Source organism: Mycolicibacter senuensis (assembly GCF_002101885.1).
Lineage (GTDB): Bacteria > Actinomycetota > Actinomycetes > Mycobacteriales > Mycobacteriaceae > Mycobacterium > Mycobacterium senuense.
This window is the reverse complement of the sequence record NZ_LQPS01000047.1, coordinates 52,457-107,778: the sequence shown is the minus strand read 5'-3', so window position 1 is coordinate 107,778 and position 55,322 is coordinate 52,457. Positions and strand designations below refer to the sequence as shown.

At 69.8% G+C, this 55,322-nt stretch carries 56 protein-coding genes and 1 pseudogene (2 of these 57 running past the window's edge); 27 read left to right on the top strand and 30 right to left on the bottom strand.

Annotation, left to right across the window (positions count from 1 at the left end):
* The 6 genes from cobM to AWC24_RS18540 all read right to left on the bottom strand — a co-directional run.
* Positions 1–148, bottom strand: the 5' end (the start) of a protein-coding gene (gene cobM / locus AWC24_RS18565; RefSeq protein ID WP_085087758.1) for a precorrin-4 C(11)-methyltransferase. The gene continues 617 nt to the left of window position 1, outside the view; 148 of the gene's 765 nt are visible here — the first part of the coding sequence; the start codon lies at positions 146–148; the stop codon falls past the left edge of the window.
* Positions 136–1,659, bottom strand: a complete 1,524-nt coding sequence (cobJ, locus tag AWC24_RS18560) for a precorrin-3B C(17)-methyltransferase (RefSeq protein WP_085087755.1) — start codon at positions 1,657–1,659, stop codon at positions 136–138. Before cobJ ends, cobM begins: the two co-directional genes overlap by 13 nt.
* Positions 1,656–2,324 (bottom strand): precorrin-8X methylmutase, encoded by a 669-nt coding sequence (locus tag AWC24_RS18555; protein ID WP_085087753.1) that lies wholly within the window; start codon positions 2,322–2,324, stop codon positions 1,656–1,658. The genes cobJ and AWC24_RS18555 overlap by 4 nt, the downstream gene beginning before the upstream one ends.
* Positions 2,321–3,163 carry a ferredoxin-like domain-containing protein gene (locus tag AWC24_RS18550; RefSeq protein ID WP_234807431.1) on the bottom strand — a complete coding sequence of 281 codons (843 nt, stop codon included), beginning with the start codon at positions 3,161–3,163 and terminating at the stop codon, positions 2,321–2,323. Before AWC24_RS18550 ends, AWC24_RS18555 begins: the two co-directional genes overlap by 4 nt.
* Positions 3,164–3,336: 173 nt before the next feature.
* Complete coding sequence (locus AWC24_RS18545; RefSeq protein WP_085087723.1) at positions 3,337–3,987, bottom strand: enoyl-CoA hydratase-related protein; 651 nt, start codon at positions 3,985–3,987, stop codon at positions 3,337–3,339.
* Positions 3,988–4,593 carry a TetR/AcrR family transcriptional regulator gene (locus AWC24_RS18540; RefSeq protein WP_085087864.1) on the bottom strand — a complete coding sequence of 202 codons (606 nt, stop codon included), beginning with the start codon at positions 4,591–4,593 and terminating at the stop codon, positions 3,988–3,990.
* Positions 4,594–4,671: 78 nt separating this feature from the next.
* Between AWC24_RS18540 and trpS the strand changes: the two genes are divergently transcribed.
* From trpS to AWC24_RS18525, 3 genes are read left to right on the top strand one after another with little or no spacing between them, the layout of a single operon-like run.
* Entirely contained in the window at positions 4,672–5,694 is a 1,023-nt protein-coding gene (gene trpS, locus AWC24_RS18535; RefSeq protein ID WP_085087722.1) for a tryptophan--tRNA ligase, read from the top strand.
* Positions 5,695–5,697: 3 nt separating this feature from the next.
* Positions 5,698–6,606 (top strand): inner membrane protein YhjD, encoded by a 909-nt coding sequence (gene yhjD, locus AWC24_RS18530; protein WP_085087720.1) that lies wholly within the window; start codon positions 5,698–5,700, stop codon positions 6,604–6,606.
* Between the two features lie 51 nt (positions 6,607–6,657).
* Positions 6,658–7,593: a DUF5996 family protein gene (locus tag AWC24_RS18525; RefSeq protein ID WP_085087718.1), complete on the top strand. Its 936-nt coding sequence runs from the start codon at positions 6,658–6,660 to the stop codon at positions 7,591–7,593.
* A gap of 57 nt (positions 7,594–7,650) precedes the next feature.
* Here AWC24_RS18525 and AWC24_RS18520 read toward each other — a convergent pair whose 3' ends face one another.
* The 5 genes from AWC24_RS18520 to AWC24_RS18500 all read right to left on the bottom strand — a co-directional run bounded on the left by AWC24_RS18520 (position 7,651) and on the right by AWC24_RS18500 (position 12,796).
* Positions 7,651–7,929, bottom strand: a complete 279-nt coding sequence (locus AWC24_RS18520; protein ID WP_085087717.1) for a GNAT family N-acetyltransferase — start codon at positions 7,927–7,929, stop codon at positions 7,651–7,653.
* Between the two features lie 10 nt (positions 7,930–7,939).
* Positions 7,940–9,070, bottom strand: coding sequence for an N-acetylglucosamine-6-phosphate deacetylase (nagA, locus tag AWC24_RS18515; protein ID WP_085087715.1), 1,131 nt, complete (start codon positions 9,068–9,070; stop codon positions 7,940–7,942).
* A complete protein-coding gene (locus AWC24_RS18510) occupies positions 9,067–10,473 on the bottom strand; it encodes a sugar porter family MFS transporter (protein ID WP_085087861.1) in 1,407 nt (468 codons plus the stop codon). The genes nagA and AWC24_RS18510 overlap by 4 nt, the downstream gene beginning before the upstream one ends.
* A gap of 41 nt (positions 10,474–10,514) precedes the next feature.
* Entirely contained in the window at positions 10,515–11,735 is a 1,221-nt protein-coding gene (locus tag AWC24_RS18505) for a D-alanyl-D-alanine carboxypeptidase family protein (RefSeq protein WP_085087713.1), read from the bottom strand.
* Positions 11,736–11,803: 68 nt separating this feature from the next.
* Positions 11,804–12,796 carry an SMP-30/gluconolactonase/LRE family protein gene (locus tag AWC24_RS18500; protein WP_085087711.1) on the bottom strand — a complete coding sequence of 331 codons (993 nt, stop codon included), beginning with the start codon at positions 12,794–12,796 and terminating at the stop codon, positions 11,804–11,806.
* A gap of 76 nt (positions 12,797–12,872) precedes the next feature.
* Here AWC24_RS18500 and sigJ point away from each other — a divergent pair, with 76 nt between their 5' ends.
* Complete coding sequence (sigJ, locus tag AWC24_RS18495; protein WP_085087709.1) at positions 12,873–13,790, top strand: sigma-70 family RNA polymerase sigma factor; 918 nt, start codon at positions 12,873–12,875, stop codon at positions 13,788–13,790.
* Positions 13,791–13,832: 42 nt separating this feature from the next.
* Here sigJ and AWC24_RS18490 read toward each other — a convergent pair.
* From AWC24_RS18490 to sdhC, 6 genes and pseudogenes are all read right to left on the bottom strand, one after another.
* Positions 13,833–14,423 (bottom strand): annotated as a pseudogene (locus AWC24_RS18490) (carboxymuconolactone decarboxylase family protein); the annotation flags it as partial.
* Positions 14,424–14,456: 33 nt separating this feature from the next.
* Positions 14,457–15,248 (bottom strand): phosphatidylethanolamine N-methyltransferase family domain-containing protein, encoded by a 792-nt coding sequence (locus tag AWC24_RS18485; RefSeq protein WP_085087705.1) that lies wholly within the window; start codon positions 15,246–15,248, stop codon positions 14,457–14,459.
* Positions 15,249–15,270: 22 nt separating this feature from the next.
* Positions 15,271–16,062 (bottom strand): succinate dehydrogenase iron-sulfur subunit, encoded by a 792-nt coding sequence (locus AWC24_RS18480; RefSeq protein WP_085087702.1) that lies wholly within the window; start codon positions 16,060–16,062, stop codon positions 15,271–15,273.
* 77 nt (positions 16,063–16,139) lie between these two features.
* A complete protein-coding gene (gene sdhA / locus AWC24_RS18475; RefSeq protein ID WP_085087699.1) occupies positions 16,140–17,894 on the bottom strand; it encodes a succinate dehydrogenase flavoprotein subunit in 1,755 nt (584 codons plus the stop codon).
* 31 nt (positions 17,895–17,925) lie between these two features.
* Positions 17,926–18,393 carry a succinate dehydrogenase hydrophobic membrane anchor subunit gene (locus AWC24_RS18470; protein WP_085087696.1) on the bottom strand — a complete coding sequence of 156 codons (468 nt, stop codon included), beginning with the start codon at positions 18,391–18,393 and terminating at the stop codon, positions 17,926–17,928.
* On the bottom strand, positions 18,390–18,821 hold the full coding sequence (gene sdhC, locus AWC24_RS18465; protein ID WP_085087693.1) for a succinate dehydrogenase, cytochrome b556 subunit: 432 nt from the start codon (positions 18,819–18,821) through the stop codon (positions 18,390–18,392). The genes AWC24_RS18470 and sdhC overlap by 4 nt, the downstream gene beginning before the upstream one ends.
* Positions 18,822–19,044: 223 nt before the next feature.
* Between sdhC and AWC24_RS18460 the strand changes: the two genes are divergently transcribed.
* The 3 genes from AWC24_RS18460 to AWC24_RS18450 are packed head-to-tail and all read left to right on the top strand — an operon-like array spanning position 19,045 to position 21,823.
* Positions 19,045–19,437: a cytidine deaminase gene (locus AWC24_RS18460; RefSeq protein ID WP_163705402.1), complete on the top strand. Its 393-nt coding sequence runs from the start codon at positions 19,045–19,047 to the stop codon at positions 19,435–19,437.
* Positions 19,434–20,738 carry a thymidine phosphorylase gene (locus AWC24_RS18455; protein WP_109560559.1) on the top strand — a complete coding sequence of 435 codons (1,305 nt, stop codon included), beginning with the start codon at positions 19,434–19,436 and terminating at the stop codon, positions 20,736–20,738. Before AWC24_RS18460 ends, AWC24_RS18455 begins: the two co-directional genes overlap by 4 nt.
* Complete coding sequence (locus AWC24_RS18450; RefSeq protein WP_085087684.1) at positions 20,735–21,823, top strand: adenosine deaminase; 1,089 nt, start codon at positions 20,735–20,737, stop codon at positions 21,821–21,823. The genes AWC24_RS18455 and AWC24_RS18450 overlap by 4 nt, the downstream gene beginning before the upstream one ends.
* Before the next feature lie 70 nt (positions 21,824–21,893).
* Here AWC24_RS18450 and AWC24_RS22705 read toward each other — a convergent pair whose 3' ends face one another.
* Together AWC24_RS22705 and satS are read right to left on the bottom strand one after the other, a co-directional pair.
* Positions 21,894–22,400, bottom strand: a complete 507-nt coding sequence (locus tag AWC24_RS22705; protein ID WP_234807430.1) for an LGFP repeat-containing protein — start codon at positions 22,398–22,400, stop codon at positions 21,894–21,896.
* Positions 22,401–22,719: 319 nt separating this feature from the next.
* The gene (gene satS / locus AWC24_RS18440; protein ID WP_085087673.1) at positions 22,720–24,000 is read right to left on the bottom strand and encodes a protein export chaperone SatS; all 1,281 of its coding nucleotides are present in this window, start codon (positions 23,998–24,000) and stop codon (positions 22,720–22,722) included.
* 217 nt (positions 24,001–24,217) lie between these two features.
* Here satS and AWC24_RS18435 point away from each other — a divergent pair, with 217 nt between their 5' ends.
* The 4 genes from AWC24_RS18435 to upp all read left to right on the top strand — a co-directional run bounded on the left by AWC24_RS18435 (position 24,218) and on the right by upp (position 29,338).
* Positions 24,218–25,705 (top strand): PE-PPE domain-containing protein, encoded by a 1,488-nt coding sequence (locus tag AWC24_RS18435; protein ID WP_163705304.1) that lies wholly within the window; start codon positions 24,218–24,220, stop codon positions 25,703–25,705.
* 194 nt (positions 25,706–25,899) lie between these two features.
* A complete protein-coding gene (locus tag AWC24_RS18430) occupies positions 25,900–27,315 on the top strand; it encodes a PE-PPE domain-containing protein (protein WP_234807429.1) in 1,416 nt (471 codons plus the stop codon).
* Between the two features lie 4 nt (positions 27,316–27,319).
* Positions 27,320–28,696 (top strand): PE-PPE domain-containing protein, encoded by a 1,377-nt coding sequence (locus AWC24_RS18425; protein ID WP_085087671.1) that lies wholly within the window; start codon positions 27,320–27,322, stop codon positions 28,694–28,696.
* Positions 28,697–28,714: 18 nt separating this feature from the next.
* Entirely contained in the window at positions 28,715–29,338 is a 624-nt protein-coding gene (gene upp / locus AWC24_RS18420; protein WP_085087668.1) for a uracil phosphoribosyltransferase, read from the top strand.
* A 1-nt stretch (position 29,339) separates the two neighbouring features.
* On the opposite strand, the gene AWC24_RS18415 is transcribed toward upp, so the two are convergent.
* Entirely contained in the window at positions 29,340–30,959 is a 1,620-nt protein-coding gene (locus AWC24_RS18415) for a phospho-sugar mutase (protein ID WP_085087663.1), read from the bottom strand.
* Positions 30,960–31,087: 128 nt separating this feature from the next.
* Between AWC24_RS18415 and AWC24_RS18410 the strand changes: the two genes are divergently transcribed.
* The gene (locus AWC24_RS18410; RefSeq protein WP_234807428.1) at positions 31,088–32,566 is read left to right on the top strand and encodes an ArnT family glycosyltransferase; all 1,479 of its coding nucleotides are present in this window, start codon (positions 31,088–31,090) and stop codon (positions 32,564–32,566) included.
* A gap of 19 nt (positions 32,567–32,585) precedes the next feature.
* Here the strand turns inward: AWC24_RS18410 and AWC24_RS18405 are convergent, their stop codons facing one another.
* On the bottom strand, positions 32,586–33,374 hold the full coding sequence (locus AWC24_RS18405) for a purine-nucleoside phosphorylase (protein ID WP_085087660.1): 789 nt from the start codon (positions 33,372–33,374) through the stop codon (positions 32,586–32,588).
* 43 nt (positions 33,375–33,417) lie between these two features.
* Here AWC24_RS18405 and AWC24_RS18400 point away from each other — a divergent pair, with 43 nt between their 5' ends.
* Positions 33,418–34,605 carry an amidohydrolase gene (locus AWC24_RS18400; protein WP_085087647.1) on the top strand — a complete coding sequence of 396 codons (1,188 nt, stop codon included), beginning with the start codon at positions 33,418–33,420 and terminating at the stop codon, positions 34,603–34,605.
* Here AWC24_RS18400 and AWC24_RS18395 read toward each other — a convergent pair.
* Positions 34,602–35,093 carry a gamma-glutamylcyclotransferase family protein gene (locus tag AWC24_RS18395; protein WP_085087640.1) on the bottom strand — a complete coding sequence of 164 codons (492 nt, stop codon included), beginning with the start codon at positions 35,091–35,093 and terminating at the stop codon, positions 34,602–34,604. The two genes, AWC24_RS18400 and AWC24_RS18395, sit on opposite strands and share 4 nt — an antisense overlap.
* Before the next feature lie 42 nt (positions 35,094–35,135).
* On the opposite strand from AWC24_RS18395, the gene AWC24_RS18390 reads away from it, so the two are divergent.
* Positions 35,136–36,572, top strand: a complete 1,437-nt coding sequence (locus AWC24_RS18390) for an NAD(P)H-quinone dehydrogenase (RefSeq protein ID WP_085087637.1) — start codon at positions 35,136–35,138, stop codon at positions 36,570–36,572.
* 17 nt (positions 36,573–36,589) lie between these two features.
* Here the strand turns inward: AWC24_RS18390 and AWC24_RS23165 are convergent, their stop codons facing one another.
* Positions 36,590–36,970 carry a hypothetical protein gene (locus AWC24_RS23165; RefSeq protein WP_234807427.1) on the bottom strand — a complete coding sequence of 127 codons (381 nt, stop codon included), beginning with the start codon at positions 36,968–36,970 and terminating at the stop codon, positions 36,590–36,592.
* Positions 36,967–37,401 (bottom strand): hypothetical protein, encoded by a 435-nt coding sequence (locus AWC24_RS23160; protein ID WP_234807426.1) that lies wholly within the window; start codon positions 37,399–37,401, stop codon positions 36,967–36,969. The genes AWC24_RS23165 and AWC24_RS23160 overlap by 4 nt, the downstream gene beginning before the upstream one ends.
* 182 nt (positions 37,402–37,583) lie before the next feature.
* On the opposite strand from AWC24_RS23160, the gene AWC24_RS18380 reads away from it, so the two are divergent.
* The 3 genes from AWC24_RS18380 to AWC24_RS18370 all read left to right on the top strand — a co-directional run bounded on the left by AWC24_RS18380 (position 37,584) and on the right by AWC24_RS18370 (position 41,925).
* A complete protein-coding gene (locus AWC24_RS18380) occupies positions 37,584–39,305 on the top strand; it encodes a glycerol-3-phosphate dehydrogenase/oxidase (protein ID WP_174813636.1) in 1,722 nt (573 codons plus the stop codon).
* 157 nt (positions 39,306–39,462) lie between these two features.
* Positions 39,463–40,494 carry a hypothetical protein gene (locus tag AWC24_RS18375; protein WP_085087847.1) on the top strand — a complete coding sequence of 344 codons (1,032 nt, stop codon included), beginning with the start codon at positions 39,463–39,465 and terminating at the stop codon, positions 40,492–40,494.
* 528 nt (positions 40,495–41,022) lie between these two features.
* Complete coding sequence (locus AWC24_RS18370; RefSeq protein ID WP_085087625.1) at positions 41,023–41,925, top strand: hypothetical protein; 903 nt, start codon at positions 41,023–41,025, stop codon at positions 41,923–41,925.
* 102 nt (positions 41,926–42,027) lie between these two features.
* Here AWC24_RS18370 and AWC24_RS18365 read toward each other — a convergent pair whose 3' ends face one another.
* Positions 42,028–43,404, bottom strand: a complete 1,377-nt coding sequence (locus tag AWC24_RS18365; RefSeq protein WP_085087612.1) for an HNH endonuclease signature motif containing protein — start codon at positions 43,402–43,404, stop codon at positions 42,028–42,030.
* 158 nt (positions 43,405–43,562) lie between these two features.
* Between AWC24_RS18365 and AWC24_RS18360 the strand changes: the two genes are divergently transcribed.
* Both AWC24_RS18360 and AWC24_RS22585 read left to right on the top strand, forming a co-directional pair.
* Positions 43,563–44,432, top strand: a complete 870-nt coding sequence (locus tag AWC24_RS18360; protein WP_085087609.1) for a pseudouridine synthase — start codon at positions 43,563–43,565, stop codon at positions 44,430–44,432.
* A 50-nt stretch (positions 44,433–44,482) separates the two neighbouring features.
* The gene (locus AWC24_RS22585; protein WP_163705305.1) at positions 44,483–44,917 is read left to right on the top strand and encodes a hypothetical protein; all 435 of its coding nucleotides are present in this window, start codon (positions 44,483–44,485) and stop codon (positions 44,915–44,917) included.
* Positions 44,918–45,014: 97 nt separating this feature from the next.
* Here the strand turns inward: AWC24_RS22585 and nei2 are convergent, their stop codons facing one another.
* A complete protein-coding gene (gene nei2, locus AWC24_RS18350) occupies positions 45,015–45,773 on the bottom strand; it encodes an endonuclease VIII Nei2 (RefSeq protein ID WP_085087606.1) in 759 nt (252 codons plus the stop codon).
* Positions 45,773–50,248 carry a DEAD/DEAH box helicase gene (locus AWC24_RS18345; protein ID WP_085087603.1) on the bottom strand — a complete coding sequence of 1,492 codons (4,476 nt, stop codon included), beginning with the start codon at positions 50,246–50,248 and terminating at the stop codon, positions 45,773–45,775. Before AWC24_RS18345 ends, nei2 begins: the two co-directional genes overlap by 1 nt.
* Before the next feature lie 103 nt (positions 50,249–50,351).
* On the opposite strand from AWC24_RS18345, the gene AWC24_RS18340 reads away from it, so the two are divergent.
* The 4 genes from AWC24_RS18340 to AWC24_RS18330 all read left to right on the top strand — a co-directional run bounded on the left by AWC24_RS18340 (position 50,352) and on the right by AWC24_RS18330 (position 51,955).
* A complete protein-coding gene (locus AWC24_RS18340; RefSeq protein ID WP_085087600.1) occupies positions 50,352–50,738 on the top strand; it encodes a hypothetical protein in 387 nt (128 codons plus the stop codon).
* A 212-nt stretch (positions 50,739–50,950) separates the two neighbouring features.
* The gene (locus tag AWC24_RS22580; protein ID WP_165757762.1) at positions 50,951–51,121 is read left to right on the top strand and encodes a hypothetical protein; all 171 of its coding nucleotides are present in this window, start codon (positions 50,951–50,953) and stop codon (positions 51,119–51,121) included.
* A 95-nt stretch (positions 51,122–51,216) separates the two neighbouring features.
* Positions 51,217–51,636 (top strand): CBS domain-containing protein, encoded by a 420-nt coding sequence (locus AWC24_RS18335; RefSeq protein ID WP_085087844.1) that lies wholly within the window; start codon positions 51,217–51,219, stop codon positions 51,634–51,636.
* A gap of 4 nt (positions 51,637–51,640) precedes the next feature.
* Positions 51,641–51,955 (top strand): hemophore-related protein, encoded by a 315-nt coding sequence (locus tag AWC24_RS18330; RefSeq protein WP_085087597.1) that lies wholly within the window; start codon positions 51,641–51,643, stop codon positions 51,953–51,955.
* A 22-nt stretch (positions 51,956–51,977) separates the two neighbouring features.
* Here AWC24_RS18330 and AWC24_RS18325 read toward each other — a convergent pair whose 3' ends face one another.
* The 3 genes from AWC24_RS18325 to mbp1 form a co-directional block, all read right to left on the bottom strand.
* Entirely contained in the window at positions 51,978–52,292 is a 315-nt protein-coding gene (locus AWC24_RS18325; RefSeq protein ID WP_085087594.1) for a hypothetical protein, read from the bottom strand.
* Positions 52,293–52,323: 31 nt separating this feature from the next.
* Positions 52,324–52,995 carry a winged helix-turn-helix domain-containing protein gene (locus tag AWC24_RS18320; RefSeq protein ID WP_085087592.1) on the bottom strand — a complete coding sequence of 224 codons (672 nt, stop codon included), beginning with the start codon at positions 52,993–52,995 and terminating at the stop codon, positions 52,324–52,326.
* Between the two features lie 145 nt (positions 52,996–53,140).
* The gene (gene mbp1, locus AWC24_RS18315) at positions 53,141–53,380 is read right to left on the bottom strand and encodes a microaggregate-binding protein 1 (protein WP_085087589.1); all 240 of its coding nucleotides are present in this window, start codon (positions 53,378–53,380) and stop codon (positions 53,141–53,143) included.
* Between the two features lie 142 nt (positions 53,381–53,522).
* Between mbp1 and AWC24_RS18310 the strand changes: the two genes are divergently transcribed.
* From AWC24_RS18310 to AWC24_RS18295, 4 genes are all read left to right on the top strand, one after another.
* Positions 53,523–53,906, top strand: a complete 384-nt coding sequence (locus tag AWC24_RS18310) for a hypothetical protein (RefSeq protein ID WP_085087586.1) — start codon at positions 53,523–53,525, stop codon at positions 53,904–53,906.
* A 177-nt stretch (positions 53,907–54,083) separates the two neighbouring features.
* The gene (gene usfY / locus AWC24_RS18305; protein ID WP_085087583.1) at positions 54,084–54,395 is read left to right on the top strand and encodes a protein UsfY; all 312 of its coding nucleotides are present in this window, start codon (positions 54,084–54,086) and stop codon (positions 54,393–54,395) included.
* Between the two features lie 205 nt (positions 54,396–54,600).
* Positions 54,601–55,038 carry an ATP-binding protein gene (locus tag AWC24_RS18300; RefSeq protein ID WP_085087580.1) on the top strand — a complete coding sequence of 146 codons (438 nt, stop codon included), beginning with the start codon at positions 54,601–54,603 and terminating at the stop codon, positions 55,036–55,038.
* Positions 55,035–55,322, top strand: the start of a protein-coding gene (locus tag AWC24_RS18295; protein WP_085087576.1) for an RNA polymerase sigma factor SigF. 501 nt of this gene lie beyond the right edge of the window; only the first 288 of its 789 coding nucleotides appear in the window; it begins with the start codon at positions 55,035–55,037; its stop codon lies off the right edge, out of view. Before AWC24_RS18300 ends, AWC24_RS18295 begins: the two co-directional genes overlap by 4 nt.

Genomic DNA, 55,322 nt, shown 5'->3' with positions numbered 1-55,322 from the left:
CGCAACAGTGATCGAGCACCTTCGGATCCAGGTAGCTGCCCGGGTAGAGCACCACGTCGGCGTCGGCAAGCAGTCGGGCGGCCCGCACCGTCAGCAGGTCCGCAGCTCCCGGGCCGGCGCCGACGAACTGGACCGCTAGCGCACCCATCGCGGCGTCCAGACCCGTCCACCCGTCACCCGTGTCGACGACGACCCCACCAGGACAAGGCATTTCATGTCGATCGCGTCGGTGTCCAACTCGCCCAGCGTGGTGACGGTCAGCGACTCCGATTCCCGGCCGACGTCGCGGCCGACCACCACCACGGTCGAGCCGTCACGATGCTCCAACAGCACCTTGCGGGCCAGCGCGATCTGGTCGGGCCGGGCGCGCGAGGCCGGGTTGTAGATCGCCAGCACCAGATCGGCGTCGGCGATCGCCCGCAACCGTGACTCGATCACCGGCCACGGCTTGAGCCGATCCGACAGGCTCAGCACCGCGAAATCGGCGCCGATGGCGGCACCGGCAGCCGCGGCGACCGCCTGCACCGCGGACACCCCCGGCAGCACCCGCACCGAAACCTGTTGGTATCGCTCGCCATCGGCCGCCTCGGACATCGCTTCGAATACCGTCGAGGCCATCCCGAACACGCCGGCGTCCCCGCCGGAGACCACCGCCACCTTCTCGCCGCGGGCGGCCAGATCCAGCGCGAGCCGGGCCCGGTCCAGTTCGACGGTGTTGCCCGAGGAGTGCCGCTGCAGGCCGGCGCGCTGCGGCACCCGCGCCAGGTAGGGGCCGTAGCCCACCACGTGATCCACGGTGGCCAGCGCTGCGGCGGCCTCGGCGGTCAACCAGTCCTCGGGTCCGGGTCCCAGCCCGATGACCAGCAGTTCGGCCGGCTCGCTGACCGGCTCGACTTTGGCCGCAGCCCGGTCTTCGGGCTTGCGGGAGCGCTGCCCGTTGCGGGAGTCTCCGTCGACCACGATCAGCGACAGATAGGGCACGTCGTCGGTCTCGGCCATGGCGGTCACCGGCAGCCAGCGCTGCTGCGGATGACTGGCCCGCTCCACGTAGTAGGCGTGCTCGAGACGGCCGGCGGCGACCAGCGCACGGTGCACGGCGGGGAAGGTGCGGCCGAGCTTCATGATGATGGCGCCGTCGGTGTCGGCCAACCGCATCGCCAACTCGTGCTCGGGCAGCGTGCCCGGCAGCACGGTCAGCACGTCGGTCTGGCGCACCAGCGGCATCCCGATCGCGGCGGTGGCGGCGCTGAAAGCCGGTACGCCGGGGATGATCTCGGTGTCGAAGCGGGTCGACAGCCGGTCGTGCATGTACATGAACGAGCCGTAGAACAGCGGATCGCCCTCGGTCAGCAGCGCCACCGTGCGGCCCGCACTCAGGTGGGCGGCCAGCCGTGACGCGGAGGCCTCGTAGAAGTCCGCGAGCGCCCCGGCATAGCCGCCGGGGTGGTCGGTGACCCCGGTGGTGACCGGGTAGCGCAGCTCCTCCTCGATCACGCCATTGCGGATCAGGTCGGCGGCGATGGTGCGCGCATAGGAGTTCTTGTTGACCCCGGCGTGGTAGGCCACCACGTCGGCGTCGGCGATGATCCGGGCCGCCTTGCGGGTGATCAGTTCCGGGTCGCCGGGGCCCAAGCCCACCCCGTAGAACGTGCCGCTCACTCGTTGTCCGAAGCCAGGGCGTTCAGCGCCGACGAGGTGATCGCCGAGCCGCCGCGGCGGCCGCGCAGCGTCACGAACGGGATGTCGATGCCGTGCTCGGCGTGCAGTGCGGCCAGCGCCGCCTTGGACTCGGCGGCGCCGATGAACCCCACCGGACAGCCGACGATCACCGCGGGGCGCGGCCCGCCGTCCAGGATCAGCTCCAGCAGGTGAAACAGCGCGGTGGGGGCGTTGCCGATCGCGACGACGGCACCGGCCAACTCCGGCTCCCACAACGAGACCGCCGCCGCCGAGCGGGTGGTGCCCCACTCGGCGGCCAGCGCCGGAACCCGCTCGTCGTGCAGGTGGCAGCGCACCTCGTTGCGTGCGGGCAGCCGCCCGGCCGTCACCCCGACCGCCACCATCCGGGCATCGCAGAAGATCGGCGCGCCGGCGTCGAGGGCGGCGCGGCCGGCAGGCACCGCCTCGGGGTGGATCAGCAGGTCGGCGGCGACGTCGGTCTGCCCGGCACCGTGGATCATCCGGACCGCGAGCCGCTCGGCAGAGGCCGGGATGTGCGACAGGTCGGACTCGCGCCGGATGGTGGCGAACGATTCGACGTAGATGGCCGGACCGTCCTCGAGGTAGGAATACCGCTTGGTGGGACGGCTAGCGGGCCTCGTCACGGATTCATCTCCTGTGCATCGGGAATGAAGACACCCTGCCACGGCGTCACCACCAGCTCGGTGTGCGCCGGCAGCGAGCGCGCATGCTCCGGCGTGAGTATCCCGCCGGGGACCGGCACGTGGGCGCCGCCGGGCACCGGACCGTAGGGTAGCGGACCCGACGGTGCGGGCAGCCGTGGATCGGCGGCGACTCCGGGTGCCAGCGCGGCGGGCAGCTCCCGGATGTGCCACGGCGCGTCGGGGCCGCTGCCGCGGGCGCCCTGGAATGCCGCCGCCAGCGCGGCCAGCCGTTCGGCGGCCTCGGCGATGGTCACCACCGCGCCCCAGTTGTCGCCGATCCGGAGCTGCGCCAGCGCGGCGGAGAGCGCCACCAGCCCGGCATCGGTGGCCCGGTCGATCAGGTCGCCGCGGCCGTCATCGAGAACGAACAGGAAGCGCCCGGGCAGGTGTGCCAGTCGCGGATCGCCACACAGCAGCGCGTCGAGCCGCGCCGAAACCGGGCGTAGGTCGACACGCCCGCCGGCATGCCCGGTCTGCGGCGAGACCAGAATGTTGCGGACCAGTTCGTGGCTGCGCGACGGCAGCAGTCCGGTCGACTCCAGGGCGGCCACCACGTCGGGCGTGAGCCCTCCGCCGTGCCCGGGCAGCCCCCGCAGCTGCAGGTTGGCTCGCTTGGTCAGGTAGACCGAGCCGTCGCCGAACTCGGCGCTGACTTGCAGCAGCTGTTCCAGTGCCGCCACGGGCAGCCGTCCCCCGACGAGGCGCAACCGGACCAACAGGCCGTCGTCGGCCGGCCACGGCCGCAGCACACCGGGGCACCGGTCCGCCCTGGCCCTCATCGGTCGCATCCGTCACGCTCGGGAGGGCGGGTGTCAGTTGCCCGCCTCGCAGCGACAACACCAGGCCGGTTGGTTGGGTGGGCGCGGGCGCTCGGGTGCACCGCTTGATTGTCGCGCAGAGGCGGGCAACTGCCCTATGCCCGCCCGCCGGTGACGGGCGGGGCCGATGTTGTTCAGGTCGCCGTCAACGCCGCCACCGCCGGCCCGAACATGCCGGTCTTGATCGCGCCGAGCGTGCCGGGATCCTTTCCGGCCAGCGGCCGCAGCAACTCGACCGCGGCGGGCGTCACCGCGCCCTCACCGGCGGTGCCGTCGACGATGCCGATGGCCGCGGCGTCCGTCCCGCCGAACCGCCGACCGGTCGTCATCGACGCCATCTGAGCCGCCGGGGTGAGCTTGGCCTGGATCAGCGCGGCCATCCCGGGGGTGAACGGGATCCGGATGTCGACCTCGGGGAAGCAGAAGAAGCCGCGGTCGGCGCGCATCACCCGGAAGTCGTGGCCGATCGCCAGCATCGCTCCGGCCCCGAACGCGTGGCCCACCACCGCCGCCGCGGTCGGGATCGGCAGCGTCAGCACCTTCGCCAGCAGCGCCTGCACCCGTCCCACGTACCAGTCGCCGCGGTCACTGTGGGCGGCCAGCCAGTCCAGGTCCAGGCCGTTGGAGTAGAACTTGCCGCTCGCGGTGGTGACCAGGCCGTGGGCGCCGCTGGACACCGCGTCGTCGAGCATGCGCTCGACCTCGTCGAGAAAGTCCGGGGAGAACCGGTTCTCATCGTCACCGAGATCGAGCACGGCGATCTTGTCGTCATAAGTCAGGTTCACTCAGCGGACCCCTTTCTCTGGCCCCACGGCCAGCACGGCGCGTACCGCGGCGTGCAGTTGGGCGCGGGCAACGGTGTTGCCCAGCCGGTTTCGGCTGAGCACGATCGCGGTGGGCAGGTCGACCACACACGTGGTGATGGTGTCGACGGCGGCGGCGTCGCGGCGCTCCCACATCGCGGTCGCGAGCCGGATCAGCAGGCCGATCAGTTCGGCGTCGAGGCGGCGCAACGGTTCGGCGACATCGTCGGGCAGGTCGTCGGCGAGCAACTCCTCGCGCCGGATCGCCAGCAGCAGCGCCGAGGATTCCGGGTGGTGTTCGGCGAATTGCAGCGGGGTGTCGGCGGCGGCGACGACAGCCGCCGCGGCGTCGTGGTGCGCGCCGTCGACGAGTTCGCGCTGCATGTCCAGGAATCGGCGTCCCGCCCGCAGCCAGGCCGCGGCGATCAGTCCGGCCCGCGACCCGAAGCCGTGGTAGAGCGCGCCGTTGGAGGCCCCGGTCGCCACGGAGACGGCCCGGATGGTCACCGCCGCCGGGCCGGACCGCGCCGCCAGCGACTCGACCGCGTCCAGCACCCGGCCGGGGTCGTGCACACGCGGGCGGGGCATGACTGCCACCATAACAGAGCGATTGCTCTGTTACCACGTGCGCCCACCGTCGCACCGGCGTGACAGGATCGAGAAACCATGAGCACTTCCGCAACCCGCCCCGTCGTCTTCTCCGGCGTCCAGCCCACCTCGTCGTCGCTGCACCTCGGCAACGCGCTGGGGGCGATCACCCACTGGGCGGAGCTGCAGGACGACCACGACGCGCTGTTCTGCGTCGTCGACATGCACGCCATCACCGTCCCGGGCTGGGACCCCGAGACGCTCCGGAGAAGCACGCTGATCACCGCCGCGCAGTATTTGGCGCTGGGCATCGACCCGGCCCGCAGCGCGATCTTCGTCCAGAGCCACGTACCGGCGCATGCCGAACTGGCCTGGGTGCTGGGCTGTTTCACCGGATTCGGACAGGCCTCCCGGATGACGCAGTTCAAGGACAAGTCGGCCAAGCAGGGTTCGGACTCGACGACGGTGGGCCTGTTCACCTACCCGGTGCTGATGGCCGCCGACGTGCTGCTCTACGACACCGACGTGGTGCCGGTCGGCGAGGACCAGCGACAGCACCTGGAACTGGCCCGCGACGTCGCGCAGCGGTTCAACGCCCGCTTCCCCGGCACCTTCGTCGTCCCCGAACCGATGATCCCGAAGGCCACCGCCAAGATCTACGACCTGGCCGATCCGACCGCGAAGATGAGCAAGTCCGCGGCCACCGACGCCGGCCTGATCAGCCTGCTCGACGATCCGGCGAAAAGCGCCAAGAAGATCCGCTCGGCGGTCACCGACTCCGAACGCGAGATCCGCTACGACCCGCAGGCCAAGCCCGGGGTGTCCAACCTGCTGACCATCCAGTCGGCGATCACCGGTGACAGCGTCGAGAAACTGGTGGCGGGCTACGCCGGCCGCGGCTACGGCGACCTGAAGAAGGAGACCGCCGAGGCCGTCGCCGAGTTCGTCACGCCGATCAAGGCGCGGGTGGACGAACTGCTGGCCGACCCGGGTGAACTGCAGTCGGTGCTGGCCGCCGGCGCCGAACGCGCCAAAGCGGTGGCCGCGGCGACCATCGCGCGGGTCTACGACCGGGTGGGATTCCTTCCGCCGCCGGCATGAGTCATGAGTAAATCCGCCACCGACCAGGAGTCCAAACCGGGCATCCTCGACCGGCTTCGGTCGCGCTACGGCTGGTTCGACCACGTGATGCGGGCCCAGGAACGCTACGACGAGTGCCAGGGCAACTTCTTCGCCGCCGGGATGAGCTACTACACCATCTTCGCGTTGTTCCCGCTGGCGATGGTCGGGTTCTCCGTCGGCGGCTTCCTGCTGTCGCGGCGACCCGAGGTGCTCGATGGGATCGAGGGCCGCATCAAGCACTCCATCCCCGGCGAGTTCGGCGACGAGTTGGTGACGTTGATGGACACCGCCATCGGTTCGCGCGCCTCGGTGGGTGTCATCGGCCTGGCGACGGCCGCCTGGGTGGGCCTGACCTGGATGGCCAACCTGCGCGAGGCGCTCTCCGAGATGTGGGAGAAGCGTTCGGAGAAGCCGGGTTTCGTCTCGTCGAAGTTGTCGGACCTGGTCGCGATGGTGTGGGCGTTCGGCGCCATGCTGGCCACGATTGCGCTGACCGCGCTGGCCGACCCGAAGCTGATGCGCAAGATGCTGCGCTGGCTCGGTGTTCCCGACTTCGATCTGCTGGGCGCCTTGTTGCGGGTGGCATCGGTCGGGATGGCGGTCGCGGTGTCGTGGCTGTTGTTCACCTGGATGATCGCCCGGCTGCCCCGCGAGTCGGTCAGCCTGGCCAGCGCCGCGCGGGCCGGGCTGATCGCCGCGGTCGGCTACGAGCTGTTCAAGCAGGCCGGCTCGGTGTATCTGCAGTCGGTGGTCAACGGCCCGGCCGGCGCGGTGTTCGGGCCGGTGCTGGGCCTGCTGGTGTTCGCCTACGTCACCACCCGGCTGATCCTGTTCGCCACCGCCTGGGCGGCGACCGATGGCGTTCAGGCGGAGAACCTGCGCGCGCACTGAGTCGCCCGCTGCGACGGTGTGACCGGCCGCCGAAACGGGTAGTAGAGGCGAATGGTGCGCGAAACCGGCTGGCCCCGTCTTCGAGTGCAGGACTGGGGGCCCACTCGGGACACCCTGCACATGTGGACCCAGATCGTCGGCAAAGTCCGCCTGGCGCACGCACCCTTGGTGAACCACTGGTGGCAGGTGACGCTGTATGTCACCGCGCGCGGCCTGGCAACGTCGGCGATCCCGTACGGCAGCGACGTGTTCGACATCGAATTCGACTTCGTCGAACACCAATTGGGCATCCGCAGCGGCTGCGGCGCGACTCGGGCCATCGCACTGCGGCGGCAATCGGTGGCGGAATTCCACTCGGCGTTCATGTCCGCGTTGGACGAGTTGGGCCTGCACACCGCAATCCAGTCCCACCCCAACGAGGTGCAGCAGGCCATCCCGTTCGCCGAGGACGTCGAGCACGCCTCGTACGACGCCCAGGCAGCGCAGTTGTTCTGGCGGCAACTGGTGCAGGCACACCGCGTGCTGAGCCGGTTTCGCTCCCGCTTCATCGGCAAAGTCAGCCCCGTTCACTTCTTCTGGGGCGCGATGGATCTCGCCTGCACCCGCTTCTCCGGCCGTACCGCGCCGACCCACCCGGGCGGCGCGCCCAACTGCGGTGACTGGGTGATGGTGGAGGGCTACTCGCACGAACTCAGCAGCTGCGGATTCTGGCCCGGGGGCGGGGAGGAAGGCGGCTTCTACGCCTACGCCTACCCGGAGCCGGACGGTTTCGCCGACCACCCGGTGCGGCCCGCGCAGGCGTTCTACAGCACGGACATGGGCGAATTCGTCCTACCGTATGAAGTGGTGCGCCAAGCGCCCGACCCGGACGCGGTGCTGCTCGAGTTCCTCCAGGACACCTACGAGGCGGCCGCGGTGCGCGGCGACTGGGACCGCGGCGCCCTCGAAGACGATCCGGATCGCTGGCGGACGAAGGCGCGCACCTGAGGTGCTCTCGTCACTGCGCGCGGTGTGCGGTGACCAGGAAGCCCGGCCCGGGCATCCTCAGCGGCCGCCGGCGTACTCCGGGTGCTTGGCGACGTAGGCCTCCACGAACGAGCAGCTGGGCACGATCTGCTTGCCCGCGGCCCGGGTGTCATCCAGCGCGAAGGCGATCAGCTTGGTGGCCAGGCCCTGACCGCCGAACGCCTTGTCGATCTCGGTGTGGTGGAAATCCCGCTGATCGCCGCTGTCACGGTAGGCGGCCAGCCCGGCCCGCACGCCGTCCACACTGATCTCATAGCGGTGCTGGTCGGGCACATCGATGACGGTCGGCTCACTCATCGGTTCTCCTTCATCTCAGCCACATTCCGCGGCGCATGACCTGCACCACTTGCAGCTCGGCGTTCATCACCACCAGGTTAGCCGCGGTTCCGGCTCGCAAAACCCCGGCGCCGTCGAGACCGAGCACCCGCGCCGGGGTGGTCGAGGTCATGCGCACCGCCGCGGCCAGCGCCGCATCGTTCTCGGTGGAGTCGCCGCCGAGCAGGTTCACCGCGGTCGCGAACAGCCGGTCCATGGTCGCGGTGCTGCCGGCGATGGTGGCGGTGCCGCGCAGCCGGGCCACCCCGGCGGCCACCTCCACGTCGAGCCCGCCGAGGGTGAACGCGCCGTCGCCGGCCCCGGCCGCGGCCATCGCATCGGTCACCAGGGCGACCCGGTCCGGGCCGGCGGTCGCCACGACGTGCCGGATCACCGCCGGATGCAGGTGCACGCCGTCGGCGATCAGCTCGACGGTGACCCGCGGATCGGCCAGCAGCGCCGGTGCCGGTCCCGGCTCGCGGTGATGCAACGCGCGCATCGCGTTGAACAGATGGGTGCCGACGGTGGCGCCGGCGTCGATCCCGGCCTGTGTCTGGTCGTAGTCGGCGTCGGTATGTCCCAGCGCCGCAACGACTCCCGCCTCGACCAGCCGCCGGATCGCGGCCGGTCCGCCGGAGAGTTCGGGTGCCAGGGTCACCATCCGGATCGCGCCGTCGCCGGCGGCCAGCAGCGCATCGACCTCGGCGTCGTCGGGGGCGCGCAGCCAGGCGGGATCGTGGGCGCCGCAATGGTGCCCGCTGAGCCACGGCCCCTCCAGGTGGATGCCGTCCACCACACCGCGCCGCGTCGCGTCGGCAAGCACGCGCACCTGATCCAGCAGCACCGCCGGGGCGGCGCTCACCAGGCTGGCCAGCCCGCCGGTGGTGCCGTGCCCGGCGTGCAGCGCCGCCGCGCGATCCGGGTCGTCGGGGTAGCCGGCGCCCCCGCCGCCGTGACAGTGCATGTCGACAAAGCCCGGCACCACAACGCAATCCGGGAACGCGATGTCGGCGCGCACCGGCCCGGTTCCGCAGTCGGCGATCCGCCCGTCGGCCACCGAAAGCCAGCCGGGCCGGCAGACCCGGCCGTCGAGCACCACGGCGTCCGCGGAGATCAGGGTCATGCCGACGCACCCAGCTCAGGAGCAGCCGCCTCGGCTGCGGGCCAGCGGCCGCCGTTCTCCCAGAAATGCCGGATGTCCTCGAGTTGCCGGCCCTTGGTCTCCGGGGCGTAGCGGTAGACGAACGCCAGGCTCAGCAGCGCCAGCACCCCGAACACCGCGAACGTTCCGGCGCCGCCCAGTGCGCTGAGCATGGTCAAGAACACCGCGGCGACGACCGCATTGGCCACCAGATCCGAGGTCAGCATCGCCGAGGAACCCATCGCGCGCAGCCGCGCCGGCAGGGCCTCCCCGGCGTACACCCACACCAGCGAACCGAACCCGAAGGTGTAGCCGACGGTGAACAACACCACCCCGCCGAACTTGACCACCGCCAGCGCGTCACCGAACGCCGACCCGGCCGCGAACACCGCGATCAGCAGCACGTTGGCGACGACCATCGTGGCGATCCCCGACAGCAGGATGGGACGGCGGCCCACCCGGTCGATCAACGCCAGCGAGACGAACATCGCCGCCAGCGCGGCGACCTGCACCAGCGCCGGCAGGATCAGCAGCGCGAAATCGCCCTCGAAACCCATCTTTTCGAACAGCCGGGGACTGTAGTAGACGATCGCATTGATCCCGGTGATCTGGATGAAGAACCCGAGCGTCACCACGAACAGCGTCGCCCGCAGATACGGTGGCCGCAGCATCTCGCGCAGCACCCCGACCCCGCTCTGGCGTTCCTCCTGCAGCGTCCGGCTGATCTCGGCGAGTTCGCGCTGCGCGGCCTCGATGTCCGGATCGATGCGGCGCAGGGTGCGGTAGGCGTCGTCGACGCGGCCCTTGAGCAGATACCAGCGGGCGGTGTCGGGGATGCGGGCCAGCAGCAGCGTCACCAGCACGGCGGGGATGGCGGCCAGGCCCAGCATCGCCCGCCAGTTGCCGGCGCCGGCCAGCAGATAGGCCAACAGGTAGCCGGCGATGATCCCGACCACGGTGGCTACCCCGTAGGTGACCAGCAGCGCGCCGCGGGCGGCGGCCGGCGCCGACTCGGCCACGAACACCGGCACGACCACCACCGACACCCCGATGGTGACGCCGAGCAGCAGCCGGGCCACCGTGAGCATCGGCACCGACGTCGACGCCGCCCCCAGCAGCGCGAACACCGCGTAGCCCAGCGCCACCGCGATCATCGACTTCTTGCGCCCGATCGCGTTGGCCAGCCACCCCGCGGCCAGGGCGCCGCCGATCTCGCCGATCACCGTCGCGGTGGTCACCATCTCCTGCTGGGCGGCGGTCAGCCCGAAGTCGGCCTCGATGAACAGCAGGGCGCCGGCGATGTTGGACAGGTCGTAGCCGTAGATCACGCCGACACTGGCGGCGGCCACCCCGACCAGCAGTGCCAGCGGCGAGGATCGGCGCAGTTCCCCGATGCGGCCCACCTGGCTCACCGTAGGGGATCGGGTCAGTATTGCGGGCGGCGGTTGACCGCGCGTGCGCCCAGGATGAGCGCGAACACGATGATCGTGCCGAAGATGCTGACCCCGACGCGCACCGGCACCGAGTCGTCGGCCGGCATCAGCGCCATGGCCTGCGGGCTCGGCGCGCCGGCGGGGGCTCGGGTGACCAGCGACGGGTCGGGTTCGATCAGGGTGCCGATCCGGGTCCCGACCGGGGTGGCGAAGCCGTAGTCGAGCAGCTGCGCGGCCTGCTGCCACGGCGGGATCGGCTGCCGGGTGCCGCGCAGCAGCACCGCCACCAGCCGGCGGCCGTCGCGGGTGGCCGCGCCGACGAACGTCTGCCCGGCGTCGTCGGTGTAGCCGGTCTTGCCGCCGAGGGCGCCCGGGTAGTTGTAGAGCAGCTGGTTGTCGTTCTCCAGGGTGTAGCCGGGCACGTCGCCGTAGCCGGGGAACGCGAAGCTCCGCGTTGCGACGATGTCGGTGAACACCGGGTTGTTCCAGGCGTAGCGGTAGAACAGCGCGACGTCGTAGGCCGAGGTGCTCATGCCCGGCCCGTCCAGCCCGGACGGGGTGGCGGCGCGGGTGTCGCGGCCGCCCAGCCGGGCCGCCAGTGAGTTGATCTTGTGCAGCGCGGTGTCCATGCCGCCGAGTTCGGTGGCCAGGGCGTGCGCGGCGTCGTTGCCCGACCCCATCAGCAGGCCGTGCAGCAACTGGTTGACGGTGAAGTCGCCGCCGGGGCCGACGCCGACGCGGGTGCCTTCGGAGTTGGCGTCCTCCTGGGTGCCGGGGACGACCTTGCCCAGGTCCAGCTCGTTGAGCGCCGCCATCGCGGTCAGTACCTTGATCACGCTGGCGGGCCGGTGCCGGCCGTGCGGGTCGCGGGCGGCGATCACCGCCCCGCTGTCCATGTCGGCCACCAGCCACGACTCGGCGGACACCTCGTCGGGCACCGGCGGGGTGCCGGGCGCGGCGATGATCCCGCAGCCGGCCAGCGCGTCGCCGCCGACCGTGGTGGCCGGCACCGGCAGCGGCAGTGGCGGCTCACCGGCCAGCGGCACCTCCGAGGCGTCCACCGCCGGCGGGGTGCTCACCTGGTACGGGCAGCCGACGGCTCCCGCGTTGAGCCCCGGAGTGGGGTCGGCCACGGCTGCAGGGGCGGCCAGGGGTGTGGCGGCGGCGAGAAAACCTACCGTCACCAGGGCTGATACCGAGCGCACAAAAGTCATCGTGTGTGCAGGGTAAGCGAATCGCACCGCGAACCGGCGGAGCCACGCTGTGACTGATGTTGCGCAAGTTACAACTGAAAATACGCCAGGCCCGGGCCGTTGATTCGGCCCAGCCACAGCCGATCCCCGGCCTCGACCACGCCGGTGGCCAGCCCGAACGCCGGATCGGTGCTGCGGAACTGGCTGAGCACCCGGCCGTCGTCGGCGTCGAAGCCGATCACCCACGCCCCGGACTTGGTATCCGGCAGCCAGCGATACGGCAGCAACCGCCACAGCAGGGTGCGCAGCACCGGCGCGCGCGGGGAGAGCCACTCCGACAGCGGGTTGCGATCCGAGACCATCGCCACCCAGATCCGGCCGTCACGCCCGGTGGAGATGTTGTCCGGATGACCGGGCAACTCGCTCACCAGCCCGGTGATCGAACCGGCCCGCGGCCCGGTCAGCCAGTACTTGGACAACCGGCACCCGGTGCTCTCGGCGAACACCACCGCCGATTCGTCGGCGGTCAGCGTCACCCCATTGGCGAAGTGCAGGCCCGACGCCAGCACCGTCGTCGCACCGTCCGGGGTGCGCCGCAGCAGTGAGCCACTGGCGCGGGCCTCGATCACCGAAGCCTTGTAGTACTCGTAGCGGAACCGGTCGGTGGACTCGGTGAAGTAGATGGTGCCGTCGGATGCTTCGACCGCATTCGAGCAGAACGTCAGCGGCCGGCCCGCCACATGACTGACCAGTGTCTCCAGGTGCCCGGTTTTCGGGTCGAAGCGCAGCAGGCCACGATGGCTGTCGCAGATCAGCAGCCGGTGATCGCGGGTGAAGGCCAGCCCGAGCGGGCGCCCCCCGGTGTCGGTCATCACCCGCGGCGGGGCGGCGCCCGGACCGACCGCGATGATGCGGCCGTCCTCGAGGCCGGTCCAGATGGCGCCGTCGGCGTCGACGACGACGTCTTCGGCGGCGGTGCCGGGGATCTCGACGACCTGCAGTGGCGGCGTCGGATCTGGCGGGGGCAGCGGCCGCGACGGCGGCGGCCGCCAGCGGACCGGGGAGATGCGAGGCTTGGCCATTGCTGCATTGTGTCGCGGGCGGGGCGGTTACATCGGCTTAACCGGCCAGAATCCGATCCGCGCTTAGGCTGGGGCGATGACGGCGGCGGTCGAGGATTTCGAGGCGTTGCGGCCGCACCTGCTGGCGGTGGCCTACCGGCTCACCGGGATGTTCGCCGACGCCGAGGACATCGTGCAGGACGCCTGGCTGCGTTTCGATGCCGCCGAGCGTGACGAGATCGCCGACCTGCGGGCATGGTTGACGACGGTGGTGAGCCGGCTCGGCCTGGACCGGCTGCGCTCGGCGCCGCGGCGCCGCGAAACCTATGTCGGCGATTGGCTTCCGGAGCCGGTGGTGACCGGCATGGACCAGGCCGAGCCGTTGTCGGCGGTGGTGGCCGGCGAGGACGCCCGGTTCGCCGCGATGGTGGTGCTGGAGCGGCTGACGCCGGATCAGCGGGTGGCGTTCGTGCTGCACGACGGCTTCGCGGTGCCGTTCGCCGAGGTCGCCGAGGTGCTGCACACCAGCGCGGCCGCCGCCCGGCAGCTGGCGTCGCGGGCCCGGCGCGCCGTTGCCGCCGACCCGCCGCCGGAACCCGATCCGCGGCACGCGGAGACGGTCGGGACGTTGATGGCCGCGATGGCCGCCGGTAATCTGGATGCGGTGGTCGCGCTGTTGCACCCCGACGTGACGTTCACCGGCGACGCCAACCGGCGGGCGCCGACCGCGGTGCGGACCATCCACGGCCCGGAGAAGGTGGCGCGGTTCCTGTTCGGCCTGGCGCGCCGGTACGGGCCGACCCTGACGACCGCGAACCAGTTGGCGCTGGTCAACGGCGAACTCGGCGCCTACACGCCCGGGGCTCCCGCTGCCGAGGGGTTCGCCGAGCTGCTGCCGCGGATCACCGCGATGACGGTGCGCGACGGCTTGGTCTACGCGGTCTGGGACATCGCCAACCCGGACAAGTTCACCGCTACTCCGCTGCGTGGTACCGCGAGGCTGGAGTTACCGTGAGGCCCACTCGCACTTCTGCACGCTAACGACAGTCTGGCGGCGTCACTGGGCCCACGGCACCCGGCAGGCGTCGCCGGAGCTGAAGCCCTGCTCGGTGATGCCCAGCGCCGAATACATCCGGGCCCGCATGTTCTCGACCCCGATCTGATAGGTCAGTTCGATGACGCCGTCGTCGCCGAATCGCGCTCGCAGATCGGCGACCTGAGCGTCGGTGACCAAGTGCGGGTCGGTGGTGACGGCGTCGGCGTAGGCGATGGCGGCCCGCTCGTCGTCGGTGAACCGCGGCGAGGTCGCATAGTCATCGATGGTCTTCAGCCGTTCGATGTCCATGCCTTCCAGACGTTGCAGCATGGAGCCGAAGTCCACGCACCATGAGCAGCCGATGGTGCGGGCGGTCCAGAACACCGCCAGGTCGCGCACTTCGGCGGGCAGCTTGCGGGACGCGGACTGCAGCAATCCTTCGTGCGCGGCGGCGGCGACCAACAGCCGCGGGTGATGCGCGATGACGGTGAAGGGCTCGGGGACCTCGCCGAAGCGGCGTTTGGCGTAGCGGTACATGGCGCGGGTCAGCACGCCGGTCTTCTTGGGGGACAGCGGTTCGATACGTGGTTGAGTAGTCATATCCCTGAGACGAGACAGCCCGACGTTTTGTGACGAGCCGGCCAGTCAGAGCAGAAACGGCACCAGCGCCTTGCGGTCGGTGGGGTAGTCGGCGAACTTCTCCCGGTACCACCGGTGGGTTTGCAACGCGCGCGGGATCAGGTTGCCGGCGGTGATCAGCAGGATCACCACGCCGGGCAGCGCCCAGGTCAGGATCGCGAAACCGGTCCAGGCGATGATCTCGCCCAGGTAGGCCGGGCTGGTGACGAACCGGAAGCCGCCCCCGAACGGAATCCGGTACTCAGCGGCACCCGGGTTGTTCTTGTCGCGCAGGTTGCGCACGATCGACTCGGAGCTGACCAGCAGCGCGAACCCGCACAGGTAGACCACCAGGCCCACCACGAAACGCGGGTCGGTCAGCCAGGAACGGCCGTACTGCGCCAGGTAGTCGTGGCTGAACAGTGCCCCGTTGAGGTAGCCGTGCATGGTCGTGACCAGCATCCCCATCACCACCACCGAGATGTTGAACGTGCTGCGCTTGCCGGGCACCTGACGGATCGCCAGCGGAAAGAACCAGCCGCGGTTGGCGTAGTGCAGCGCCCAGATCCCGGCCAGCACCAGCGACGTCGGCTCGAACCGGGCCGGGCCGCTGAGGTAGGCGACCAAGAACACCACCGTCGCCGGGATCTCCATCAGCCACCAGCCGAACTTCGGGTTCAGGTTGAACCCGAGCTTGGCCGAGGAGAACCGGCCGTAGGAGCTCTGGCCGAAGAAGCCGCCGATGATCACGAACGCGGCGAAACCGAACGCGAAGGTCAGGACGGTGTCATAGCCGCTGTTGCCGGTGTACCAGTGCATCTCAGTGGTGTATCACGCCGGGTCAGCGGGCGAACATCAGCGCCCGCTTGACCTCCTGGATCGCCTTGGTGATCTCGATGCCGCGCGGGCAGGCGTCGGTGCAGTTGAACGTGGTGCGGCAGCGCCACACCCCGTCGACCTCGTTGAGGATGTCGAGGCGCTCGGCGGCGCCCTCGTCACGCGAGTCGAAGATGAACCGGTGGGCGTTGACGATCGCCGCCGGGCCGAAGTAGGACCCCTCACTCCAGTACACCGGGCAGCTGGTGGTGCAGATGCCGCACAGGATGCACTTGGTGGTGTCGTCGTAGCGGTGCCGGTCGTGCTGGCTCTGGATCCATTCCCGGGTGGGCGGGTTGCCCGAGGTGATCAGGTAGGGCTTGATCGCCTTGTAGGCGTCCATGAACGGTTCCATGTTGACCACGAGGTCTTTTTCCACCGGCAGCCCGCGCATCGGCTCGATGGTCAGCGTCAGCTCCTTGCTGGCCTTCTTCGGCAGGATGTCGCGCATCAGCATCTTGCAGGCCAGCTTGTTGTTGCCGTTGACCCGCACGCCGTCGGAGCCGCACACCCCGTGCGCGCAGGAACGCCGGAAGGTCAGGGTGCCGTCCAGGTAGCTCTTGACGTAGATCAGCAGGTTCAGCAGCCGGTCGGTGGGCAGCGCCGGCACCCGGAAGCTCTGCCAGCCGTCGGTGGCGGCGTACTGGTCGGGGTCCTCCGGGTTGTACCGGGCGATCTTGAGCGTGACCATCCGGGCGCCCTCGGGGACCGGGGGCAGCGGCGGGTCACCGGCCGGCGGGCCGTCGACCAGCGCCACCGGTGCCGCGCTCGCCGGACCCGGCGAGCAGCAGCCTGAATCTGATGAGCAGCAGCCGGAGTCAGCTGAAGAGGACATCAGTACTTCCGTTCCTTCGGTTCGTAGCGGGTCTGCACCACCGGCTTGTAGTCCAACCGGATGTCGGCGATCAGATCCGGGCCGTCCTTGTAGGCCATGGTGTGGCGCATGAAGTTGACGTCGTCGCGGTTGGGGTAGTCCTCCCGGGCGTGCCCGCCGCGGGATTCCCGCCGATTCAGCGCACCGACCACGGTGACCTCGGCCAGCTCCAGCAGGAAGCCCAGCTCGATGGCCTCCAGCAGGTCGGAGTTGAAGCGTTTGCCCTTGTCGTGCACGGTGATCCGGGCGTAGCGCTCCTTCAGCGCGTGGATGTCGGACAGCGCCTGCTTGAGGGTCTTCTCGGTGCGGAACACCGCGGCGTTGTTGTCCATCGACTGCTGCAGCGCACCGCGGATGTCGGCGACGCGCTCGTTGCCGTGCTCGGAGAGGATGTCGGCGACCCAGTTGACCACCATGTCGGCCGGGTTCTCCGGCAGCTCGGTGAACTCGTGGGTGTTGGCGTACTCGGCGGCGGCGATACCGGCGCGGCGGCCGAACACGTTGATGTCCAGCAGCGAGTTGGTGCCCAACCGGTTGGCGCCGTGCACCGACACGCAGGCACACTCGCCGGCGGCGTAGAGCCCCGGCACCACCGCGGTGTTGTCGCGCAGCACCTGCCCGGTCACGGTGGTGGGGATGCCGCCCATCACGTAGTGGCAGGTGGGGTAGACCGGCACCAGTTCCTTGACCGGGTCCACGCCCAGGTAGGTGCGGGCGAACTCGGTGATGTCGGGCAGCTTCTCCTCGAGTACGTCCTCGCCCAGGTGGCGCACGTCGATGTAGACGTAGTCCTTGTTCGGCCCGGCGCCGCGGCCCTCGAGCACCTCGAGCACCATCGAGCGGGCCACGATGTCGCGCGGGGCCAGGTCGACGATGGTGGGGGCGTAGCGCTCCATGAACCGCTCACCGTCGGCGTTGAGCAGCCGGCCGCCCTCACCGCGCACCGCCTCCGAGATGAGGATGCCCAGCCCGGCCAGGCCCGTCGGGTGGAACTGGTGGAACTCCATGTCCTCCAGCGGCAGGCCCTTGCGGAAGACGACGCCCATGCCGTCGCCGGTCAGGGTGTGGGCGTTGGAGGTGGTCTTGTACATCCGGCCCGAACCGCCGGTGGCCAGCACGATCGCCTTGGCGTGGAAGACGTGAATTGCGCCGGTGGCCAGTTCGTAGGCGACCACGCCGGTGGCCACCGGACCCGACGGGGTGTCGGTGAGCGTCAGGTCCAGCACGTAGAACTCGTTGAAGAACTCCACGTTGTGCTTGACGCAGTTCTGGTACAGCGTCTGCAGGATCATGTGGCCGGTGCGGTCGGCGGCGTAGCAGGAGCGGCGCACCGGGGCCTTGCCGTGGTCGCGGGTGTGCCCGCCGAACCGGCGCTGGTCGATGCGGCCCTCGGGGGTGCGGGAGAACGGCATACCCATGTTCTCCAGGTCCAGCACCGCGTCGATGGCCTCCTTGGCCATGATCTCCACGGCGTCCTGGTCGGCCAGGTAGTCGCCGCCCTTGACGGTGTCGAAGGCGTGCCACTCCCAGTTGTCGTCCTCGACGTTGGCCAGCGCGGCGCACATGCCGCCCTGCGCGGCGCCGGTGTGACTGCGCGTGGGGTAGAGCTTGGTCAGTACTGCAGTCCGAGCGCGGGGCGCGGCCTCCACCGCCGCGCGCATCCCGGCGCCGCCGGCACCGACGATCACCACGTCGTATCGATGTTCCTGAATCACCGCGATATCACCCGTTCGCTACCGATTGCCGTCAAGAAATGTTCGGGTCGAAGCTCAGCAGCACGTAGCTGCCCAGCGCGAGCGTGAAGACCATCGACACCGCCAGCAGGCTCAGCAGCCAGAACCGGCTGCGGCCGCTGCGGGTGTAGTCGCCGATGATCGTGCGCATGCCGTTGCCGCCGTGCAGTTGAGCCAGCCACAGCAGGCTCAGGTCCCAGATCTGCCAGAACGGCGAACGCCATCGCTCGGCCACGAAGTTGAAGTCGATCCGGTACACCCCGTCGTCCCACATCAGCATGATGAACAGGTGCCCGAGCACCAGGAAGATCAGCACGGCGCCGGAGAACCGCATGAACAGCCAGGTGTACTTCTCGAAGTTGGCCATCCCCTTGTGCCGGAACGGCGCGCGCGGGTCGCCCAGGCTGGCGGGACGGTCCCGGTCCGGGCCGCGCACCGGAGCCAGCGCGCCGCGTCCGAGTTGCAGGTCAGGTGTGCTCATAAGAAGCGCTCCGCCATGTGCATGCCGATCCGGACCACGACCGGCACCATCACCACCAGCCAGATCGCGCCGACCGCCACCAGCATCTGGCGCTGCCAGCGGCAGCCCTGCCACCAGAAGTCGATCAGGATCAGCCGGACGCCGTTGAGGCCGTGGAACAGCACCGCGGCGACCAGGCCCAGCTCCATCAGCCCGACGAGCGGGGTCTTGTAGGTCGCGATGACCTCGGTGTAGGCCTGCGGGCTGACCCGGACCAGGGCGGTGTCGAGCACGTGGACGAACAGGAAGAAGAAGATGGTCGCACCGGTGATCCGGTGCAGCGCGAACGCCCACATTCCGGGGTCGCCCTTGTACAGACTCTGCCGTCGGGGACGCCGGGGGGCCGCCGACGTCCCGGGTCTCGCCGTATCGGCGGGTGTCGCCGTCATCTAGCGCCTCCAAATATCTGTAGCCGCCATGCTTGCGGCAGCTACACAACGCCATCGCTGTCAATAAACCTCGGCTTGGACTCTAAACCCATCCACAGGGTGGAAACGACCACGTTGAAGTTACCGACGGGTAGGAACGGTCGAAGTTAGGGTGACGTTCGACAAACCGAGGTGGACGGACAAGGTGGCGCGATGCAGTCGAAACGATATGGGCGCAGCTGAGATGTCGGACACAGTCGACTGGGAAATGTTGCGGCGCAATGCAATTTCGGTGGCCGCGAACGCCTATGCGCCGTATTCGGGGCTGCGGGTCGGCGCGGCGGCCGTTACCGCCGACGGACGCTTGTTCACCGGCTGCAATGTGGAGAATGTCTCATATGGCCTGAGCCTGTGTGCCGAGTGTGCGGTGGTCACCGGGCTGTGCACCGGCGGGGGCGGACGGCTGGTGGCGCTGTCGTGCACCGACGCCGCCGGCAACCTTCTGATGCCGTGCGGACGATGCCGCCAGGTGCTGCTCGAACACGGCGGGCCCGAGCTGCTCGTCGACCATCCCGCCGGCGCCCGGCGGCTCGCGGAACTGCTGCCCGACGCCTTCGGACCCGACGCATGGGGCTGAACCGCTCCTTTGACGCCCCGACGCTGATCGCCACCAAGCGCGACGGTCACCGGCTGAGCGACGCCGCGATCGACTGGCTGATCGACTCCTACACCCGCGGACGGCTGGCCGAAGAGCAGATGGCGGCGCTGCTGATGGCGATCTTCCTGCGTGGCATGGATGCACACGAGACTGCGCGCTGGACCGCGGCGATGATCGCCTCCGGGGAGCGGATGGACTTCGGTGACCTGCGGCGCGACGGGCGCCGGGTGCCCACCGTCGACAAGCACTCCACCGGCGGGGTGGGCGACAAGATCACGTTGCCGCTGGTGGCGGTGGTCGCCGCCTGCGGCGCCGCGGTGCCGCAGGCCTCCGGCCGCGGCCTGGGCCACACCGGCGGCACGCTGGACAAGCTGGAATCGATCGCGGGGTTCGACCCGGTGCTGCCGACGGCCCGGCTGCGAGAGCAGCTCGCCGATGTCGGGGCGGCGATCTTCGCCGCCGGCGCCCTGGCACCCGCCGACGCCAAGCTGTACGCGCTGCGCGACATCACCGCCACCGTGGAGTCGCTGCCGCTGATCGCCAGCTCGGTGATGAGCAAGAAGCTGGCCGAGGGAGCGGGTGCCCTGATCCTTGATGTCAAGGTCGGCTCGGGCGCCTTCATGAAATCCGCCGGTCCGGCCCGACAGCTCGCCGAGCTGATGATCGAGCTGGGTGCGGCCCACGGCGTGCCGACCCGCGCCCTGCTCACCGACATGAACACCCCGCTCGGGTCGACCGTCGGCAACGCCCTGGAGGTCGCCGAGGCACTCGACGTGCTGGCCGGCGGCGGGCCCGAGGACGTGGTGGCGCTGACGGTGGCACTGGCCGCCGAGATGCTCGAGTTGGCCGCGATCAGCGACCGCGACCCCGCGGCCACGTTGACCGACGGCACCGCGATGGACGCCTTTGCCGCGATGATCGCAGCCCAGGGCGGTGATCTGAGCGTGGGGCTGCCGGTGGCGGCATGCTCGGAGACCGTCACCGCGTCCCGGGACGGCACAATGGGGGAAATCGACGCGATGGCGGTGGGTATGACGGCATGGCGGCTGGGAGCGGGACGCTCCCGTCCGGGTGAACGTGTGCAGGCTGGCGCCGGCGTGCGCATCCACCGTCGGCCCGGGGAGCCGGTCCGCGCCGGTGAGGCGCTGTTCACGCTCTACACCGACGCTCCCGAGCGGTTCGGGCCGGCGCACGCCGAACTCGACGGCGGCTACCGGATCCTGAGCGGCCCGGACGCCGCGCCCGTCCCGCGCCCACGGATCATCGGAGCCGTCCCGTGACCACACCGTTGACCCTGGAGACGATCCGGCAGGCGCCCAAGGCGCTGCTGCACGACCACCTGGACGGCGGGCTGCGCCCGGCCACCGTCGTCGACGTCGCCGGACAGGTCGGCTACGACGGGCTGCCCGCCACCGACACCGAGGAGCTGGCCACCTGGTTTCGCACCCGCTCGCACAGCGGGTCGCTGGAGCGGTACCTGGAGCCGTTCAGCCACACCGTGGCGGTGATGCAGACCGCCGACGCGCTGTTCCGGGTCGCCGCCGAATGCGTCGAGGATCTGGCCGCCGACGCGGTGGTCTACGCCGAGGTGCGGTTCGCGCCCGAACTGCACATCGAGGGCGGTCTGTCGTTCGACGCGGTGACCGATGCGGTACTGGCCGGATTCGCCGACGGGGAGCGCCGGGCCGCGGCCGCCGGCCGGGACATCACGGTGCGCTGCCTGGTCACCGCGATGCGGCACGCGGCGCTGTCCCGGGAGATCGCCGAGCTGGCGATCCGGTTCCGCGACAAGGGTGTGGTCGGGTTCGACATCGCCGGCGCCGAGGCCGGCCACCCGCCGAGCCGGCACCTGGACGCGTTCGAGTACATGCGGGACCATAACGCGCGCTTCACCATTCACGCCGGCGAGGCATTCGGGCTGCCGTCCATCCACGAGGCGATCGCGTTCTGCGGCGCCGACCGGCTCGGGCACGGGGTGCGGATCACCGACGACATCACCGTCGATGATGACGGGCAGGTGCGGCTGGGCCGACTGGCGGCGATCCTGCGGGACAAGCGGATCCCGCTGGAATTGTGCCCGAGCTCGAACGTGCAGACCGGTGCGGTCGGCAGTATCGCCGAGCATCCGTTCGACCTGCTGGCCCGCGCCCGGCTGCGGGTGACGGTGAACACCGACAACCGGCTGATGAGCGACACCACCATGAGCAAGGAGATGGCGGTGCTCGCCGAGACGTTCGGCTACGGCTGGACCGATCTGCAGCGGTTCATGGTGAATGCGATGAAATCGGCGTTCATCCCGTTCGACCAGCGGGTGGCAATCATCGAGGAAGTGATCAAGCCGCGATTCGCGGTGCTGGTCGGCTGAATCGGCCGGGTCGCCGAAAGGCGAAAGCCGGACAACCGCGATTGCGATTGCCCGGCCTTCTCCAACGAGATCAGTGCTCGGTGACAGTGGCCTCCGGGTCGCCGTCCTTCCAGGAGATGACGCCGTGCTCGAAGGTGGTCTGCTTGGTGCCGTCAGCGTTGGTGGTCTCATCGCTGGTCGGGTAACCGAGCTTGCCCTGCGAACCGCCCAGCTCGTTCCACTTGTCGCGGATCTTGCCCCACACCACGTACGACCGGGTGGTGTGAACGATCACGCCGCCGTCGAACTGCTGGTAGATGCCGCCGTCGGGGTTCTTCTGCTCGGCGCCCGTCGGTTCGCCGAGGCTCTGCTTGGCAGCGGCGTCCAGCGAGTCCAGCTTGGCCAGGATGGGGCCGGCGACGGTGTACTCCTTGCCGTCCGCACCGGTCATCTCGGTGGAGCTGGCGGCGTCGCTCTCCTCGGCGGGGGTGGTGACCGCCGACGAGATCACCGAGCTCGCCGAGGATGCGACCGAGCTGGCCGAACTCAGCGCCTCGCTGGTCTTCTCCTTGGTGCTGCTGCAACCCGTGCCGATCAAAGCGAGCCCCAAAACTGCGGCGGATACAGCTGCGGCTCGTTGTGTTGCCTTGCGCATGTGTAGTCCTTTCGAATTTGGAAGGGCCCCGCAAACCCACACGGCCCGGCCAGAGGTTATCCGGCCAGATGTTATCGGGGATACGACCACCGGGCAATGAAATCGGGCAAATGGCTGTGGCAATTGTCGCTGAATTCCCGCGATACTCGCTGGTATACCCGCACCGCCTATACCCGCACCGCCGACGAACACGGCCGAAGCCGCGGGGATGCCGCTGTGGTGCGGGGGCTGCAGTGTGGGGGGAGAGGGCTGCGTTCGCGCGTTACTCGCTGCGCAGCCGAGACTGCACGAACTGCTCGAGTTGCTCCCATTCCTTGACCGCCGGAGCGTACGGACGCTGCGGTGCGGCCACCGATTCCCGATCGAGCACGTAGTCGACCATCCGGCCCAGCGCACGGTCCGGTTTGAGGGTGTCGGCGACGACGCCGTCCTCGGCGTAGCTGCCCACGTCCTGCAGGAACTCTACGGCCAGTTCGAGCTGCTCGCGGTCCACGGCGTCGGGCCCGTCGGTCAGGTCGTCGACCATGCCGGACAGCACGTAGACGTTGTCGTCGGTGATGTCGATTGCCAGCGAGCCGTCGGTGGCGGCGGTGCGGATGTCGTCGTAGGTGCTCAGATCCGACAGGTCGTGATCGTGCTCGTCGGCCAGGTAGCGGGCCAGGGCGCGCTCGGAGTTGAACACGCTGATCCGGCCGTTGCGGCCGAGGAACACCGGCTCCTCGCCGAGGTAGCAGCGCAACGTGAAGAACGTTCCGTTGTCGGTCATGATCCGGATCGGGTCGATGCCCACCTTGGCCCAGAAGTCGGCGTCGCCGCCGAGCACCACCCGGTCGCCGCGGGCGCGCTCGCCGGCCGCCCCGGCGGCTTCGGCGGCCCCGTCGGCCCCGGCGTCGGCGGTCGCTGCCGCCTCGGTCTCCGGGACGGTCTCGACCACCTCGACCGGGGGTTCTTCGGCCAGTTCGTCGGCCGCCCGCGACGACGCGGCGGCGTCGACGTCGGGGGTGCTGATGATCTCTTCGACCGCCGCCAACACGTTGCTCCAGCTGCGGCCGATGATGTCGGCGATCTGGTTCCATCGCTTGCGACCGGCCCGGCCGGTGAAGTTGTCGACGCCGCCGGCCAGCGTGCCCAGGCTGGGGTTGCCGTTGAAGAATTTCGTCACCGCGGTCAGGTCGCAGACCGTCCCGATGGAGGAGACGATCTCCAGCGCGTCGGCCACCGAGCGCACGGACTGCTTGGTGGGCTTGTCGGCCAGCAGTTCCTCGACGGCGATCAGGTCGTACTGGCGGCTGCGCGGCGGGTTGAGCTTGTGCGCGTTGGCCTCGACGAGCTGCTGCCAGGCGGGATGGTCAGTCAGGTCGTTGTCGGTGTTGGTCCGCACGAACGCCACCAGGTCGGCCGCGGTGGCGAAGACGTAGAGGGCTTCGTCCTTGCCGAGGAACGCCTCCCACTCGTCACCGGCGTCGCGCCAGCGCGGCGCCCACAGCGTGTAGCGGTTACCGGCGGTCACCGCAAGACGGATCGGTACGAGGTCAGCTGCCATGGCGCACAGAGTAGCGAGGTGCCCCGCGGCCCCCCGAACCGGGATTAGTGCCGGGATCAGCACCCGGATTGACGGACGGATTGGCACGGCCCACCATCGCCGATAAAGAATCCTGAATTTATTGTGTTAACAATGGCGTCGCCCTCATCTTTTAGTTAGGTTCACTTGGCCGGGGATGCGTGGGGCAACGCGTATTACCCGGGTCGGGGAAGCCGCGATGACGACTATTCGATTACGTCCGCTGGGGGCAGCGGTGTCGGCGGTGCTGTGCGCCGTCATGGTGGCCGGCACGCCCACGCTCGCCGGTGTCGGCTCCGGTGTGGATCAGCTCACCGCCCGGCTGCGGCTGCTCGCCGACGAAGGCTGGATCATGAGCGGCACCGGCGTGCCCGACCCGACCGTCGGCTCCTACTTCAGCCAGATCCTGGCCGGCTACCTGCAACCGGCCTCACCGCACTTCGACGGCCAGCCGAGCTTTCCCGGCTACAACTTCGTCGGACTGACCACCCCCGAGCAGTTCTGCCCGTTCGTGTGCCTGCCGGATCAGCCGCCGCTCAACTTCGGCGACTCGCTGGACGCCGGTGTCGCCGCGCTGCATCAGTCGATCCTGCCGCAGCTGCTGGCCGGCGACAACGTCACGGTGTTCGGGTACTCCCAGAGCGCCGCCATCAGCACCATTGAGATGAACCACCTGATCGCCAACGCCGGGTCGGACGGCTACCCGAGCATGGATCAGCTGGGCAATCTCCACTTCGTCCTGATCGGCGACCCCAACAACTCGGCCGGCGGCATCCTGGACCGCTTCCAGTTCCCCTCCCAATTCCACGACGGCCAGCACATGCCGTTTGTGAACATCCCGCTGAGCCTGGACGCCACCCCCACCGAACACATCTCGTCGGACATCTACACCGGCGAGTACGACGGCTGGGCGAACTTCCCGCAGGACCCGACCAACCTGCTGGCCGTGATCAACGCCCTGATCGGCATCCTGACCGTGCACCCGTATTACCCGCTCTACAGTGCCGAGCAGTTGGCCAGTGCGGTCAGCGTCGGCACCATCGGCGAAGCCGACTTCTACATGATCCCGCAGAACCTGCCGATCCTGCAGTTCATGTTCAACGGCGGGACCGCGGGCCAGTTCTTCGGCGATTTCTTCTCCCCGTGGGCGAGGCTGTTCATCAACTGGGGCTACGGCAATGCCGGCAACCCGGACGTCAACGGGATGTACCAGATCGCCGGCGGCGAGTTCATCAACGGCAGCCCGTATCAGCAGGTGTTCGGGGTGGCCGGGGGTCCGTGGGCGATGACCCCGACCGGCGAGTTCTACGACGGTTCCGGCCTGGCGGGGCTGTTCATGAAAATGGACCCGCTGCAGATGCTGGCCGGAACCCAGAACGCGCTGATCCAAAGCCTGGTCGGGCCGTGGGCGGACGTTGCCGCCGCGGCCAACGGCGGCGTGCTGAGCGCCTCGGATATCACCACCATCACCGGCATCACCGATTTCCTGCAGGTCATCACCGGTTATGACCTGGTCAACTCGATCGACAAATTCGTGCTCGACGGGTGGAGCAGCCTGGCGGACTCGCTGGACCTGACCGACGTGTTGGGCCCCGACGCGATGCTCAGCGGGGTCGGCATTCCCGGCGACGGGCTGCTGGGCCTGGTCGGCCTGGGTTTCGACCTCTTCAACTTCTTCGGGGCCTAATGGCGAGAAGACGCCGGGTGGCGCACCGGTACGTCCGTCCACGTCGGTGAACGAACCGGCCATCGATGTGGAGTTGACAACGCGTGCTTTCTTTATAGGCTCTATGCTGAATTCCGCCTTATAGATCCATGTGAAGTCGTCAGGCGGGGTCCCACTGCGACTGATGGCGTGACGCGACGACCCGGGAGGCCCGAATGACGGCTACACGACTGCACCGGTTGGGTGCGACGGCGCTGGCGGCGCTGTGCGCCGTGCTGCTCGGCTTGTCGTCGCTGCTGACGCCGACGCTGGCATCGCGGCTGGAGAAGGCGATCGCCGAGATCGTGCTGCTGGCCGGCGAGGGCTGGATCATGACCGGCACCGGCCAGTCCGACCCGACCATCGGCAACTACATGGACGTGGTGCGGGACTTCTACCTGCAGCCGACGACCCCGTGGTTCGCCGGGCAGACGGTCTTCCCCGACTACAGCTTCGAGGGCCTGGTCACCCCCGAGCAGTTCTGCCCGATCGTCTGCCAGCCGTTGCCCGTCCCACAGCTGGACTTCGCGGCATCGCTGGCGGAGGGCGCCGCCAACCTGGACGCGGCGATCCGCCCGCAGCTCGAGGCCGGCGACAGCGTCACGGTGTTCGGCCTCTCGCAGAGCGCCGTGGTCGCCACCCTGGCGATGCAGAAGCTGCTCGCCGATGCACCGGGCGGTTCCTACGACCCGGACAACCTCAACTTCGTGCTGCTCGGTGACCCGAACAGCCCGATCGGCGGCATCCTGAGCCGGCTGGCCTTCGCCGACGGCTTCGACGGGAACATGCAGCACATCCCGTTCCTGGGCATCCCGCTGGGTATCGGCGCGGGCCCGACCGACTTCGCGGCCAGCATCTACAGCACCGAATACGACGGCTGGTCCGACTTCCCGCAGGACGTCACCAACCTGCTGGCCGTGATCAATGCGCTGATGGGCATCCCGGCGGTGCACACCGCCTACTTCAACGACAACCTCGGCAACGCGATCGACCTCGGCTCGATCGGCGGGAACGACTTCTACATGCTTCCCACCGCCGAGTTGCCGATCCTGGGACCGCTCTACGGGCTCGGCGACTTCGGCAAGCTGGTCGGTGACGCGATATCGCCGTTGCTCAAGCTGGTCATCGACTGGGGCTACGGCAACCCGGGCGCCCCGGATGCCGGCATCACCGTCGACGGCGTCGACCCGATCGGGGCGGCCGGCGCCTGGGCGGTCACCGCGACCGGTCAGCTCTCGGAGGACACCGGCGTCGCCGGGTTCCTGCTGCGGATGGACCCGCTGCAGATGCTGGCCGGCATGCAGTACGCCGGGGTGCAGAGCCTGACCAACACCATCAACAACCTGCTGGACTTCGCCGGCCAGGACCCGCTGTCGCAGTCGGTCGTCGACACCCTGCTGGGCGGCTACAACCTCACCCTCGAGCTGGACCAGCTGCTGCTCAACGGGTGGCAGGACCTGGCCACCGAATGGAACCTGCTCGACGTGCTGGGACCGGACGCGATCTTCAACGGTGCGCCGCTGATCTCCGCGCAGCCGCTGCTGGATCTGCTCGGGGTGGGCTTCAGCATCATCAACTACCTCGACGCCTGACCCGATGCGACACCGGCGTATGCTGGGGGCAGCACTGCTCGCGGCGGCGTCGGTGGCCGCGGCCGGCACGCCGGACGGGGCCGGTCCGCAACACCGATCCGACGCGGTGCTGTTGGCCGACGAGGGCTGGATCATGGGGCCGACCAGCATCCCCGACCCCACGGTCGGCGGCTATCTGGAGGCGGTGCTGGACCGGTTCCTGCAACCCGTCACGCCGTGGTTTCCCGGGCAGCCGACCTTCCCCGGCTACCGGTTCGAGGGCCTGGTCACTCCCGAGCAGTTCTGCCCGCTGGTGTGCCTGCCGCCGCCGAACCCCTACCTGACCTTCGCCGAGTCGGTGGCCCGCGGCGTCGACATCCTGCACGAGGCGGTCGTACCGCAACTACAGGCCGGCGATCACGTCACGGTGTTCGGCTACTCGCAGAGCGCCACCATCTCCACCCAGGAGATGATCAACCTGCTCGCCGACCCGCCCGGCGGCAGTTATGACGCAGACAACCTGGACTTCGTGCTGATCGGCAACCCCAACAGCCCGCTCGGCGGGGTGCTGACCCGCTTCCCGGCCTATCCGCTGTTGGGCGACCAGCCGGTGCACCTGCCGTTCCTGGGCATCCCGCTGAGCATCGGGCCCACCCCGACCAGTGGCTTCGACATCGTCAGCTACACCGGCGAATACGACGGCCTGGCCAACTTCCCGCAGGACCCGGCCAACCTGCTGGCCATGCTCAATGCGCTGATCGGCACGGCGACAGTGCATTTCGCCTACCTGGAGTTCGACAACCTCTCCGACACCATCGAGCTGGGCGCCATCGGTGACACCGACTTCTACCTGATTCCCCAGCAGTTGCCGCTGCTGTGGCCGATCTACCAGCTGGGCGACGTCGGCAAGGTCATCGGCGACGCACTGGCGCCGATGCTGAAACTGGTCATCGACTGGGGCTACGGCAACCCGGGGAACCCGTTCGTCGGCGTCAACGGAACCGACGCCGTGGGGCCGTGGGCGGTCACCGCCGGGGGCCAGCTGGCCGAGGGCTCCGGCGTCGCCGGGTTCCTGCTGCGGATGGACCCGCTGCAGCTGCTGGCCGGCCTGCAGTACGCCGCGGTGCGCAGCGTCGTCGACCCGGTCAACAGCCTGCTGGGCTTCGCCGGGCACGATCCGCTGCCGGACTCGCTGGTCGAGGCCCTGCTGACCGGCTACCGGCTCACCAACGAGGTGGACGCCGCGCTGCTGGACGCCTGGCAGCAGCTGGCGGTGGACCTCGACGTCGCCGACTGGCTCGGCCCGGACGCGGTGTTCAACGGCGAACCGCTGCTGTCCCTGGAGCCGCTGCTGGACGTGGGCGCGGTGGTCTTCGAGATCCTCAACCTCCTCGGCGCATGACCCGTAGGGTTTGAGCCCGTGCATGTCCGCGTCGTCGACCACCCGCTGGCCGCCGTCCGGTTGCGTTCGCTGCGCGACGAGCGCACCGACAGTGCCGGCTTCCGGGCGGCGCTGCGCGACCTGACCTGGATGCTGGTCTACGAGGCCACCCGCGAGACGCCCTGCGAACAGATCGCCGTGCGCACCCCGCTAGCCGACACCCTCGGCGCGCGGCTGGCCTGCCCGCCGCTGCTGGTGCCGGTGCTGCGCGCCGGGCTGGGCATGGTCGACGCCGCGCACGCGCTGATCCCGGAAGCCGAGGTCGGGTTCGTCGGTGTGGTGCGCGACGAGGCCACCCACCGGCCGGCGCCGTACCTGGCATCGCTGCCGGCCGATCTGAGCACCCGCGGTGTCATGGTTTTGGACCCGATGCTGGCCACCGGCGGCTCGATGGCCCACACCCTGGGACTGCTGGCCGAGCGCGGTGCCACCGATATCACCGTGCTGTGCGTGGTGGCCGCACCGGAAGGCGTTGCGGCGCTGAAGAACACCGCCGTCGACGTGCGGCTGTTCACCGCCGCGATCGACGACGGGCTGAACCAGAACGCCTACATCGTCCCGGGCCTGGGGGATGCCGGCGACCGCCAGTTCGGGCCGCGCTGAGTCACCAGGCGCGGACCTCCGCGGCGACCGCCGCGCACAGCCGCGCTGCCTCGGCGCGCTCGGCGGCCACCTCGTCCGACGGCGGCCGGGTCACTTCCAGGTAGCACTTGAGCTTGGGCTCGGTGCCCGACGGCCGCACCACCACCCGCACCGAGGTGCCCTCGCGCGCCCCGGTGAACTCCAGCGCATCGGTGACCGGCCCACTGCGATGCATCAGATCGGTTGCGGTCACGGCGATTCCGGCCAGCACCGCGGGCGGCTCGGCGCGCAGCCGGGTCATCACCGCGGTCGCCTCGGCGACGTCGGCGACTCGGCGTGACACCGCCTCGGTGACGTGCACGCCGTAGCGGCGGGCCAGCTCGTCCAGCGCCCCGGTGACCGACTCGCCCCGATCGGACAGCGCCGCCACCAGGTCGCAGGCCAGCACCGCGGCGGTGATGCCGTCCTTGTCGCGCACCGCATCCGGGTCGACGCAGTAGCCGATCGCCTCCTCGTAGGCGTAGACCAGGGTGGCGCCGGGCAGGGCGGCGGGGGGCCGGTCGGCGCGGGCCAGCCACTTGAACCCGGTCAGCGTCTCCACATGGCGAGCCCCGTGCTGTTCGGCGATGCGCGCCAGCATCCGTGACGACACCACGGTGCTGGCCACCACCGCATCGGACACCCGTTCCGCAGGCAGCCGTGAGAGCAGGTAATCGCCGAGCAGCCAACCGGTTTCATTGCCGCTCAGCATCCGCCAGCCGGCCGGTCCCGGGATGCCGACGGCGCACCGGTCGGCGTCGGGATCCAGTGCGATCGCGATGTCCGCGTCGACGTCGGCGGCCAGCTCCAACAGCTCGTCGGTGGCGCCCGGCTCCTCGGGGTTCGGGAAGGCGACGGTGGGGAAGTCCGGATCCGGATCGAACTGGCCGGCCACGCGGTGGATGTCGGTGAATCCCGCGGCGCGCAGCACCTCGACGGCGAGCGCGCCGCCCACCCCGTGCAGCGGGGTCAGCGCCACCCGGACCGGGCCGCGGTGGCGCCGCACCGTGGCGGCCCGCCCGACGTAGCGGGTCACCAGCTCGTCGCCGGCGGGCGGAACCGGCCGCCGGCGGATCGCATCGGCCGGGGGAGCGGCGGCCATCGCGGCCTCGATCTCGGCGTCGACGGGCGTCACGATCTGCATGCCGCCGTCGAAGTACACCTTGTAACCGTTGTCGGCGGCCGGGTTGTGCGATGCGGTGATCTGGATGCCGGCCGCCGCGCCGGTCTGGCGCACCGCGAACGCCACCACCGGAGTCGGCAGCGGATCGGATAGTCGCAGCACCGAAAACCCGGCGGCGGCAAGCACCTCGGCGGTCGCGGCCGCGAACGTCTCCGAGCCGTGGCGGGCGTCGCGACCGACCACCACCGTCGAACCGGCGTGCCGGTGCGCCCGCAGCACCGTGGCCACGGCCCAACTGGCGCGCAGCACCACGGCCAGGTTCATCGCGTCCGGGCCGCCGCGCACCGGCCCGCGCAGGCCGGCGGTGCCGAACCGCAGCGGCGCCGCGAACCGGGCGGCGGTCTCCGCGGCGTCCCAGCCGGCCACCTCGGCGGCGGTCACCGGGTCGGGGTCGTGGGCGATCCACTCGTCGGGGGTCACAGCCTCGATTGTGGTCGATCGCACGAACCCCTTCCGATGGACGTATGTCAATCACTTGATACGATCCTCCATTTCGGATATCCAAAACCTGGATTGGAGGGCCGTTGAACCGGTCGACAGCGCTTTCGGTGGACCGTTCGACAGCGCTGCCGGCGGACCGCTCGAGCGTGTTGCCGATCGCCATCGTGGTGGCGGTCGCCGCGGCCGTGCACGGCGCGGTGGCGATGCGATACGGCTGGCATCCCGACGAGTTCTATTACGTGGTCTGCGGCCGACACCTGGCGTGGGGGTACGTCGACCACCCGCCGCTGGTGCCGCTGCTGGCGCGGGTGGCCGCGCTCGGCGGACTGGCGGGCCTGCGATTGCTGGCCATCGCGATCCACCTGGGCTGCATCGTGCTGGCGGCGCTGCTCGCCGCGGAGTTCGGCGGGCGACGTAACGCGCAGCTGATCACCGCGGCCGCCGTGGCAGCCAGTCCGCTGTTCATGGGCGCCGCCATGTTCTTCGGGACCACCGTGGTCGATCAGCTGATCTGGATCGCGGTGCTGCTGCTGGTGACACGCGCGCTGCGAGTCGGCACGGTGCCGGCCTGGCTGCCGGCCGGTCTGGTCGCCGGCGTCGGGCTGGAGACCAAACAGACCGTTGCATTGCTGCTCGTCGGCATCGCGGTGGGCCTGGCGCTGTTCCGGCGCGAGGCCTTGCGTACTGCGGGGCCGTGGCTGGCCGCCGCCGTAGCCGCGGTGCTGGCCGCCCCGAACCTGATCTGGAACGCGCAACACGGCTGGCCGAGCCTGGCGTTCGCCCAGGCGATGTCGGTCCGGATGGGCGGCCCGGCGGGAGCCCTGGCCCAGGTGCCGCTGCTCCTGCTGTTGTACGCCGGCCCGCTGCTGGTGCTGTTGTGGGTGATCGGGGGCGGCTGGCTGGCCTCCCCGGCCGGCCGGGAGTACCGCTGGATCCTGGCGGTGCCGGTGGTGGCGGTGGTGCTCTGCGTCATCAGCGGCGGCCGTGCCTACTACGCGGGGCCGGCGCTGGCCGCGCTGTTCGCCGCCGGCGCGATCCGCATCGAGACCCGAAACCCCGACCGGCCGCCGCGCGGCTGGGCGGTGGCGTTGGTGGCGCTGTTCGTGGGATCGGCGATGTTCTGCCTGCCGGTGCTGCCGCCGTCGGCCGCCCAGACGATACGCAAGGTCAACCCGATTCCGTTGGAGACCTATGGCTGGCCGCAGCTCGTCACCCAGGTGGCGGCCGCGGCGTCGTCGCTGCCCCCCGAGGTGCCGATCTTCACCAGCAATTACGGTGAGGCCTCGGCGCTGACGATCCTGGGGCCCGACGCCGGCATCAACCGGCAGGTGGTCAGCGGCGACGGCAGTTTCGCCCACTGGGGCCCGCCCACCGGCAGCGCCGATACCGTGCTGTGCGTCGGACGGTTCCCGATGCTGAAGCTGCGCCAGTACTGGTCGCAGGTCAGCTATCTGCGGTCGATCAGGTTCCCCGGCGGGGTGCGCAACGGCGAGAGCGCCGCGAAGATCTACCTGTGCCAGGGTGCGCGGGGCAGCTGGGAGACGATGTGGCCGCGGATGCGGCACAGCTCCGGCGTCGGCTACTGAGCCGGCCCGGCCGGGCGGGTCAGAGCCGGGAGATGACGTCGGCGAGCAGTGTGCCCATCCGGGCCGCCGATTGGCGTCCCGCGGCCAGCACCTCGGCGTGGCTGAGCGGCTCGCCGGTGATCCCGGCCGCCAGGTTCGTCACCAGCGACAGGCCCAGCACCTGCGCGCCGGCCGCCCGCGCCGCGATGGCCTCGTGCACCGTCGACATCCCCACCAGGTCGGCGCCCAGGGCGCGCAGCATCCGGATCTCCGCCGGCGTCTCGTACTGCGGGCCGGCCATCCCGGCGTAGACGCCCTCGGCCAGCGTCGGATCCACCTGGCGGGCCAGGGCGCGCAGCGCCGGGGTGTAGGCGTCGACCATGTCGACGAAGTGCGCGCCCTCCAGCGGTGACCGCCCGGTCATATTGAGATGGTCGCTGATCAGCACCGGCTGGCCCACCTCGAACTGTTCGCGCAGGCCGCCGGCGGCGTTGGTCAGCACCACGGTGTTCGCCCCGGCCGCCACCGCCGTGCGCACCGGCCGCACCACATCGGCCAGCGGGTGGCCCTCGTAGGCGTGGATCCGCCCGACCAGCACCAGCACCTGGTGGGTGCCGATCGGGATCGACACCAGTTCGCCGAGGTGGCCGGCCGCGGTCGGCGCGCTGAACCCGGGCAGGTCGGCCATCGGCAGTGCCGCGGTGGGTGTGCCCAGAGCCGCCACCGCCGGCGCCCACCCCGAACCGAGCACGATCGCCACGTCGTGCGAGTCGACGCCGGTCCGGCGGGCCACGACCGCCGCCGCCTGGGTTGCGAGCGGAACCGTCACAGCCCGTGAGTTTAGTCGCGTACTGCGGTGGGATACTGCCTGAATGTCCTCAGCTCCCGCGTCGCAGGCCGCCGAGGCGTGGTTGGCGGTCAATGCCGACGAACTGGTGGCCTGGCGGCGGCATCTGCACCGCCATCCGGAGCTGAGCCGGCAGGAGTTCGCCACCACCCAGTTCATCGCCGAACGCCTGGCCGGCGCGGGCCTCAACCCCAAGGTGCTGCCGAGCGGAACCGGGCTGGTCTGCGATTTCGGCCCGGAGGACGGGCCGCGTATCGCGTTGCGCGCCGACATCGACGCCCTGCCGATGACCGAGCAGACCGGGGCGCCGTACTCCTCGCTGGTGCCGGGGGTGACGCACGCCTGCGGCCACGACGCGCACACCGCGATCCTGCTGGGCGCCGCGCTGGCGCTGGCTGATCCCGTCCTGGCGCCGGAGCTGCCGGTCGGGGTGCGGCTGGTGTTCCAGGCCGCCGAGGAACTGATGCCCGGCGGAGCGATCGATGCGATCGCCGCCGGGGTGCTCACCGGGGTGAGCCGGATCTTCGCGCTGCACTGCGACCCGCGGCTGCAGGTCGGCCGGGTGGCCACCGTGCCGGGGCCGATCACCTCGGCGGCCGACACCATCGAGATCACCGTTGCGGGCCCCGGCGGGCACACCTCGCGGCCGCACCTGACCGCCGATCTGGTCTACGGGCTGGGCACGCTGATCACCGGTCTGCCCGCCGTGCTGTCCCGGCGCATCGACCCGCGCAACAGCACCGTGATGGTGTGGGGGGCGGTCAACTCCGGGGCGGCCGCCAATGCGATCCCGCAGGCCGGACGGCTGGCCGGCACGGTGCGCACCGCGAGCCGCGACACCTGGGTGGCGATGCAGGGCATCGTCGAGGACGCGGTGGCGGACCTGTTGGCGCCGTTGAACATTCAGCACACGCTGTACTACCACCGCGGGGTGCCGCCGGTGGTCAACGAGGCGGTGTCGACGCGGATGCTCACCCGCGCGATCGAGTCGGTCGGGCCGTACGTGCTGGCCGAAACCCGGCAGTCCGGCGGCGGCGAGGACTTCTCCTGGTATCTGGAGCAGGTTCCCGGCGCGATGGCCCGCCTCGGGGTGTGGCCGGGCAGCGGGCCGCAATTGGATCTGCATCAGCCGACGTTCGACCTCGACGAGCGGGCGCTGGGCATCGGCGTGCAGGTGATGGCCGGCATCGTCGACCAGGCCGCCCTGCTCTAAGACCCGGGGCCGATGTTGCGGGCCGGGCGGGTCTGCAGATTGCGCACGTATTCCTCTGGTGCGCCGGCGATCTGGGCGGCTTCGGCCACCACGCCGAGGTAGCGCGCCGACGGCAGCCCGCCCTCCCAGGCGTCCACCACGTACAGCCACGCCAGCATCGGTTCCGGCTTGCTGTCCACCGGGTCCGACGTGATGCCGTCCACCCGGTCCACCCGGCAGCGGATCTTCTTGTGGATGCCGAAGTCCGAGCCCTCCCAGCGGTCCAGGTTCTGCTCGTCCTCGTGGGTCACGTCATAGAGGACGACGAACACGCTTGATCCCGGATCCTCGACCACGGTCGCCAGGGCACCCTCCCAGCCGATGTCCTCGCCGGCGAACGTCAGCCGCCAGCCGTGTATCCACCCGGTACCGGTCATCGGGGAGTGCGGTGCCCGCTGCAGCATCTGTTCGGGATGCATGTTCGACCCGTAGGCGGCGTAGAGCGGCACGGCAGAAAGCTTAAACGTCGTGTCGAGGATAAGTTGGTCGCTGTGACTTCTGCCTCGACGCGTGCCTCGACTCGCATCGTGATCATCGGTGGCGGTCCGGCCGGCTATGAAGCCGCGCTGGTGGCGGCGGCCAAGGGACCCGAGGTGGTGACGGTCACCGTCGTCGACGCCGACGGCATCGGCGGCGCCTGCGTGTTGTGGGACTGTGTGCCGTCCAAGACCTTCATCGCCTCCTCCGGGGTGCGCACCGAGCTGCGGCGGGCCCCGCACCTGGGTTTCGACATCCACTTCACCGACGCCGAGATCGAGCTCGACAAGATCCACCAGCGGGTCAAGTCGCTGGCCGAGGCGCAGTCGGCCGACATCCGAACCCAGCTGGTCAATACCGGTATCGACGTCATCGCCGGCCGCGGGGAGCTGATCGACCCCGAGCCGGGGCTGGCGCATCACCGGGTCCTGGTCACCGAGCACGGCGGCGCGCAGCGGGTGCTCGACGCCGACGTGGTGCTGATCGCCACCGGCGCCAGCCCGCGCACCCTGCCCAACGCCGAGCCCGACGGCGAGCGCATCCTGACCTGGCGTCAGCTCTACGACCTGCACACGCTGCCCGAACACCTGGTGGTGGTGGGTTCGGGGGTGACCGGTGCGGAGTTCGTCAACGCCTACACCGAGCTCGGCGTGCCGGTGACGGTGGTGGCCAGCCGCGACCGGGTGCTGCCGCACGAGGACCCCGACGCCGCCCGGGTGCTGGAGCGCTCGTTCGCCGAGCGCGGCGTCACCCTGGTCAAGAACGCCCGGGCCGCCTCGGTGACCCGCACCGGCGACGGCGTCCTGGTCACCATGACCGACGGCCGCACCGTGACCGGCAGCCACGCGCTGATGACGGTCGGCTCGGTGCCCAACACCGCCGGGCTGGGTCTGGAGCGGGTCGGCATCGAGCTCGGTCCCGGCGACTATCTGCAGGTCGACCGGGTGTCACGCACCTCGGTTCCCGGCATCTACGCCGCCGGGGACTGCACCGGGTTGCTGCAGCTGGCCTCGGTCGCGGCCATGCAGGGCCGGATCGCGATGTATCACGCGCTGGGTGACGCGGTGGCCCCGATCCGGCTGCGGACGGTGGCCGCGGCGGTGTTCACCCGGCCCGAGATCGCCGCGGTCGGGGTGCCGCAGTCCCAGATCGACGACGGTACGGTGCCGGCGCGCACCGTCATGCTGCCGTTGCAGACCAACGCCCGGGCCAAGATGAGCCGGATGCGGCACGGCTTCCTCAAGCTGTTCTGCCGGCCCGCGACCGGGGTGGTGATCGGCGGGGTGGTGGTGGCGCCCATCGCCTCGGAGCTCATCCTGCCGATCGCGCTGGCGGTGCAGAACCGGATCACCGTGGCCGATCTGGCCCAGACCCTGGCGGTGTACCCGTCGCTGTCGGGCTCGCTCACCGAGGCGGCACGGCGGCTGATGACCCACGATGACCTGGACTGACGCGACTCCGCGGCGGATCAGGCTTCGCGCACGGTTTGAATCTGGTTCTTGAGCTCGCGATACGCCTGTACCCGTGCCATCACGGCGTCCGCGGTGGAGTTGGTCGCGGCGGATTCAGGGGCGGCTTCGATGCCGTAGAGCATGGCGCCCAGCTTGCCGTGCAACTCGGCGCGCTGCTCGGCGGTCCGGGCCTCTTCGCGTTCCTGGCGCAGCGAGTCGTCGATGCGCATCGCCTCGGAGGCGCATTGGGAGATCAGCTCGACGCTTTCGAACGCCGACTTCTCCAGACTGGCGATGGTTGTTCGTGCCTCTGCCAGAATCTTGCGATCGTCGTCGTTCGGGTTGTCGAGCGCCGCCAATTCATCGGCGACCTTCTTCAGCTCCAAGGCCCGGCTCAACCGGTTGATGATGCCGCGTATATCGGGTTTGAAGTCGATGTCGCCAAGCCAGCCCTCGCTGGCTGCTTCGGTAGCGGCGACGGCCTTGGCCGAGGATCGCACTGCTCGACGAGCGCGGCATTCTGCTGACCGACCTTGGCGATGAGTTGGGCTTTCCGTTGCCGGATCCGATCTTGCCGTTGCTGTCTGGCAGCAGCGGTTCGTGCCGCCTCTTCAGCCTGTGCCTGCCGTTGCGCGGCGGCCTGGCGTCGGCCGGCCACGTCTATCAGGCGGAACGTCAGCCACGTTACGAACGCTACGGCGACGATCACTCCGATAGCGATCCAGACGGGTGCCGGGATGGCGGAGATGAGCACCACGGCGCCTAAGATGACGCCACCCACCACGGTGGCGCAGCCGTCGTTGGAGTCCTTCTTGTTGCCGCTCGCCATGTGGCCTCCCCGCTTGTGGCCGCGGCTGAACCCGACCAGCACTGGGCACGATCCTAAGAGAGATCGCCGACACTGCTGCGCTACCGGTCAGCGGAACTGGTTTCGCCGGGCCGGGCGTCGGTCGGTGTCGGCGGTGAGTAGCGGCCGGTGTCACACCCGCGCGACGCGGGGCGCCACGTAGCCTGGCAGGCGTGAGCACGCTGGGACCTGACCAACGAGCACAAGCCTGGGAGCGACTCGGCACCGAGCAGTTCGACGTAGTGGTGGTCGGCGGCGGTGTGGTGGGCACCGGCTGCGCGCTGGATGCCGCCACCCGCGGCCTGCGGGTCGCACTGGTCGAGGCGCGGGACTTCGCCGCCGGAACGTCGAGCCGGAGCTCGAAGATGTTCCACGGCGGGCTGCGCTACCTCGAACAGCTGGAGTTCGGCCTGGTGCGCGAGGCGCTGCACGAACGCGAACTGTCGCTGACCACGCTGGCGCCGCACCTGGTCAAACCGCTGCCGTTCCTCTATCCGCTGACCAACCGGTGGTGGGAGCGGCCGTATGTGGCCGCCGGGATCTTCCTCTACGATCAGCTGGGCGGGGCGAAATCGGTTCCCGCGCAACGGCATCTGACCCGCGCCGGCGCGCTGCGGTTGTGCCCGGGGCTCAAGCGCAGCGCGCTGATCGGCGGCATCCGTTACTACGACACCGTCGTCGACGACGCCCGGCACACCCTGACCGTCGGGCGCACCGCCGCGCACTACGGCGCGGTGATCCGCACCTCCACCCAGGTGGTGGGGATGTTGCGCGAAGGCGACCGGGTGACCGGGGTGACGGTGCGCGATTCCGAGAACGGCGCGACGACCGAGGTGCGCGGGCATGTGGTGGTCAACGCCACCGGGGTGTGGACCGACGAGATCCAGGCGCTGTCGCGTCAGCGTGGCCGGTTCCACGTGCGGGCGTCCAAGGGCGTGCACATCGTGGTGCCGCGGGACCGGATCGTGTCCGAGGCGGCGATCATCCTGCGCACCGAGAAGTCGGTGCTGTTCGTGATCCCGTGGGGCACGCACTGGATCGTCGGCACCACCGACACCGACTGGAACCTCGACCTGGCCCACCCGGCGGCCACCAAGGCCGACATCGACTACCTGCTGACCAACGTCAACACGGCGCTGGCCACCCCGCTGAGCCACGCCGACATCGAGGGCGTCTATGCCGGGCTGCGGCCGCTGCTGGCCGGGGAGAACGACGACACCTCCAAGCTGTCGCGGGAGCACGCGGTGGCCGTGCCGGCGCCGGGCCTGGTGGCGATCGCCGGCGGCAAGTACACCACCTACCGGGTGATGGCCGCCGACGCGATCGACGCCGCCGCCGAGTTCATCCCGACCCGGGTGGCGCCGACGATCACCGAGAAGGTGCCGCTGCTGGGTGCCGACGGCTACTTCGCGCTGGTCAACCAGGCCGAGCACGTCGGCGCCGAGCAGAATCTGCACCCGTACCGGGTGCGCCACCTGCTGGACCGGTACGGCTCGCTGATCCACGACGTGCTGGCGCTGGCCGCGGACCGGCCGGAGCTGCTGGACCCGATCGCCGAGGCGCCCACCTACCTGAAGGTGGAGGTCGCCTATGCGGCCGCGGCCGAGGGTGCACTGCACCTGGAGGACGTGCTGGCCCGCCGGACCCGCATCTCCATCGAGTACGCCCATCGCGGGGTGAACTGCGCCCGCGACGTCGCCGAGGTGATGGCGTCGGTGCTCGGCTGGGACGACGCCGCGGTGGACGCGGAGGTGGCTAACTACGCCGCCCGGGTGGAGGCCGAGATCCTGTCGCAGGAACAGCCCGATGACGCCTCGGCGGACGCGCTGCGGGCGAGGGCGCCCGAAGCCAGGACAGAGATTCTGGAACCGATTCCGCTTCCATAAACCCGGATCCATTACTCCGGGAACGGCTCCGCGAAAAAACCGTGCATTAAGTCTGAAATAGGCGTTAACTTATATTTGACAGTTATTTAAAGGGCAATTATTTTCCTTCCATCAGCTGGATCACATGGGGGATCCGGGTACGCGGAAGGTGTGGTTCATGTCGGAGGTTTTCGGGGGGGCGCGCCAGCACGCGCTGGCGACGAAAAGCGGCACACTGGCCGCGGCCACCGTTCTTGCGGGAGCCGGCCTGTTCGGTGTCGCGGCGGTGGGGACCGAGCTTCCCGGGCTGCCGTTCGCGGCGCAGCACGCCAACGTAGTGCTGGTTGATTTCCCGACCTTCGCCGAGAGCCTGCAGGCCCTGCTCGACGAGTGGGGCATGGGCGACCTCAACGACATGCTGGGCGGGTTCGGCACCGGGGCCTTCAACATCGACTCGTCGGTGGCGGACTTCCTGGCCGCCATGAATCCCGATCACACCACCCTGAACGGTCTCACCGAGATCTTCGGGATGCCGCTGGACGTTCCGCTCTACAGCGCCACCGCTGAGTCCCTGCTCGGCTTCGGCAGCGACTGGCTGGTGGATGGCGTCCCGATCGGCAACGTCGACCTCGGCGACCTGATCGATGTGGTGCTCGGGGACGGCGCCGGCGAGCACTCGCTGCAAGATCTGGCCAACGCGGTGGGCTTGGGTTCTTTGCTCAGCCAGTGGGGAAGCGCGATCAATCTGCTCGGCCTGGAAAACCTGAACATCATGAACTGCGGCCTGCTCGGCTGCAGCCATCCCGAGCTGAACGTCGGCAGCTCGCTGGAGGACTGGTTGACCGGGATACTGGGAGTGAACACCCGGGATGTCGACTGGGATCCGCTGATGGGGGGCCCGAAACACTTGGATGCCACCACCCTCGGCGAATACCTGCACACGCTCCCGGTCAGCGCGACCAACAGCACCACCATGGACGATGCGACCCTGGGGCTGCTGTTCGGCATGACACCCAACCAGACCTGGGATGAATACGTCTCCCAGTTCCCGTTCGGCGGCACGTTCCTGGACCCGTCGGGCCTAATCTGGGGCGACCAGACGCTGGGCACCCTGCTGAGCAGCTTCCTGCCCGAGGACAGCGCCCTGACGATCACCGGTGAAACACCGATCGTCGAGATCTTAGAGGCCTTCGGCCTGCTGTTCTCATAGCGAGGACCGCGCTCCAGACCAACCGCGCCCGGCCAGCTGGCCGGGCGCGGTCCTGTTTCCCGCCCATCGTGGCCGGCCGGTAGTCGACGTTTGCTGGAGAATGCCCCCGACGTGGTGCGTATTTCGCTCATACCGTTCTGTTCAACGGTATTTCTGGGCATTAACTTCATACCGTTTGACCGTTATTTCCGGGTGTTAGCACAGGGCCGCTATTGCGGCTGACTTTAGCCGGTCCGCTCGGATGAAAACCTAGAAAACCCTAAGTGATCTGTTATCGCACATGAAGTCTGTACATCTACCACGACTGTCTCACTAGTTCGCTGATAGCGCACCTGAACTGGAAATTTCCTGCCAGCTCCGGTTGCTGACGCAACGGAAAATATCGAGAGGCTATTGACACGAGGCTGAGGACAGCTTAAGTTAATCCCTGTTGTGGGAAATCACTTCATGAATTATTCCGATCCCTGAAGGGGGGCCTGTTACATGTCAACTCTTTCCATTGCGACGCCAACGGAGCCGCGTGGCTTCATGACGAAAGCCGGCGTATTCGCAGCCAGCACCGCCTTGGCCGGTGCGGCTTTGCTGGGGGGCGCGGCCGTTGCTCCGACGGTTGCGAGCAGCCTGTCCGCATCGGTGCATCACGACTACGTGCTGACCGCCGACCCCGCGCCCGTGATCACCGACTTTGTCGGCAGCCTCCAGTTCCTACTTGACCAGCTCGGGTTCGGGAATATGGGCGAGGTGCTGGGTCTGTTCGGAACGGAGACCAGTCCGGTCAACGCCGCCTCGGAGCTGAGCGTCCTGCTGGCGAACCTGAACCCGGACAACGTGTCGCTGGACGCAGCCACTATGGGCCTGCTCTCCACCGACCTCACCGCCCTGCTGAATGACGTGGAACTTCCTGCCGGCGACGGCACAGCCCCATTGGGAGATATACCGCTCCTCGGCTTGATCGGCGGCTTCATCGGCGGGGCTGACGGCATCAACACCGACATCGGCGACCTGCTGACCGCACTCGGGTTCGGCCCGTACGTCGGTCTGCTGAACCTGGCGTTCCTCGGCATCGACGTGACACCGGATACGTCCGTGGCAGACCTGCTCGGTGACATGTTGGGGATCGACGGCGACACCACGATCAACTCGCTGTTGGACGACAACGGCTTCGGTGACGCCACCATCGCGAGCCTGATGGGCATCAGCCCGGAGCAACTCGGCGCTGGCTGGGACGACTTCCTCGACAGCATCAAGCTCGGCACCTCGATCATGGACCCGGCCGGCGACGGATCCCTGGGTGACCAGACGCTGGGCGGTCTGCTGACCAGCCTGCTCGGTGTTGGCGCCGACCCGGTGACCGACGACACCACGCTGACCGACTTCCTGGGCGGCCTGGGCATCTGGGACATGCTCGGCCTCGGCGACGACGCCGGCTAAGCCGGAGTAGTCAGCACCCAATAAGCCACATCGGCCACAACCCCCGACGGTTGTGGCCGATGTGTCTTTGGTGCGCAGGGATATTCGCGCACCTGGCCACCGCTACGGATGCTCGGGATCGTCGTCGCCGTCGGCGCTGTCGCGCAGCAGCTTCTCCGGGTGGTGATAGCTGTTCGTGCGCGGTCGGCCACGGTCGAGGTGCGCAGGGGGCAGCGTCTCGATCACCCCGTCGGCGCGCTTGCGGGTGCGCCAGCCGCCGGACAGCAGCCGATGGTGCGGCCCGCAGCGCAGGGTGAGGTCGTCGATGTCGGTGCGGGGGTGCTGGGCGTAGTCGTGGTTGTGGTGCACCTCGGTGAGCTGGGCGGGCACGGTGCAGCCCGGGTGCGTGCAGCCGCGTTCGGTGTCGTAGAGCACCAAGCGCTGCCCGGGGTTGGCGAGTCGTTTGGTGTGAAACAGCGCGATCTGTTTGGCGCCGTCGTAGAGGCGTAGGTAGTGATGCGCGTGGGAGGCCAGTGCGATCACGTCGTGCAGGGGCAGCCAGGTGCCGCCGGCGGTGGTGGCTTTGCCGGCGGCGGCTTCGAGTTCGGCCAGGCTCAGCGACACGACGATGGTGGCGGGCACCCCGTGATGGCTGCCCAGTTCACCGGAGGCCAGCAGGTTGGTGGCCATGGCTGCCAGGGCGTCGTGGTTGCGTTGCGCAGCTGAGCGGCGGTCGTTGTCGATATGGGCCTGTGAGGGGGTGCCGGACAGGCACGGGGTCTCATCGGCGGGGTTGCACCTGCCCGGGGCGGCCCAGTGGGCCAGCACGGCATCGAGGGCGGCGCGGGCGTGCGGGTCGAGGTGGCCTTTGATCGCGGACATGCCGTCGCGATCTTGGGGGCCGACGGTGATGCCGCGTCGTTTGGCGCGTTGCTCGTTGTCGGTGTGGTTGCCGTCGGGGCGCAGGTAGTCGGCGACGCGTTGGGCGAGTTTGGCAAGTTCGTCGGGCCGATGGTGGGCGGCCAGGTCGCTGAGATGCTGCTCGGCCTGGGCCAGCGTGCCCGCATCGATGCTCTCGGGCAGGTAGTCGAACAGGGAGCGGATCACCGCGATGTGCTCGGCCCCGAGTCGCCCTTTCCGTTGGGCGGCGGCCACCGCGGGCAGCACCGGAGCCAGAGGTTCGCCGGTCAGGGTGCGCCGCGGTCCCAGGTCGGCGGCCTCGTCGATGCGGCGCCTGGCTTCCCCGCGGGTGATGCCGAGTTCGTCGGCGAGCACCCAGCGGGGTTTGCCGCCCAGTTCGTCGGTGTCGGTGGCGGCGACTTGGTTGACCATCGGATGCTCCACGGCCGGCAGTCGGCGGCGCAATTCCTCGCAGCGCCGCAACAGTGCCACGCATTCGGGTGGGGTCAGCGCCGAGAAGTCCAGGTCCATGGCCCGATCCAGATCGGCCGAAAGAGCGTCGAACACCTCGACGATTTCTTCCCGATCATTCGAACGCATGTGCTAATTCTAGCGATTCGGTACGACGGTTGCAGAATTTATCCACAGGCAAAACCGCAGTGGCTCAAGTGATTACAGTGAACAATGAGCCGTACGGGGATACACTCACGGCACCTACCGGAAGCGCCGGATGTGCCGAAACCCGAGGAGCCCCCGCGATGACCCGCCGACGTCCCGCCCCGCTGCCGGTACGCGACGGCTTGGGCCCGGCCCGGCTCCGCCTGCACGGCGGGCCGGTGGCCGCTGAGCTGCGCGCCCGCTTCGGTGCGGCGGCCGCGGCGAAGGTGGCCGCCGGTGAGGTGGTGACCGCCGACGGTGTCGTCGTCGACGAGACGACGGTGCTACCGGCCGGAAGCCACGTCTTTCTCTACCGGGACCTGCCGATAGAGGTTCCCGTGCCCTTTGAGATCCCGGTGTTGCACCGCGACGACGACCTGGTGGTGGTCGACAAGCCGCATTTCCTGTCGACCATGCCCCGGGGCCGCCATGTCGCCCAGACGGCGCTGGTGCGGCTGCGCCGTGAGCTGGAACTTCCCGAGTTGAGCCCGGCGCACCGCCTGGACCGGCTCACCGCCGGGGTTCTGCTGTTCACCACCCGCCGGGAGCTGCGCGGGCCCTATCAGACGCTGTTCGCCCGCGGGGCCGTGCGCAAGCAGTACCTGGCGCGCTCGTCAGCGCCGCCCACCGGCGAGTTTCCGCGGCTGGTGCGCAACCGGATCGTCAAACGGCGCGGCTGCCTGCAGGCCCGCGAGGAGCCCGGCGAACCCAACGCCGAAACGCTGGTCGAAGCGCTGGGAGACGGCTGCTACCGACTGACCCCGCGCACCGGCCGCACCCATCAACTGCGGGTGCACCTGGCCTCGCTCGGCCTGTCCATCGATGGTGATCCGCTCTATCCGGAGATCGTCGAGGTCGCCCCAGACGACTTCTCCACCCCGCTGCAACTGCTGGCGCAGCGGCTCGAGTTCACCGACCCGTTGTCTGACCGGCCACGTTGCTTCGTCAGCCGGCGCGCGTTTCAGCGCTGAGCGTGCCGGGTACAGGAAGGCACGACAGAGCAGAGGGGAGTCTGATTCTGATGAAGGCACACGGAAGGATGGCGATCGCCGTCCTCGGAAGCACAGCGGCGCTGGTGGCGGCGGGTTGCAGCGGCACCACGGAAGAAGCGCCGACCAGCACCACCACGACAGAGACCACCACAACCACCACGATGGAGACCACTCCGATGGAACCGGCACCCGGCGTGCCACCCGGGGAGCACCCGGGGGAGCCCGGAGCCCCCGGTGGTCCGACCGGTGGCGGCGGCCCCGGGGGCGGTGGCGGCCAGATTCCCGGCGGGCCCACCGGTGGCGGCGGGCCGGGCGGTGGCGGCGGTGAGATCCCCGGTGGACCCACCGGCGGCGGCGGGCCCGGCGGCGGCGGTGGCCAGATCCCGGGCGGCCCGACCGGCTGGGGCGGACCCGGCGGCGGCGGCGGCTGCCTGCCCGGCGTGGGGTGTGGCGGCTGGCCGTGATCGGCCCGCGACGCTGACGCCTCGCTAAGGCATATCGACGCCCGACGCCCAGGGTCATCACCCCGGGCGTCGGGTGCCGCCTTGGCCGGGCCGTGGTTCACCGCTGACAGGTGGCGCACCAGAAACTGATCCGGCCGTCGCCGTCCGATTCCACCCCGGTGCCGCAGCGCCGGCAGGGCTTGCCGGCCCGGCCGTACACCCACAGTTGGCGTCCCGGCCGGGTGTCCCCGGTGGTGCAGCGCGCCCACCGCAGCCGATTGGCCCACAGCATCTCTCGGGCCCGCGACACCAGCCGGGCCGGGTCGGTCAACGCGGCAACCGGGGACGTCGGCAATCGTCCGACGATGAAACACAATTCGTTGCAGTAGACATTGCCGATGCCGGCCAGCACCCGCTGATCCAACAGCGCCGCGGCCAGCGGGCGCTGCGGCTCGGCCAGCAGGTTGGCGACGGCGGTGCCCGGGTCCCAGTCGGGGCCGAGCAGGTCCGGGCCCAGGTGGGCGACCGCCTCGCCGTCGCGGTCACGCTCCAGCACCTCCAGCACCCCCAGATCGATGCCGAGAGCGCGAACATCTCCGGCCTCCAGGATGATTCGCACCCGATGGTCGAGCGGGCCCCTCCGCACCGGGGAGCCAACCCGCCAGCTGCCCTCCATCTTCAGATGCGAATGGATGCTGGCCTGCCCGACCCGGATGAACAGGTGCTTGCCCCGGCTGATCACCTCATCCACCCGCTGTCCGGTGAGGTCCACGACGGCATAGCGGGGAACCCGGATGTCGCAGCGGGTCAACGTTTTTCCGGTCAACGCATCGCGGAGTACGGCCGCGGTGTGGAAGACGGTGTCACCCTCGGGCATCAGCGCAGCCGCAATCCCCGTGGGGTGCGGGAAAATCCCGCGTCGGCCAGGGCCGCCGTGGTCGGCGAGTCGCGAATCTCTAGCACCGTCGCGCCGTCCACCCGCTCGATGAGGATTCCGTCGACCCGGCGGTCGGCGATCAGCCGGGCCAGTGCACCGGCGGCGGCGCGTTGCGCCTCGGCGGCGTCGGCGCCGGTGGCGAAGTTCAACAGTGTCCTCCCGCCGCGTTCGACGAACCAGACCAGCTCGCCGTCGACCAGCACCACCAGCGCTCCCGCCTTGCGGCCCGGCCGGGCCGTGCCGGGATGCGCCGGCCAGCTCAGTGCCGCCCCGTAGGGGTTGGCCGGGTCGGCGGCGGCCAGCGCCACCGCGTGATACTCCGGGCGCGCCGGGTCGACGCCGTCGAGGTAGCCGCGCAGCCGGTCCACGGTCGAGGCCAGCGCGAACTGGGCGGCGCCCAGCGACTCGATGAAATAGCCACGCTGGCAACGTCCGGCCTCCTCGAAGGCCGTCAACACCTTGTAGAGGCCGGCGAATCCGCCCGGCACCGCCTCGGCGGCCACCGCGCCGCGGGTCAGCACCCCGTAGCGGTGCAGCAGCAACTCGGCGGTGTGGTGCGCCCGCACCGTGGAGAACCCCGCATCCGGCCCGGTGGCCGGCAACATCGACCAGCGTCCGGCCACGGCCGGGTCGGCGGGGCGGGCGGCGGCGTGCGCGACGCTGTACCGGCTCAGTCGCGGCGGCCGCTTACTGCGATGTGCCGGGGTGGAGCGCCGGGTGCCTGCCAGCACCGTCCGCATCGGCGCGAAGGTGTCGCCGGTGACCCATCCCGCCCAGATCAATTCCCACAGTGCGGCTTTGAGCTCGGCTTCACCCGCATCACCGGTGAGCTGGCGGAAGAAGAACGCGCCGCCGCCGCCGAGCGCGTCGAGGATCTGCCGGTGGGCGGTACCGAATTCGATCGGCGCGCCGGGGGCCAGCGTCAACGGCGCCGACTCGGCGGTGTGGAAGGTGACCCAGCCGTCGGCGGCCGGTGCGTTGCCGGCCGGGGCGCCCGCACCGGACCACAGCACCTCCCCGGAGGCCAGCAGCTCGTCGAGCATGGCCGGGGAGTAGTCGCGCACCCGCGCCGCCAGCACCAGCGGCTCGACCGCCGATGCCGGCAGCGGCACACCCGCCAGTTGCTCGATCACCCCGGCCAGCCCGTCGAGCCCGGACGCGGCGCCGCGGTCGCCGATCTGCTGCCAGGCCGGCAGGAAACGCGCGTAGGCCGCCGGGGACACCGGCTCGATCGCCGAACGCAGCGCCGCCAGCGACCGGCGTCGCAGAATCCGCAGCACCTGGGCGTCGCACCACTGCTCGCCGGGAGAGTCCGGGAAGTCGGCGAACTCGCCGCGCACCACCCGGCCGTCGGCGGCCAGCCGGCCCAGCGCGTCGGCGGCCACCCGGGTGCCCAGCCCGAACCGGTCCGCGGCCTGACCGGTGGTGAACGGGCCGTGGGTGCGGGCGAACCGGCCCAGCAGCTCACCCAGCGGGTCGCTGACCGGTTCGGTGAAACCGGCCGGGACCCCGGGCGGCACCGCCACCCCGATGCCGTCGCGTAGCCGGCCGATGTCCTCGATCGCCACCCACCAGGACCGCCCGGCGAACGCCACCGCCAGTACCCGCCGGGCGGACAGCAGATGCTCGAGCCAACCGCCCACCTCCGATCCGCCGGCCCGCGCGGCGACCTCCGCAGTGGTGAGCGGTCCGAGCAGCCGCAACAGATCCGCGACCCCCTCGGCGTCGCGGGTGGCCTTCTCCGGGGTCAGGTGCTGCAACTCGGCGGCGACGGCGGCGACGATGTCGGGGTCGAGCAATTCTCGCAACTCGACCCGGCCCAGCAGCTGCGCCAGCAGGGTGGGGTCCAGCGACAGTGCCGCCGCGCGACGCTCGGCCAGCGGGCTGTCGCCCTCGTACATGAACGCGCCGACGTAGCCGAACAGCAACGAGGCCGCGAACGGCGACGGGGTGGCCGTCTCGACCTGCACCACCCGCACCCGGCGCTGCGCGATCCGCGCCATCAACTCCGTCAGCGCGGGGACGTCGTAGACGTCCTGCAGGCACTCGCGCACGGTCTCCAGCACGATCGGGAACGCCGGGTATCGGCGGGCCACATCGAGCAATTGGGCGGCCCGCTGGCGTTGCTGCCACAACGGTGTGCGGCGACCGGGGTGCCGGCGCGGCAACAGCAACGCCCGCGCCGCGCACTCCCGGAAGCGGCTGGCGAACAACGCCGAGCCGCCCACCTCGGCGGTGACGATCGGCTCGATCTCGTCGGCGTCGAAGACGAACAGGTCCGCACCGGGTGCCTCGGAGGCTGCGTCGGTGTCGGCGTCGGGAAGCCGCACCACGATGCCGTCGTCGGAGGCGGTCGGTTTCTCGTCGATGCCGTAGCGTTCGTGCAGCCGCCGGCCCACGGCCAGCGCCAGCGGGCCGTGCACCCGCAGCCCGTAGGGCGAGTGCAGCACCACCCGCCAGTCGCCGAGCTCGTCGCGGAAGCGTTCCACCACCAGCGTGGTGTCGGTGGGAACCGTCGACGTGGCGGTGCGCTGGTCGTCGAGCAGCCGCCACAGGTTGTCAGCCGCGTAGTCGTCGAAACCCAAACCGGCGCAGCGTTTGTCGAGGGCGGCACGGTCGAGACCGGCCAGCTCGCCGGTGAACTCGCCGAGCGCGGCGCCGAGTTCGGCCGGCCGGCCGACGCCGTCGCCGTGCCAGAACGGCAGCCGGCCGGGCTGGCCGGGCGCCGGGGCGACCAGCACCCGGTCGTGGCTGATCTCGGTGATGCGCCAGCTGGTGGCGCCCAGCGAGATCACGTCGCCGGGCCGCGATTCGTAGACCATCTCCTCGTCGAGTTCACCGACCCGGGACGGCTTCTGGGCGCCGGCCAGATACACCGCGAACAGGCCGCGGTCCGGGATGGCGCCACCGGATGTGACGGCCAGCCGCTGGGCGCCGGGCCGGCCGGTCAACGTGCCGGCGTCGCGGTCATAGACCAGCCGCGGCCGCAGCTCGGCGAACTCGGTCGACGGGTACTTCCCCGAGAGCAGGTCCAGGGTGGCCTCGAACACGCTGCGCGGCAACGTCGCGAAGGGGGCGGCCCGGCGCACCGTGTCGAACCAGGCCTCGGCGTCCAGCGGCTCCAGCGCAGCCGCGGCCACCGTGTGCTGGGCCAGGATGTCCAGTGGATTGGCCGGCACCGTCAGCGTCTCGATCTGGCCGGTCAGCATCCGCTGCACCGAGACCGCGCAGCCGATCAGATCGGTGCGGTGCTTGGGGATCAGCACCCCCGCCGAGACCTCCCCGACCTGGTGGCCGGCCCGCCCGATGCGCTGCAGGCCGCTGGCCACCGACGGCGGCGCCTCGATCTGGATGACCAGGTCGACGGCACCCATGTCGATGCCCAGCTCCAGGCTCGAGGTCGCGACCACCGCCCGCAGCCGCCCGCTTTTCAGATCCTCCTCGACTGCGGCGCGGGTCTCCTTGGACACCGAACCGTGGTGGGCCCGCGCCAGCACCGGAGCGGTGTCGTCTTCGCAACGCTCGGCGTGAATCTCGTTGAGCCGTGCGGTCAGTCGCTCGGCCAGCCGCCGCGAGTTGGCGAACACGATCGAGGAGCGGTGGGCCTCGATGAGGTCCACGATGCGTTCCTCCACCTGCGGCCAGATGGTGCCTTCGGCGGGGCTGGCCATATCCGGCACCGGAACCTGCACCGTCAGCTCGAACGTCTTGGCCGCCGGCGGGGCCACGATCCTGGTCGGGGACTGCCCGGACAGGAACCGGGCGACCTCTTCGGCGGGCCGCACGGTGGCGGACAGGCCGATCCGCTGCGCCGGCCGCGCCAGCATCGCATCGAGGCGCTCCAGGGACAGCGCCAGGTGGCTGCCGCGCTTGGTGCCGGCCACCGCGTGCACCTCGTCGACGATCACCGTCTGCACCCCGGTCAGCGCCTCGCGCGCCGCCGACGTCAGCATCAGAAACAGTGACTCCGGGGTGGTGATCAGGATGTCGGGTGGGTGCGCGACCAGCTCGCGCCGCCGCGCCGCGGAGGTGTCGCCGGAGCGGACCCCGACCGTGATGGCCGGCGCGGGCAGGCCCGCATAGTCAGGGTGCGCCGCGATGCGGGCGATGCCGGCCAGCGGGGTGCGCAGGTTGCGTTCGACGTCGACCGCCAGCGCCTTGAGCGGCGACACGTAGAGCACCCGGGTATGTCCCGATCGCGCATCCGGGGCTGCGGCCAGCCGGTCCAGCGCCCACAGGAACGCCGCCAGCGTCTTGCCCGAACCGGTGGGCGCCACCACCAGGGTGTTGTGTCCGTCGGCGATCGCCGACCAGGCCTGCTCCTGCGCCTCGGTCGGTGCGGCGAAGGTACCGGTGAACCAGTCCCGGGTCAGCGCCGAGAACCGGGCCAGCGCGGCTGGGGTTTCTCGGCTCACCCCGCCATCGTGCCAACTTCGGGGCGGTGCTGCCCGGTGGTGCGGTTTTGCGGCGCTCAGCAGCGGGTATCCGCGAGCCGTGGCGGTGACAGGGGGGCGGGGTATGACCATTCTGGATGACAGGACGCCGCCGGGGCGGCCGATATTCGCCGACGCGGCAGCGGCACCGCGCGCCCGGGAAGCGCCGCAGCGCGACTGGACCTGGATCAACTGGACGTTGTCGCTGCTGACCGCGCCGGCCGCCGTGCTGCTGATGGAGTTCGCGCCGGGCGCGGTGGCCGGCACCGCGTTGTGCAGCACCGCGGCCTGCCCCGGCCTGCAGCTGGACGGGTCACTGTTCGGCCTGCTTTACCACGGCGCGGCGGCCGTTGCGGCGCTGACCTTGTTTCTGGCGTTCTTCTTCGCAACGCACCGGGGCGGGATCGCGGTCTGGGCGTGCGGCTGGGTGCTGCTGGCGGCCGACCTGGTGGCCCTGCTCGCGCTTTTCTGACCCGGGTCCGGCCGGCGGCCTGTACTCGCGATACCGGGCCTCACCATCCGGTCACGCTGGTGCGGGTTGGAGCGTGACCGGGGTGCGGCAGCCGTTCGGGCCAGCCGCGAAAACAGCCGCCACATCCGGCGCCAGATGATTACCGCGCTTTCCCGTTGGGTACGCGGCGCACATCGGCAGGTGGCCGACACAGCGAACCTCGGAGGTCGGCGATGGCGTTGCGCAAGGGCGACAAAGCGGAGTCGGATGTTGAAGCCGAGGCGCACCGGGCGCGCCCGCCCACCGGCAAGGACGAGGACGCTACCCATGTCGGGCGGGTCAGCCCTGATGACGCGCTGGACGTCGGCGAAACCGGCGCCGAAGCCCGCAGCGAGGACGGGTGAAGCGGCCGGTGCGGCCGGCGGAGTCCGTTTGAGTCCCAATGTTGTTGGGTAGGCAGGCCATTGGACTGACTGCCAGCCAAGGGAGGGAAGCGAACATGGCCCGCACCGTGGCCGAGATCATGGCCCACACACCACAAACCGTTCCGGCGGACATGCCCGTCAGCGAAGCGGCGGAATGCATGCGCCGAGCCGATATCGGTAACGTCGTCGTCCTCAGCGACGGCCACGTCCAGGGCATCGTGACCGACCGGGACATCGTCGTCCGGGTCGTCGCCGAAGGCAAAGAGCTCTCGACGCCGGTCGGGGAGGTATGCAGCAGCCAGGAGCTCGTCAGCGTTCGGCCCGATTCGAGCCTCGACGACGCCGTTGCGCTGATGCGCAGCAAGGCGGTGCGCCGGCTGCCTGTCATCGACGGCGACCGGTTGGCGGGAGTACTGAGCATCGGGGATCTGGCTGTCGAGCGCGACGAGCACTCTGCGCTCGCCGACATCAGCGCCGCGACGGCGAATCGCTAGCCCGATGCGATCGGCGGTGTCGGGCGGGTGCGCTGCGCTGGCGCTGATCGCCGGGCTGCCCGCGGCGTCCGCCGACCCGGGCGCCGCGGTCGACACCACCTGCAGCTACTGGCAGGTGGTGTCGGCGATGAACGACCAATCACCGGGCGTCGCCGAGCAGTTCAACGCGACCCCGGTCGCCCAGGCCTGGCTGCAGAACTTCCTGGCCGCACCGCCGCCGCAGCGTCAGCAGCTGGTCGAGCAGGCGCAGCACCGGCCTGAGGCGCCCGAGTACGTCGCGCTGTTCAGCCCGCTGGCCAACGACTGCGACTACTACTGAGCCGGGTCACTCTTCGACGCCGTCACTCTTCGACGTTGTAGTACGAGTCGCCGTCTTCGGGGCTGCCGGAGACCTGGGCACGGTGCCGGCCACCGGTCACTGCCTGGCCGGCTTCGTCGGGGTCTCGTCCCAGCCCGGTGTCCGGACGCTCGGCGGCCAGTTTGTCGTCCAGCGACTCGTTGGTCGCCTCATCGACCGGCTGCCAGCTGTCCGGCGGAGTGACGGTCGCATCGCCGTCGTCGTTGCGCAGCTCGTCGGAGTCGGTGGCCTCGCTCGGCGGCAGGGTGTCGTCGTCGGTGGTGTTGGTGGCGGGATCGATATCGGGTCGATCGGTCATGTGCTCGGCGCTCCCCTCGGATCGAGTCAGGTCAGTTGGCGATGGCCCATTGCGGTTGCGGTGATTCCGGCGTCATGTAGCCCACGCCGCGAACGGTGTCGACGATCGACTCGTGGTCGGCGCCGAGCTTGGCGCGCAGCCGCTGCACGTGTACGTCGACCTTGCGTCGGCTGCCCTCACCGCCCCACACCTCTTGCAACAGCCTGGTGCGGGTGAACGCGTGACCGGCATGCCGGACCAGATAGTTGAGCAGCTTGAACTCGGTGAGGGTGAGATCGAGTTCACGGCCGGACAGCGACACGCTGTAGCTGTCGGGATGGATGATCAGCTCGCCGAATTGCAGTGCGCTCTGTTCGGATTCGCGTCGGCGCGCCAGCGCCAGCCGCAGCCGCGCATGTGCTTCGGCGGGTCCGGCCGTTGCGACCAGCACGTCGTCGACCTGCCAGTCGATGTCGACGGCGACGAAGTCTTCCGCCGCCACCACGGCCAGCACCGCGGCCGACGGCGCCCAGCCGCACAGTCGCCGGCAGGTCTCGCGTGCGCTCGCCAGTTCGGTGCAGCCGTCCACCAATACCGCTGCGGCGCCGCGACAGCCCGCACGGGTCACATCCAGCGGCGCGCGGCCGACCGAATGCCCGAAGACGCGTAAGGCCGACAGGGTCTGTTCGAACTCGTCCCGGTCGGTCAGTAACAGAATCTCCATCGCTGACTCCAACCCTCCGATGTACTCCAGCGCCGTCAAGTGCTCTGCTAGGCCCTTCAGGCACTATTACCCGCTCCGGGGCGTGAGTAACCGCACAGCAACAGGCCCGGCCCACCGGAGCGGGCCGGGCCTGCCTTCAATCGGGCTACTGGTGGGTCTGTTCGCGTGACTCGGCGGCCTTCGCGCCCGCACGGGCCGATTCGGCCTCTGCTTCGCGCTTGGCGGCGTCGCGCTGTGCTTCGCCCTTGTCCTGCTGTGCCTTGCCCTCGCGGGCCAGCTCGTCGTTGCCGGTCACCGTTCCGACGGCTTCCTTGGCCTTGCCCTTGACGCCCTCGACGGCGCCGCGGAAGCCCTCTTCGGGCCCGCTCTTCTCTTGGTCCGACATAAAATCCCTCCCTGGATTTCGTGGATGTGACGGGCCTTTGTGCACTGTCGGCCCGCCACACCTGCAAGGCTTCCCGGGAGCTCGGCCGCTCAAACGTCGAATCACCTTGACGCAGAGCCGATCAGCGCGGACGGTGGGAGACATGGAACGCCCCATGCAACCGCGCCCCGGTGGCGACCGGCTGGGCCAGGAGGACGCGGAGGTTCGCTCGGCCGTCAGATTCGCCGGTGTGATCACCGTGATCGGCGTCGCGGTCGTCTTGCTGGCGGCATGGTGGGCCAGCTCCTGTGATGCGAGCACCGCGGCGGTCGAGACGGTGGCGTGCGGACGGCCGTATCGGGCGGTGCTCGCCGCGGCATCACCGGTGGTCTTCGCCGCCGGTGGCCTGCGCGCCTTCCTGCGCACCTACCGGGTGTGGCGCGCTCGCGGCACCTGGTGGGGCTGGCAGGGCGCCGGCTGGTTTCTGATGTCGCTGATGCTTCTCATACTGCTCATGAGCGCTGTACCGATCAGCGGTATGCGCTGATCAGACCCCACGTCCATCGGTATAGCTGCGGTATGGCTGTGAGGTCTCTGAAAGACACGCGTTATTTAGATCACATCGGCTTACGATAGTTTTCGGCTGCAGACGGGTTCGCCACACCACGGGGGCCCGGCGACGCGGCCTCCGGATGGGCCGGACGAATCACGAGAGGAAAAAGCGATGGGCGACACGTTTCATGACCCCGTTGACCATGTCCGGACGACCCGGCCGCATGCCGGCCGCGCCGTGATCGACGTCATGGGTTGGCCCGGTTACAGCCTGCTGGTAGTAGGCATGGTCGCCGGGATCGGCTGCCTCACCGCCTTCGCCACCGGACACGACCGGCAAGGGGTGGCGGTCGCGGCCCTCGCGGTGTTCGCGGCCGGCCTGGGGGCACTGTGGCTGCTGTGGGAGAACCGGCGGATCGGCCGGGTGCACCAGCAGTGGCAGCTGGCCCACCCCGAGGTGCAGCGGCAGCATTCGACCAGTTGATCTCGCCAGACACGACGGCCCGGCCGGGTATCCGGCCGGGCCGTTGTGGTCCCGGCGTCCCGGAATCCGCATGATTGACCTGCCGGCAGATCGGGTACAGGGTTGCCGTGACCAACCTCCGGGCGGCCGACTGTGCGGTGTTGACGGCGTGAACAGCTCATCGGCGCGCAGCGGTAGTCTCAGACCGATATCGCCGGGAGGCTCAATGACCGACATCCACAGCGACCGGACCTTGCGGTCGTGCAGCGAGCGAGCCGTCGAATTGCGGGTGGCGCCCAGGCTGGAGAGCCTCGCGGTGGTGCGCATGGTGGTAGGCGCCATCGCGACCTTCGAGGATCTCGATGTCGATACGGTGGCCGATCTGCGGCTCGCTATCGACGAGCTGTGTACCCAGCTGATCCGCTGCGCCGCCCCCGACGCCACGCTGCGGGTGATCATCGACCCGGGAGACGACGACGTGACGATCGTGGCGTCGGCCGCCGGCGACGGCGGCGAGGTGCTGACGCCGGGGAGCTTCAGCTGGCACGTACTCACCTCCCTCGTCGACGACGTGCAGACCTTTCACGACGGTCAGGAAGCCGGCAGCGCCAGTGATGTGTTCGGCGTGACCTTGACGACCCGGCGGGCGGAATCCAGGCAGTGAGCCGGGGCGCCGCCAGGGGCGGCTCACAGTCAGGATCGGAATATTCCGACGTCGGCGACATGTTTCGCGAACTCGCCCAATACGAATCCGGTTCAACTGATTTCCGCAACCGCAAAGACAAGATCGTGGAGCGGTGCCTGCCGCTGGCCGACCACATCGCCCGCCGGTTCGAAGGGCGCGGAGAACAGCGGGACGACCTGGTGCAGGTCGCGCGGGTGGGGCTGGTCAACGCCGTCACGCGCTTCGACGTCGAAACCGGTTCGGATTTCGTCTCATTCGCGGTC

What these genes read in the sequence shown, in the direction of transcription:
- AWC24_RS22580 (WP_165757762.1), top strand. Translation starts at nt 50,951, where the DNA reads ATGGCGTTGCGCAAGGGCGACAAAGCGGAGTCGGATGTTGAAGCCGAG.
- AWC24_RS18505 (WP_085087713.1), bottom strand. Translation starts at nt 11,735, where the DNA reads ATGACTTTTGTGCGCTCGGTATCAGCCCTGGTGACGGTAGGTTTTCTC.
- AWC24_RS18310 (WP_085087586.1), top strand. Translation starts at nt 53,523, where the DNA reads ATGGAACGCCCCATGCAACCGCGCCCCGGTGGCGACCGGCTGGGCCAG.
- AWC24_RS18300 (WP_085087580.1), top strand. Translation starts at nt 54,601, where the DNA reads ATGACCGACATCCACAGCGACCGGACCTTGCGGTCGTGCAGCGAGCGA.
- trpS (WP_085087722.1), top strand. Translation starts at nt 4,672, where the DNA reads ATGAGCACTTCCGCAACCCGCCCCGTCGTCTTCTCCGGCGTCCAGCCC.
- AWC24_RS18325 (WP_085087594.1), bottom strand. Translation starts at nt 52,292, where the DNA reads ATGACCGATCGACCCGATATCGATCCCGCCACCAACACCACCGACGAC.
- AWC24_RS18365 (WP_085087612.1), bottom strand. Translation starts at nt 43,404, where the DNA reads ATGCGTTCGAATGATCGGGAAGAAATCGTCGAGGTGTTCGACGCTCTT.
- AWC24_RS18430 (WP_234807429.1), top strand. Translation starts at nt 25,900, where the DNA reads ATGACGGCTACACGACTGCACCGGTTGGGTGCGACGGCGCTGGCGGCG.
- yhjD (WP_085087720.1), top strand. Translation starts at nt 5,698, where the DNA reads ATGAGTAAATCCGCCACCGACCAGGAGTCCAAACCGGGCATCCTCGAC.
- sigJ (WP_085087709.1), top strand. Translation starts at nt 12,873, where the DNA reads ATGACGGCGGCGGTCGAGGATTTCGAGGCGTTGCGGCCGCACCTGCTG.
- AWC24_RS18320 (WP_085087592.1), bottom strand. Translation starts at nt 52,995, where the DNA reads ATGGAGATTCTGTTACTGACCGACCGGGACGAGTTCGAACAGACCCTG.
- AWC24_RS18360 (WP_085087609.1), top strand. Translation starts at nt 43,563, where the DNA reads ATGACCCGCCGACGTCCCGCCCCGCTGCCGGTACGCGACGGCTTGGGC.
- AWC24_RS18425 (WP_085087671.1), top strand. Translation starts at nt 27,320, where the DNA reads ATGCGACACCGGCGTATGCTGGGGGCAGCACTGCTCGCGGCGGCGTCG.
- AWC24_RS18370 (WP_085087625.1), top strand. Translation starts at nt 41,023, where the DNA reads ATGACGAAAGCCGGCGTATTCGCAGCCAGCACCGCCTTGGCCGGTGCG.
- AWC24_RS18525 (WP_085087718.1), top strand. Translation starts at nt 6,658, where the DNA reads ATGGTGCGCGAAACCGGCTGGCCCCGTCTTCGAGTGCAGGACTGGGGG.
- AWC24_RS18485 (WP_085087705.1), bottom strand. Translation starts at nt 15,248, where the DNA reads ATGCACTGGTACACCGGCAACAGCGGCTATGACACCGTCCTGACCTTC.
- AWC24_RS18460 (WP_163705402.1), top strand. Translation starts at nt 19,045, where the DNA reads ATGTCGGACACAGTCGACTGGGAAATGTTGCGGCGCAATGCAATTTCG.
- mbp1 (WP_085087589.1), bottom strand. Translation starts at nt 53,380, where the DNA reads ATGTCGGACCAAGAGAAGAGCGGGCCCGAAGAGGGCTTCCGCGGCGCC.
- AWC24_RS18340 (WP_085087600.1), top strand. Translation starts at nt 50,352, where the DNA reads ATGACCATTCTGGATGACAGGACGCCGCCGGGGCGGCCGATATTCGCC.
- AWC24_RS18435 (WP_163705304.1), top strand. Translation starts at nt 24,218, where the DNA reads ATGACGACTATTCGATTACGTCCGCTGGGGGCAGCGGTGTCGGCGGTG.
- usfY (WP_085087583.1), top strand. Translation starts at nt 54,084, where the DNA reads ATGGGCGACACGTTTCATGACCCCGTTGACCATGTCCGGACGACCCGG.
- AWC24_RS18520 (WP_085087717.1), bottom strand. Translation starts at nt 7,929, where the DNA reads ATGAGTGAGCCGACCGTCATCGATGTGCCCGACCAGCACCGCTATGAG.
- nei2 (WP_085087606.1), bottom strand. Translation starts at nt 45,773, where the DNA reads ATGCCCGAGGGTGACACCGTCTTCCACACCGCGGCCGTACTCCGCGAT.
- AWC24_RS18375 (WP_085087847.1), top strand. Translation starts at nt 39,463, where the DNA reads ATGTCGGAGGTTTTCGGGGGGGCGCGCCAGCACGCGCTGGCGACGAAA.
- AWC24_RS18540 (WP_085087864.1), bottom strand. Translation starts at nt 4,593, where the DNA reads ATGCCCCGCCCGCGTGTGCACGACCCCGGCCGGGTGCTGGACGCGGTC.
- AWC24_RS22585 (WP_163705305.1), top strand. Translation starts at nt 44,483, where the DNA reads ATGAAGGCACACGGAAGGATGGCGATCGCCGTCCTCGGAAGCACAGCG.
- sdhC (WP_085087693.1), bottom strand. Translation starts at nt 18,821, where the DNA reads ATGACGGCGACACCCGCCGATACGGCGAGACCCGGGACGTCGGCGGCC.
- satS (WP_085087673.1), bottom strand. Translation starts at nt 24,000, where the DNA reads ATGGCAGCTGACCTCGTACCGATCCGTCTTGCGGTGACCGCCGGTAAC.
- AWC24_RS18330 (WP_085087597.1), top strand. Translation starts at nt 51,641, where the DNA reads ATGCGATCGGCGGTGTCGGGCGGGTGCGCTGCGCTGGCGCTGATCGCC.
- AWC24_RS18335 (WP_085087844.1), top strand. Translation starts at nt 51,217, where the DNA reads ATGGCCCGCACCGTGGCCGAGATCATGGCCCACACACCACAAACCGTT.
- AWC24_RS23160 (WP_234807426.1), bottom strand. Translation starts at nt 37,401, where the DNA reads ATGGCGAGCGGCAACAAGAAGGACTCCAACGACGGCTGCGCCACCGTG.
- nagA (WP_085087715.1), bottom strand. Translation starts at nt 9,070, where the DNA reads ATGACCCTGATCTCCGCGGACGCCGTGGTGCTCGACGGCCGGGTCTGC.
- AWC24_RS18500 (WP_085087711.1), bottom strand. Translation starts at nt 12,796, where the DNA reads ATGGCCAAGCCTCGCATCTCCCCGGTCCGCTGGCGGCCGCCGCCGTCG.
- AWC24_RS18550 (WP_234807431.1), bottom strand. Translation starts at nt 3,163, where the DNA reads ATGAGGGCCAGGGCGGACCGGTGCCCCGGTGTGCTGCGGCCGTGGCCG.
- AWC24_RS18470 (WP_085087696.1), bottom strand. Translation starts at nt 18,393, where the DNA reads ATGAGCACACCTGACCTGCAACTCGGACGCGGCGCGCTGGCTCCGGTG.
- AWC24_RS18400 (WP_085087647.1), top strand. Translation starts at nt 33,418, where the DNA reads ATGTCCTCAGCTCCCGCGTCGCAGGCCGCCGAGGCGTGGTTGGCGGTC.